Origin of the sequence: Streptomyces sp. NPDC029526, assembly GCF_040637405.1 — a bacterium.
Classification (GTDB): Bacteria; Actinomycetota; Actinomycetes; order Streptomycetales; family Streptomycetaceae; genus Streptomyces.
In genome coordinates this window covers 1-56,369 of the sequence record NZ_JBEZWE010000017.1, presented here as the reverse complement: position 1 = coordinate 56,369, position 56,369 = coordinate 1, and the positions used below count along the sequence as shown (strand labels likewise).

Below are 56,369 nucleotides of genomic sequence, written 5' to 3'. Positions count from 1 at the left end.
CGGGCGCGCCGGCTCAGTCGCGCGGGGCCGGGCCGAAGAGCAGGCGCAGCACCAGCGCCACGGCCGCCGCTCCGAGCAGCGCGGCACCGGCGACGGTCCAGGCCACCGGACGTCCGGGGGTGCCACCCGCGTCCCCGGCCGCGGCGGCGCCGACGGGACGGGCCTGGGGGCCCGCCGCCGCGGCGGCCTCGGTGGCGCCCTCGGTGGCCCGCCCGGCGTCGAGCGAACCGACCGGGTCGACCCGCCCGGCCGCCTCGAACCCCCAGTCGAGCAGGGAGCGCGCCTCCTCGTACACGGCGTGCCGGTGGCCCGAGCGGGGGTTCATCACCGACACCACCAGCGTGCGCCCGTTCCGTCGGGCCGCGGCGATCAGCGTGTGGCCGGCGTGTGTGGTGTAACCGTTCTTGATCCCGACCAGACCCCGGTAGGGCCGCACGCCGTCCGCGCCGGTGAGCAGGCGGTTGGTGTTGAGGATGCCGTACGACCCTCCGTCCCGGCCGGGGAAGCGGGCCTCGGCGCGGGCGCAGTACCGGGCGAAGTCGGGGTTGCGCAGCCCCGCCCGGCCGAACACCGCCAGGTCGAACGCCGAGGACACCTGGCCGGGCGCGTCGTACCCGTCGGGCGACTTCACCCGGGTGTCGCGGGCGCCCAGGGCGCGCGCCTTGGCCTGCATGCGTGTCACCGTGGCCCGCTGCCCTCCGTTGAGGGCGGACAGCACGTGCACGGCGTCGTTGCCGGAGCTGAGGAACACGCCGTTCCACAGATCGGAGACCCGGTAGGCGCGGTCCTCGGCCACCCCGACCAGACTGCTGCCGGCACCGATCCCCTCGAGTTCCTTCGCGCTGACCGTGTGGCGCAGCCCGCCCGGCAGGATGGGCAGCAGGGTGAGCGCGAAGAGTGCCTTGAGGGTGCTGGCCGGAGGCAGTTTCCGGTGCGCGTCGTGCCCGGCCAGCACTGCTCCGGTGCGGGCGTCGGCCACCAGCCACGACCGGGCGGACAGGTCCGGGACATCGGGGGCCCCGGCGCGGGGACGGACCTGGGTGCCGCTCCGGTACAGCAGCGCCGCCGGAGCGGCCGCGGCGGTGGCCCGGCCGTCCGGCGGTCGCAGGTCGGTGCCCGCCCCCGGACGGGCGGTCGCGGCGGCCGGCCCGGCCGCCAGCAGGCCGGCCGCGCAGAGGGCGCACCCGGCGGCGACGGCCCGCGAAGCAAATCCGATCGTCATCCCGCCAACGTAGAAACGGACCGGAGCCGCACCGCGCTGCCCGGGCCGGGCGAGGTCCCCGAGCACCCGGATGCCGCACGCCACTCCTCCCCGGCGGGATGCCGGGGCGCGGCGAGAACGCCGGGGCGGCCGGGGACGGCCGGGGTACCGGGGGCGGTCGGAGGCGGGGCGAGAACGCCGGGGCGGCGGGGACGGCCGGGGTACCGGGGGTGGTCGGAGGCGCGGCGAGAGCGCCGGGGCGGCAGGGTGCGGCCGGTGAGCGTCCGTCGGGCCTCAGGCCGGGTCGGCCGCCTGCCCCGCCTGCCCCGCCTGCCCGGTCTGCCCGGCCTGCCCGGCCTGCCGGGCGATCTGTTCGAACCGCGCGCCCATGGCCGCCGCCAGCGCCTGCGCGCCCGACAGCGGGCGGACCATCACCGTGAACGAGTCGATCAGCCCGTCGTCGTCGACGTGGAGGAAGTCGCACCCCTCGATCTCCCGGTCGCCGACCCGTGCGGTGAAGACGAGGGCGTGGTCGCGGCCCCCGGCGTCGTCGATCGCGCGCACATAGCAGAAGTCCTCGAAGACCTCCGCCACCGCGCGCAGGATCGCGGCGGTGATCGCCCGGCCCGCGTACGGCTTGAACACCACCGGGCTGGTGAAGACGACGTCCTCGGCCAGCAGGGCCACGGCGGCATCCAGGTCGTGCGCCTCCACCGCCTCGCGGAACGCGCGCATCGGATCTCCCTCATAGTCAACTAATTGAATAGGTGCGGAAGAGAATAATCACCCGCCGCTACCCTGTCCACATGTCGCTCAAGTACGCCGTGCTGGCCGCGCTCCTGGAGGGCGAGGCGTCGGGCTACGAACTGTCCAAGCTCTTCGACGTCTCGTTCGCCAACTTCTGGGCCTCCACGCCCCAGCAGCTCTACCGGGAACTCGAACGGCTCGCCGGGGACGGACTCATCGAGGCCCGGGTGGTCCGGCAGGAACGCCGCCCGGACAAGCGGATGTTCTCCCTCACCGAGGCGGGCCGCGCGGGACTGGACGACTTCGCCGCGACCCCGCCCCGGCGCCCGACCGCCATCCGCGACGAGCTGCTGATCAAGATCCAGGCCATGGACGGGGTCCCGCCGGAGGCGACCCGGGCCCTCGTCGAGGAGCGCAGGGACTGGGCCCTGGGCAAGCTGGCCCGCTACACCCGGGTGCGCGAACGCCTCCTGGACGGCCGCACCGAGGAGGAGTACCTCCGGGAGGCCGACCGGGTGGGCCCGTACCTCACCCTGCTCGGCGGCATCGGCTTCGAGGAGGAGAACCTGCGCTGGTGCGAGCGCGTCCTCACGGTCCTGGCCGTCCGCGCCCGCGAGGAGCCGGCTCCGGCACAGCCCGGGGCCACGGGGTGGAGCCCGGCCGGCGCCGGGGTCCGGGTGACGGACCCTCGGTCGGCGCCGGGCCCCGGGTGACGGACCCTCGGCCGGTGCCGCGCCCGGGTACTAGGCTGAGCCGATGTTCAGCCCCGAAGGCCCCCGGTTGCGCGAACTCGCCGTCCAGGCGCTCTCGTCCGTGGAGCACGGCTACGACCTCCTGGCGCCGAAGTTCGACCACACCCCCTTCCGCACCCCCGACGGGCTGCTGCACGCCACCGCCTCGGCGCTGCGCCGGACCGGACCCTTCGACCGCGGGCTCGACCTGTGCTGCGGCACCGGCGCGGGCGTGGAGGTGCTGGCCGGGCTGTGCCGCGGACGCGTCACCGCCGTCGACTTCAGCGCCGGCATGCTGACCGTGGCGCGCGAGCGGACCCGTCCCGGCGGGCCGCCGGTCGACTGGGTGCGCGCCGACGCCCGGGCCCTGCCGTTCGGCCGGGTCTTCGACCTCGTGGTGAGCTTCGGAGCCCTCGGCCACTTCCTGCCGGACGAGGTGCCCGGGTTGTTCGCGCAGGTCCACTCGGTGCTGCGGCCGGGAGGCCGGTTCGCCCTCCCCGTCGTCGCGCCGCCCCGGCCCGGCACGCCCGCCCACGCCGTACTGCTCGGCTTCGACACGGTGATGCGGGTGCGCAACGCCCTGTGGCGCCCGCCGTTCGTCATGTACTACCGGGCCCTGCGCTTCGGCGACCTCGTGCGGGCCCTGCAGGAGGCGGGGTTCCGGGTGGAGTTCCAGCCGCTCCCCGAGTTCGGGCGACGGCCCGACGGCAGTCCGCGAGTGCGCCTGGTCGTCGGTGTGCGCCAGGAGGCGTGACCGGCGGGCCGTGGTTCCCCGGGGTGTGACGCCGGGGAGTCGTCGGCGTACGTGCGGAGGCGTGACGCACGCGCCGTAGCGCACGCGCCGTGACGCACGCGCGCGTCGTGACGCACGCGCCGTGACGCCCAGGAACGTGACCTGAGGGGGGTCCCGGGCGTGCCCGCGGGGCGCGTCCGATCGTGTCCGAGCCGTCGCCGCCCCGACGGCCGGCCCCGCTCACGTCACACGGCGGCCGGCAGCGTGAACTCGTAGACCAGGGCGTCCTGCTGGCTGTCGACGACCAGTTCGGTGATCTCCAACGGCCGCGCGTACTGGTCGTGCACCCGCCGGGTGACCCGCACCGACGGCGTGCCCGCGATGCGGGAGATCGTGTCGCGGTGGTGCAGGGTGAGACCGGCCCGGCGCAGCCAGTCGTAGGCGCGCCGCAGCTCGGCGGCGGCTGTGCCGTCGGCACGCCCGCGGTAGCGGGCCAGCTCCGGCACCTCGGCGAGCGCCGTCGCGGAAAACGATGTCACCGCGGTCCGCTGCTCCCGCCCGTCCGCCGACGCCGACCAGTAGCGGTGCACCAGGGTCGGCCGGGCGGGTGCCAGGTCCAACACCTCCGCGTGACCGGGCGGCGGATGCTCCCAGGCGATCGTCGCCCGGGCCACCGCCCCCCGTCCGGCGCACCGCGCGCCCACCGGGAACGTGAGGGAGGCGGGCGTCTCCACCGGCAGGCCGGGCAGGGTGGCGTGGCTGCCCCGCCGGTCGGTGGCGACCAGACCGTCGCGGCGCAGCACCTCCAGCGCCTGCCGTACGGTCTCCCGGCTGACGCCGAAGTGCCCGGCCAGTCGGCGCTCGCCCGGCAGTCGCTCGCCGGGCGGGATGGTCCCGGCGTGCAGCTCGCCGAGCAGTTCCGTAGCGATCCGCCGGTACAGGGGTTCGCCGTCGGCCGACGCGGGGTCCTGGGGGGTGGTGCGGGTCATGCCGCGCCTCCTGATGGTGACGTTCCGTATGCGCTCGGGATCGGTGCGCCATCACATCTACCATTGGTCTAAACCAGCAGGGAAGAGCAATCCTCTACTTCGGCCGAAACCGCACCCGGCGCCGCCCGCCTCACAGGGCCCCGTGGACGGCGTCGATCAGGGCCGTCTTGCGGGGGTCGTCGGCGATGTGGGGCCCCATCCGGTTCATCACGTACCCCATCGACACGCCGGCCTCCGGGTCCGCGAGCCCGCACGAGCCGCCGAACCCGTCGTGTCCGAAAGCCCGCGGGTTGGGGCCGTACGAGGCGTGGGGTCCGCTGAGCCAGAGGCCCAGCCCGATCTCGGTGTCCCGTCCGAAGCCCGCGCCCAGCACCAGGTCCCGGCAGGGGCCCTGCCCCTCGCGCACCCGTTCCGCCGCCCCGGCCGACAGCAGCCGGCGGCCCTCGCGCGGGTCGCGCCCCATGAGCACGCCGTACAGGTCGGCGACGGCCCGGGCGGTGCCGTGCCCGTTGGCGGCCGGTATCTCCGCGGCCCGCCACGCGGGGGTGTTGGCGGTGGCCGCGCCCGCGAGCGGATTCGCCAGCGCGGCGAGCGCGACCGGCGCCGGCGCGGCCCGCTCCCCGCCCGGCGCGGCCGGATCCTGCACCAGTTCGGCGATCCGGCCGGCGTCCTTCTCGGGGCGGCCCACGGTGAAGTCGATACCGAGGGGGCCGGTCACCTCCCGCTCCAGGAAGGCGCCGGGCAGCAGCCCCGACACCCGCCGCACGACCTCGCCGACGAGGTGACCGTACGTCAGAGCGTGGTAGCCGGACCGGGTGCCGGGCTCCCACCAGGGCTCCGTCGCGGCCAGCCGGCGCGTGGTCAGGTCCCAGTCGTAGAGCTGCTCCAGGGTGTGCGGCTCGCGCAGCCCCGCCAGACCGGCCCGATGGGACAGCAGGTGGCGGACCAGGACGTCCTCCTTGCCCGCGGCTGCGAACTCCGGCCAGTACGCGGCCACCGGGGCGTCGAGGTCGAGCAGCCCCCGGTCGGCCAGCAGGTGCGCGCACAGGGCCACCGGGCCCTTCGTCGTGGACCACACGTTGACCACGGTGTCCCGCTCCCAGGGTCGCGTGCGGGCCGCGTCCGCCCACCCGCCCCACAGGTCCACCACGGTCCGGCCGTCCACCGTCACGGCCACCGCGGCGCCCAGTTCCCCCCGCGCCCGGAAGTTCTCCTCGAACGCCTCCCGCACCGCCGCGAAACGCGGGTCGCAGTGACCGTGAACCAGAACCTCGTGCTCGGACATGGGCCCTCCGTGGCCGTCGTGGAGCCCCGGGCTCCGACGACGCGGCCCGGCGCAGCCCAGAACATACCGACTGGTCGGACCGTGAGGAAGGGGCGGCAGGAAAGGGGCCGTGAGGAAGAGCCCGCGAGGGAGGGTCCGCGAGGAAGGGCCGGCAGGAAAGGGACCGTGAGGCCGAGTCCGCGAGAAAGGGCCGGCAGGAACGGGACCGTGAGGCCGAGTCCGCGATCGCGAGTCGCTCCGGGACGGCCAGGGCCGTCCGGTCGCCTGGGACCGCGAGGAAGGTCGGGCCCCGGCGGCGGAACCCATCCGCCCGCCGCCGGACACGGCACACCCCGCGCGGGGCGACGCTCACCCGCCGGCGGCCGTCAGGCGTACGCGCGCATCCAGCGCAGCTTGACCGCCTCGTGGAACGCTCCGCCGCCCTCGTGGTCGTTGAAGTCGTACACCTCGATCGACTTCTCCTCGTGCGCCCAGGAGTTGAAGGCCGCGAACACGGTCGAGGGCGGGCACGTCTGGTCCTCCAGGGCCACCGCGAACAGCGCCGGCGCCCGCCCGCGGGCCGCGAAGTGCACACCGTCGAAGTACGCCAGGGTGCGCAGCGCGTCGTCGGTCCGTCCCGGGAGCCCCTTGAGGAACAGCCCGATCTCCCGGTACGGGGGCCGGTCGGTCAGCGTCACCGCGCGCGGGAAGTCGCAGAGGAAGGGCACGTCCGGCGCCACGCCCGCCAGGTCCGGCAGCAGTCCGCCCACCGCCAGCGCCAGCCCCCCGCCCTGGCTGGAGCCCACGACCACGGTGCGGTCCGCGTCCGTCAGCGGGTGCGCGCGGGCCGCCTCCACCGCGCGCACGGCGTCCGTGAACACCCGTCGGTAGTAGTACTGCGCGGGGTCGTGGAGGCCGCGGGTCATGAACCCGGGGTAGGCGGGACCGCTGCCCACCGGGTCGGGGGTGCCCTCCGCGGGCCCCCAGGCGCCGCCCTGGCCCCGGGTGTCCATCACGAAGTGCGCCCGGCCGGTGGACGCCCACAGCAGGTGCTCGTGCGGCAGACCGCGGCCCCCGCCGTAGCCGATGAACTCCACGACCAGCGGCAGCGGCCGGTCGGCACCGGCGGGCAGCGTCAGCCAGCCCTTGACCGGGTGCCCGCCGAAGCCGGCGAAGGTCACGTCGAACACCCGCACCGTGGACAGCTCCGTGTCGACCTCCTCGAAGCGGGCGTCCAGATCGTGCGCGTGCGCCTCGGCGAGCGTCTTGGACCAGAAGGCGTCGAAGTCCGCGGGCTCCGTGCCGGACCCGCGGTACTCGCGCAGTCCGTCGAGGGGAAGGTCGAACCGGGCCATCAACTACCGCCTCCGTCAGTGAAGTACGCGTACACGATCACACCGTACGGACGCCGTGCGGGACCCCGCCAGGGCCCGTTCCGCCACCCGGTCGGAGCCGGGGCCGTCCGGCCACCCGGTCAGACACCGCGCCGGGTCCACTCGGGGCCCGTGCGGGCCCAGTCCCGCTCCCACTCGGCCAGCCGCCGGCGCATCGCCGCCGACCGCACGGCGGCGTGCACCACCAGCACCGCGGCCGCCGCCCCGCCCGCGGCGAAGCCGCCCACGCCGACGGCGTGCTGCCAGGCCGTGGCGGCGTCCACCGGGGGCGGCACGTTCCGACCCCGGGAGTCGAACCACACGTGCACCCGGTCGCCCGCCCCGGCCGTGGCGGGCACCCGTGCCTCGGCCTCGCGGACGCCGCCGTCCGGGTCGGTCCAGCGCACGGTCGCCCGGTAGGCGTGACCGCGCTCCAGGGTGGCGGGGCGCGCGTCGGTGGCCCGGCCGGTGACCTCCACGGCCACCCGCTGCCGTTCCGCGCGCTGCTCCGCCGCGGCGGTCCGGGCGTCGACGTACGCCCACCGGGCCGCGACCACGCCCACCAGCGGGGCGCCCACGGCCACCAGCACGGCGACCACCAGGGCCGTCCACGCCTCGACGGCGTCCGACCGGCGCCGCAGCGGACTGCCCCGCAGCAGCCGGCCCCTCACCATCGGCGTTCGCATCCCGGCCTCCCCAGCCGTCGTCGCACCGTCGACCCACCGTCGTCCCACCCGTCCGCCGGGCCGGACAGCGGATGCGCGGACCGCGCCGCGACCCCCGTGGCGCGGGCCGCGCACCCGCCCGCCGACCCTCCGCAGGGGTGCCCGGACGCTCGGCGCCGAAACCGGCGGCGTCCCCGGCCGGCGCCGGCGATCGGCACCGTTCAGCCGAAGCGCTCGATGCGGATCCGGTCCACCGGCTGACCGGCGGCCACCAGCAGCCCGGCGGCGTGCTCCGCGAAGGAGTTGGAGCCGCACACGTACGCCTCCCACCCGCCGGGCGGCGGCGCGGCCAGAAGCGGGGCGACGTGACGGGCCGTCAGCCGGCCCACCGGCACCCCCGGCGGGGCGCTCCGGGTGAACACCGGGGTGGTCTCCGGGCCGTACTCGCGCGCGTAGATCAGGTCCTCGGGGCCGCGCGCCGACACCAGCAGCCGCAGCGGCACGGACAGGCCGCGGGACCGGTGGTGCCGCACCATCGACATGAGCGGGACCACCCCGGACCCGGCGCCGAGCAGCAGGGCGGGCCGGTCGCCGGGCCAGGCGAAGAAGCCGCTGAGGGGGCCGCGCATCTCCACCCGGTCACCGGGCCGCGCCACGGTGTGGAACCAGCCCGACACCTCGCCGTCCGCCACCCGGTCCAGGGTCAGCTCGACGTGCCCGGGGTCGTCCGGCGCGGAGGCGATGGAGTAGTGCCGCTGGGCCACGTAGCCGTCGGGGGCGGTCAGCCGCACCATCAGGTGCTGGCCCGGCACGTGCGGCGACCAGTCCGGCACGGCGAAGCGGAAGGTCGACGCCCGCGGGGTCTCCCGGCGGATCTCCGTCAGCGTCGCCGTCCGCCACCGGGACGCGGTCCCCTCGTTCACCGCGATCCGCCCGGGCACGGCGAACCGCGTGGGCGGCACGAGGCCCTCCCGCGCGGTCGGCGCGGTGCGGGAAGCCTGCTGGGTCCCGGGAGTCCGCCGGGCCGTCGTCTCAGTCACCGGAGTACCGCTGTTCCTCCCACGGGTTGCCCCGCGGGTGGTAGCCGTTGCCCTCCCAGAAGCCCGGCTCCTCCCGGTCGACCAGGCGCAGGCCGGCGACCCACTTCACGCTCTTCCAGAAGTACAGGTGCGGCACCACCAGGCGCGCCGGGGCGCCGTGCTCGGGCGTGAGCGGCTCGCCGTCGGCGTCCCAGACGATCCAGGCCCGCCCGCCGGTCACGTCCGCCAGCGGCAGACTCGCGGTGTAGCCGGTGTGCGCGTACGCGATGACGTGACGCGCGGTGTCCAGGGGCCGTGCCTCGTCCAGGAAGGCGTCCAGGGACACGCCCCCGAACCGCACCCCGAACTTCGACCAGCCCGTCACGCAGTGGATGGCCCCCTCGTACGCCGAGGCCGGCAGGGCGTGCGCCTGGTCCCAGTCCCAGGTGCGCGGCCGGGCGACCAGCCCGTCGACGCGGAACGTCCAGTCGGCGGGCGCCAGGTCCGGGGTGACCTCGGCCGACAGCACGGGCCAGGTGTCACGGGCGTCGTACTGGCCGGGCGGCAGGCCGGGATCGGCCACGCGGGGGCGGCCGGTGAAGCCTCGGGTGATGTTCACGTGATCAGTGGTTCCGTTGCGGGTGCGGGGTGTTCCAGGGTCCCACGGTACGGGGTGCGGGGTGATCGTCGCGGCGGTGCGGGGACCGCGCGGCGTCCGGTACTGTGACGGTCCGGCCGCGCGCGGGCGCGGCCTGTGGAGCCGGGGAGGTGGGACCGATCACCGCTCGTTCAGGTCGGGCGCACCCGCCTCGCAGGGCCGCGGAACACCGGCTGTAGGCGACCGCGGGGGAGCGTCCCACGGCTCTCGAAAGGCCCACCGCCATGCAGTCCCAGCCGCCCGTGGACCCGCTGTCCTCGTCCGCGGACCCGCTCTCCGGCACGAGGCCCGCCTCGCCACCCGCGGCGCCCATGCCCGTCCCGTCCGCGGACCCGCTCTCCGGCACGGGGACGCCTCCGTCACCCGCGGCGCCCACGCCCGCCCCGTCCCTGCCACCGACCGGGGTACCGGCTCCCGACGGTGCGTCGTCCCAGCGCCCCGCCTCCGCCCCGGGCGGTCCGCCCGCGCCGGGCCCGGCGCCCGACTCCTCGCCGTCCGCCGGGGGCCCGCCGCTCGCCCCGTCGCCCGTCCAGCGTTCCGCCGACTCCGCGCCGCTCGTCCAGCGTTCCGCCGATTCGGCGCCGCTCGTCCCGCCGCTCGTCCCGACGCCCGGCCCCTCCTCCCGGGACGCGGTCGCGGCCGTGCTGCGGGCCGCGGGCTGTGTGTTCGCCGAGGACGAGGCCGAGCTGATCCTCGCCACCGCGCGCACCGACCGGGAGGCCGCCGCGCTGGCCGGGCGCCGCGCCCGCGGGGTGCCCCTCGAACAGGTCGTCGGCTGGGCCGGCTTCCGGGGCCGCCGCATCGGGGTCGTGCCCGGGGTCTTCGTACCGCGCCGGCGCACCGAGTTCCTCGTGTCGCAGGCCCTTGCACAGGCACCGGACGCCTCCGTCGTCGTGGACCTGTGCTGCGGCTCGGGCGCCATCGGGGCGGCCCTGGCCGCCGAACTCGGCGACGTGGAACTGCACGCCGCCGACCTCGACCCGGCGGCCGTGCGCTGCGCCCGGCGCAACCTCGCCGGCACCGGCGGCCTGGTCCACACCGGTGACCTGTTCGAGGCACTCCCGCGCCGGCTGCGGGGCCGGGTCGACGTGCTCGCCGCCAACGTGCCGTACGTGCCCACCGGCGAGATCGGCCTGCTGCCCCCGGAGGCCCGCGACCACGAGCCGCTGGTGGCGCTCGACGGCGGGGCGGACGGCCTGGACGTGCTGCGCCGGGTGGCCGCCGGCGCCCCGGACTGGCTGGCGCCCGGCGGGTGCCTGCTCATCGAGACGAGCCGACGGCAGACCCTCGCGGCGACCGAGGCGTTCACCGCCGCCGGCCTGCGGACCCGCTCGGCCGTGGCCGAGGAGGAGGACGCCCACGTGGTGATCGGGGTGGCGCCCGGTCCGGGCGGCCCGGCGCACGGGCCTCGGGCGGTCAGTCCGGGGTCGTCGCCCGGGCGATGAGCAGGGCCACGTCGTCGAAGTTGTCGGGCTCGTGCAGGGTGCGCAGGAGGAGGTCGCACACCTCCTCCAGGGGCAGGTCGGGGCAGTCCAGCAGGGTGAGGAGCCGGTCGAGCCGTTCGTCCAGCGGGTGCCGCCGCGTCTCCACGAGCCCGTCGGTGTAGAACACCAGCCGGTCGCCCGGCTCCAGGCCGACGACGGTGGTCGAGAAGGACACCCCGCCCACCCCGAGCGGCACCCCCGTGGGCAGGTCGAGCAGCTCCGGGGCGCTCCCGTCCCGCACCCGCACCGGCGGCAGGTGCCCGGCGTTGGCGATCAGGCACCGCCGTCGCGCGGGATCGTGGACGGCGTACACGCAGGTGGCGATCGCCTGGTCGAGGTCGCCGGAGATGCGGTCCAGGTGTTCCAGCAGCGCCGCCGGCTCCAGGTTGAGGGAGGCGAGGGTGTTGGTGGCGGTCCGCAGCCGGCCCATGGTGGCCGCGGCCGGGATGCCGCTGCCCATCACGTCCCCGACGACCAGCGCGGTCCGCTCGCCGGCCAGCGGGATCACGTCGAACCAGTCGCCGCCCACCTCGCTGGTTGCGCCCGCCGGCTGGTAGCGGGAGGCGAGTTCCAGCCCGCCCGTGCGGGGCGGGAGGCTGGGCAGCAGACTGCGCTGGAGGGTGAGCGCGGTGGCGCGGGCGTTCTGGTACCAGCGGGCGTTGTCGATCTGCACGGCCGCCCGGGAGGCCAGTTCGCGCGCCAGCAGCAGGTCGTCGTCGCCGAACGGCAGCGGATTGCCGCAGCGCTTGAGGTCCAGCGCGCCCAGCACCTCGCCGCGCGCGATCAGCGGCACGGCGAGGTAGGAGTGGACGCCGGCCCGCCTGAGCAGTTCGGCGGCCTCGGGGGAGCGGGCGATGCGCGGCAGGTCCGCGTCCTCGACCACCGGGACCATCACCGGCCGGGCCGTGCGCACGCACTCGGTGACCAGCCGGTCGGGCGCGTAACGGGCCATCCCGCCCGGCGGGTCGGCGGCCCGCAGGGCGTCCGGCGCCCGGTCGCCCTGGACGGCCAGGGCCCGGATCACCGCGGGTTCCCCCGGACCGAGGGTGCTGCGACGGCCCCGGACCACCGCGTCCAGAAGGTCCACCGCCGCCACGTCGGCGAGTTCCGGCACCGCCACCTCGGCCAGCTCGCGGGCCGTGCGGTCCAGGTCCAGGGTGGTGCCGATGCGGGCCGAGGCGTCGGCGATGACGGCCAGCCGGCGCCGGGCGGCCTCGGCCTCGACCCCGGCCCGGTACTGCTCGGTGACGTCGACCACCGACAGGGCGACGCCGAGCACCGTGCCGAGGGCGTTCTCCAGCCGGTACAGCGACACCGTCCAGGCGTGGTCCTCGTCCGGGTCGGCCGGCGTGCGCCCGACGGCGGACCGGTCGATGACCGGCTGCCCGGTGTCCAGCACCTGGCGGGCCGCGTTCTCCAGGACGTCGATGTCCAGCTGGGGCAGCACCTCGCGGACCGTGCGTCCCAGGTGCTTCGCGGCGGGGATGCCGTTGATCTGCTCCAGCGCGGGGTTGACGGACACGTACCGCAGGCGCGTGTCGAGCACGGCCAGCCCGATGGGGGACTGGGCGACGATCCGGGTGGACAGCGCCACGTCCTGTTCCAGCCGCCGTACCGTCGACTGGTCGACCGCGAGGCCGAGGGCGTAGACCTCGCCCTGGTCGTCCAGCAGCCGCATGTTGCGGAACTCCACCAGGCGGGTGCCGCCGTCCTTGCGCCGGATGGGGAACGCGCCCGCCCAGCTCTGCCCGGTGCGCATCACGTCGGCGAACAGGTCGACGACCATGTCCAGGTGCTTCTCGTGCACCATGATCCGGGCCGCGTACTGGCCCAGCGCCTCGTGCACCGTGTACCCGAAGAGTTCCTCGGCCTGCGGGCTCCACAGGACCACGCGCCCCTCGGCGTCCAGCACCACCGAGGCCACGCCCAGCACGTCGAGGAGCCCGCTGGGGCGCACCGGCCCCCGCTCCGGGCCGCCGTCCCCGGCCGGGGGTGCCCCGGCTGCACTCATCCCATGCCCGCCTTCGCCGCTCGGGCCGACACCTCGTCGCGCTGCCGGCTTCCCTTGTTCTACCGCGCGCGGGGGCGATTTTCCGCCGCTCTGCCGGCCCGGTTTCCAGCTTCTCGCGTTCCGGTGCGGCTCTCACCCCGGCGCGGCGCGCATGCGCGTACCGGCCTGCGGGTACCCGCCGAGTCCGCCGGCCGTCAGCAGTGGGCAGGTCGGGCCACGCTCACGCGGGGGTCGTGCCCGGGCGCCTACGGTGCTTTGCTGGGAGGGCGGGGCACGCGGGGGGTCACGAGAGGAGCGATCCCGATGAGCAGTGAGCGACCGCACCCGGAATCCGTCTCGGTCGAGATCAGCGGATGCAGCAAGCACGACGCCCGGATCGTGTTCGACGCGCTCTGCGCCTGCTTCACGTCCGACCGGTGCGCCGAGGACGTCCCCGAGGAGTTCCACGAGACCCGGCCCACGGTGTGGCTCGGCACGTTCGACGTGGCCGCACCGCACGGTGGCGGCGCCGGCCCGGCCCGGCTGTCGTCCTCCGTCGACGCCGATCTGCACGGCGGTCCCTGGGCCATCGACCGGTTCCGCAGCACGCTGGACGACCTGTTCGACGTGCACGACCTGACCACGGTCTCCGGGGACCAGGAGAGGGAGCTGCACGTCCGTCTCGAAAGCCGTTGACACGGCCGGCCCGAGCAGCCGCCCACGTCGGCCGACACCCACCGGACCCCGGAGCGCCGCTCCGGGGTCCGCCTGTGTCCTCCCTCACCCCCCGACCTTTATGCAACTAGTTGCACAAGCCGTCGCGCGTCCTCTACAACAGAGGCACCACACCGCGCACGGAGGGCCCGATGAGCCGTTACCCGCACCTGCTGACCCCCCTCGACCTGGGCTTCACCACCCTGCCCAACCGGGTCCTCATGGGTTCGATGCACGTCGGCCTGGAGGAGGCGGAGGGCGGCTTCGCCCGCATGGCCGAGTTCTACGCGGCCCGCGCGCGCGGCGGGGTGGGCCTCATCGTCACCGGCGGCATCGCGCCCAACGACGAGGGCCGGCCCTACGAGGGCGGCGCGAGGATCACCACCGAGGCCGAGGCGGAGCAGCACCGGGTCGTCACCGACGCCGTGCACGACGCGGGCGGACGCATCGCGCTGCAGATCCTGCACTTCGGCCGCTACGCGTACCACCGCGACCTGGTCGCCCCCAGCCCGCTCCAGGCGCCGATCAGCCCCTTCCCGCCCCGTGAGCTGACCGACGCCGAGGTCGAGCGCACCATCGACGACTACGCGCGCGCCGCCCGCCTCGCCCGGCAGGCCGGCTACGACGGCGTCGAGATCATGGGCTCCGAGGGCTACCTGATCAACGAGTTCATCGTGACGCGGACCAACCGGCGCACCGACCGCTGGGGCGGCTCCTACGAGAACCGGATGCGCTTCCCGGTCGAGATCGTCCGCCGGGTCCGCGAGGCGGTGGGCGAGGACTTCATCGTCATCTACCGGCTCTCCATGCTCGACCTCGTCCCCGACGGCTCCACCCTGGACGAGGTCGTCACCCTGGCGAAGGCCGTCGAGTCGGCCGGGGCCACGATCATCAACACCGGCATCGGATGGCACGAGGCCCGCATCCCCACCATCGCCACCTCGGTGCCGCGCGGCGCCTACACCTGGGTCACCCGGCGCCTCATGGGCGAGGTGTCGGTCCCGCTGGTCACCACCAACCGGATCAACACCCCCGAACTCGCCGAGCAGTTGCTCGCCGAGGGCCACGCCGACATGGTCTCGATGGCGCGGCCGATGCTCGCCGACCCCGACTTCGTCGCCAAGGCCGCCGAGGGGCGGCCCGAGGCGATCAACACCTGCATCGGCTGCAACCAGGCGTGCCTCGACCACACCTTCAGCGGACAGATCACCTCCTGCCTGGTCAACCCGCGCGCCTGCCACGAGACCGAACTGGTGCTCTCCCCGACCCGCCGCCGCAAGCGCGTCGCCGTCGTCGGCGCCGGACCTGCCGGCCTCGCCTGCGCGGTCGGCGCCGCCGAACGCGGACACGACGTCACCCTGTACGACGCCGCGAGCGAGATCGGCGGGCAGCTCAACGTGGCCCGCAAGGTGCCCGGCAAGCAGGAGTTCGACGAGACCCTGCGCTACTTCCGCACCCGGCTCGACGAACTGGCCGTCGACGTCCGCCTCGACACCCGGGTCACCGCCGCCGACGTCTCCCGGCACGACGAGATCGTGGTCGCCACCGGAGTCGTCCCGCGCGTCCCCGACATCCCCGGCGTCGACCACCCCAGCGTCCTCGGCTACCTGGACGTCCTCCGGGACGGCGCCCCCGTCGGCGACCGGGTCGCGATCCTGGGCGCCGGAGGCATCGGCTTCGACGTCGCCGAGTTCCTCACCGACAGCGGGGACAAGGCGCACGAGGACCCGGCGACCTACTTCCGCCACTGGGGCGTCGACCTCGACCACGCCTCCGCCGGCGGCCTCACGGCACCCGACCGGCCCGCCCCGCCGCGCACGGTCCACCTGCTCCAGCGCAAGACCACCAAGGTCGGCGCCGGCCTCGGCAAGACCACCGGCTGGATCCACCGCACCGAACTGAGGCACCGGGGCGTCACCATGGTCCCCGGGGTCGTCTACGACCGGATCGACGACGCCGGACTGCACGTGACCGTCGACGGCGAGAGCACCGTCCTGGAGGTCGACACGGTGGTGCTGTGCACCGGCCAGGAGCCCCGCCGGGACCTCTACGAGGAGCTGGTCGCCGCCGGCCGTCCCGTCCATCTCATCGGCGGCGCCGACGTGGCGGCCGAACTGGACGCCAAGCGTGCCATCAAGCAGGGCACCGAGGTGGCCGCGGCCCTGTAGGCCCCGCGTCCCGCCCGCCGCCCGGAACGTGCCGCCCGCCGCCCGGAACGTGCCGCCCGCCCCGGCGGGCCGGCCACTTCGCCACAGGGGGTCGGCCACTTCTCCACAGGGGGTCGGCCAGTTCGTCCCGTCGGGTCGGCCTCTCCGTCACGGGCGGGCCGCGGGGGTGCGCGCCCCCGTCCCTAGGATGAGTCCATGTCCCTCCCGCACGCGATCCTCACCGCCCTGCTCGAGAAGCCGTCGTCGGGGCTGGAACTGACGCGTCGGTTCGACCGGTCGATCGGCTACTTCTGGTCCGCCACGCACCAGCAGATCTACCGCGAGCTGGGCAGGCTGGAGGCCGAGGGGTTCATCCGGGCGCTGCCGTCCCGGCAGCCGGTCCGCGGGCAGAAGAAGTCCTACGAGGTCCGGCCGGCGGGCCGCGCGGAACTTGCCCGCTGGACGGCCGCGTCGCAGGACCCCAAGCCGCACCGCGACGCGATGCTGCTGCGCCTGCGCGCCGCGGCGGTGGTCGGCACCGACGGCATCGAGGACGACCTGCGGCGCCATCTGGACCTGCATCAGCGGCAGTTGGCCGAGTACCAGGACATCGAGCGGCGCGACTTCCCGCCCGGAAGGGACGACCCGGGGGACCGTCTGCGGCACCTGGTGCTCCGGGCCGGTATCGACCTGGAGACGTTCTGGGTCCGCTGGCTCGAACACGCCCTCGCCGAACTCGCCGAACTGCCCGGCCCACAGGGGGCGCCAGGAACGCAGGGAGCGCCAGGAACGCAGGGGACGCCAGGAGCACCAGGGACTCAAGGGGCGCCCGGAACAGAAGCAGACGGGCCGGGGGTGTCGCAGGCGGGGGCCGACCGGCCGGAGGCGGGCGAGGGAGCCCCGGACGGTGCGGAGGCGGGCCAGGGGCCCCCGGAGCGGCCGGAGGCGGGTGCGGAACGGGCCGGCTGAGCCGTCAGGTGCCGGGCCCCGGGAGGCGGGCGCCCGGCGCGCGTCCGAGACGTGCCGCCTCCCCGGGGCGAGGTGCAGCCGGGCGAGACGCATCCGGGGCGAGGTGCATCCGGGTGTGGCGCGTTCGCGTGCCGCACCCCGCGGGGGCGTGTCGGGTGCGGGGCGCATTCCCGGGCGAGGTCTGCGGGGCGAGGGACGGGGTGGGGGCGGGACGGGGGACAAGTGACGCCGGCCGCCGGACCGGAGCGCGTCGGACGTGGTGGCGGCCGGCGCCGGCTCAGAGGCGGTGCGGCTTGTTGCGGCGGCGCAGGAACCAGGCCGCGCCGAGCAGACCGGTACCGACCAGCGCGCCGCCCGCGACCAGGGTCACGGTGCCGTAGTCCGTCGAACCGCCCCCCACGCCGCCCATGACGCCCCGTGACGGCGAGGCCGTGGGGGTGACCCGGCTCGGGCTGGGCGCGGGCGAGACGATGACGGACTGGCTGCCCGCGGTGCTGCCGTTGGAGCACATCACGATCACCGTGTACGTGCCGGCCGTGACGTTCGACCAGGCGGCCGACTGTGACGAGGCGCTGCCCGACAGGGCCACCTGCCTGCCCTGGGCGAAGCTGGTCTGGCTGCTGTTGAGCAGCGAGGCCGTGCCCCAGTTGCCGTTGATCTGGGTGCACGCCGACGTGGCGACCGAGACGGTCGAGCCGGTGGTGCTCACCGAGATGCCGGAATCGGCGGCGGCCGGAGCGGCCAGCGCGAAGGTGAGCGCGGCGGCGGCTGCCGCGGTCGGGCCGGAGCGGAACACGGACGTGGAGTAGCGCATGTGGACTGCCTTCCGGCGGCACGGTTGGCGGTACATCCCTTGCGCCGCCGAGGGTCGGGAACGCCCGTGCCGCACAGGGCCAGCCAAGGCGCACCGGACGCCCACCGCACCCCGGCCGCCGCCGGGCAGGTGACGGGGCCGTGCGCCGCGGCCCACGGCCCCGCCGCGGAACGTCAGTTCCCGGTCCCGGTGGTCACCGTGCGCTCCGCCGAGAAGGCGCCCCACGTGCCGTCCGGCAGCATCGGCCGGATCCGCACCCGGTGGGTGACCCCCGGCTCCTTCCCCACGTAGAAGGAGTACTCGGCCCGGTCGCGCGGAGCCTCCCCGCCGAAGACCAGCGAGGTCGTCGCACGGCCGTCCAGGTGGACCTGGTACTCGGTCACCACGCCGTCCACCTCCGGCGGGACCCAGCTCAGGTCGAGGTGATAGGCCCCGTCGGCCCGGCGCACGTCCGCCTCGAAACGGGTGGGCGCGGTCCCGGCGCCGCCGTCCCCCGAGCCCGGTGTGGTGATCCGCACGGTGGTGCTCACCGGGGAGGCGTTGCCGGCGGCGTCGAGGGCGCGGACGGTGAAGGAGTACCGGGTGCCCGGCCGCAGGCCGGTGACCACCGTCGCCGTCTGCTGCCCGCCCACCCCGTGGATCTTCGTGCCGGCCTGGAGGATGTCGTACGAGACCACGGCCCGGTCGTCCGTGGCGGCCGACCAGGACAGCTGGACCGCCCTGCTGCCCACCGCCCGGCCCGCTGCCCCGGCCGGCCGGGTGGGTGCCGAGCGGTCCTCCGGTGCGGCCCGCGGGGTCGTCGCCCGGACCTCCCGGCTGCGCGGCCCCAGCCGCCCCTCCGTGTCCCGCGCCCGGACGGTGAACGCGTACGCGGTCGCGGGCCGGAGCCCGGTGACGTCCACCATGTGCGCGGAGCCGGGGACCTCCTCCACCTTGGTGGAGCCGCGGTACACCTCGTACCGGGAGACCTTCCCGCCGCCCGGGGGCAGCGCGTTCCACATCACGTGCACGCTGGTGGCGCTCCCCGCCTCGGCGGTGACTCCGGTCGGCGCCCCGGGCAGTCCGCCCTCGCCCCCGGCCCGGTCCGCGGAGCCACCGGTTCCGCAGGCGGCGAGGAGCAGGAAGAGGGCGCACGCCACGGCGCACACCACACCGGCCCGCCGCACCGCGCGTGGGGGCGTGGACGAGGGCGCACGCGGGAGCGCGTACGCGGGCTCGAGCGGGGGCGCGCACAGCGCTGCGGACGGGCGCGGGGAGGGCGGCGCGCCCGCGGGGGACGACGGCGCGGACGGGCGCGTGGAGGAGGGCCTGGCGGCGGGTCTGGAGGCGGGCGCGGACGAGGGCCCGGACGGGGGCCTGGAGGCGAACCTTGAGGCGGGCCTGGACGTGGGCCCGGATGGGCCGCCCGGGTCCGGGGCGGCGGGCCTGTCGGCCGTGGGACGGCGCACGCTCCTCCTCTCCCCGGACCCCGGTCGTGGCGACACGCCGGGGCACCGGCCGAACGGACGGATCCCGGCCTCGGAATGGTCCGTACCAATATGGTGCACCTGACGCGGCCACATCAAGAGGGCGTCGTTGGTGTGCGGTCCGCCGCATTACGTATGCTGAGCATCCGAACGGCTGAACTGCTCGCGAGGGCTCGGTGGTTCATGTCCGTGGCGCGGACCGCTGTCGTCGCTCGTCCCGCGCCTCAGAGGGTGACCGGGCGGCCCGGGCCGGAACACGGCTCGGCCCCCGGGTGCCCGAGCACCCCCCGTCGTGCACCCTCCGGCCCCGTCACGATGACCGCGTCGCGGACCCGTTATGAGGTTGGCTGAGGGCTGAGTGCCCGTCAGTGTCCCCGACGAGAGGCCCCTCGAACGTGTTCCGTGCCCCCTCGCTCACCCTGGCCGCGGCCGGTGCCGCCCTGCTCGCCCCCACCCTGCTCCCCGGCGGACCGGCCGCGGAGCACCACGGCGCACCGGTCGCCCGGAGCGAGAGCTCCGTGTCCGCCGCCGACCTGCTGGACAAGGTGCGCGACTGCACCCGGATCTCCGACGGCCTCTACCGCACCGACCACGGCACCGCCCCGACGATCCCCGTCTGCGGCACCCGCGACGTCGTGCACTGGAAGGCCGACCTGGACATCGACTGCGACGGCCGTCCCGGTCCGCGCTGCAACGCGGCGACCGACCCCACCTTTTCCGCCGCCACGGCCTTCGCCCAGTCCGACGGCCGTCCGCTGGACTCCGCCACCCTGCCCCACATCGTGGTGCCCACCCCCAGCGCGGTCTGGGACTACCGCGAGCACGGGGTGCGCGGCGGCTCGGTCGCCGCCGTGATCCACGAGGACCGGGTCCAGTACGCGGTCGTCGGCGACGTGGGCCCCGCGCACATCATCGGCGAGGCCTCCTACGCCACCGCCGAGGCCCTCGGTATCGACCCCGACCCGCTCACCGGTGGCACCGCTGCCGACGTCACGTACATCGTCTTCAAGGACAGCCGCGTCACCCCGATCGAGGACGCCGACGCGGCGGTGACCCTGGGGGAGGAACTGGCGCGCCGGTTCGTCGACGGCGGCTGACCCGGAAGGAACGGCCGCCTGCCGCCGCCCGTCTCGAGGCAGCCGCCGGCCGCCGCCCCCCAATGAGGGGGGCGCCGCCTCACGTCTTGCGGTACGTGTACGCCTCCGCCGCCGCTGCCTCCACCGCCGCCAGGTCCGCTCCGGTGGCCGCCGTGACCACCGCGGCCACCGCGCCCTCCACGAACGGCGCGTCGACCAGCCGGGTGTTCGCGGGGAGTTCGTCACCCTCGGCGAGCAGCGTCTTCACCGTGAGCACCGCGCTCCCCAGGTCGGTCAGCACGGCGACCCCGGCCCCGCGGTCGACGGACGCCGCCGCGGCGGCGACGAGCTCGGCGCTCGTGCCGAGCCCGCCGTCGTCCGTGCCGCCCGCCGGGGCGACGGGGACCGCGTCCCCCGCCCCGGCCAGCCCCTTCGCCAGCTCCGCGACCGAGGTGGCGACCGCTGCGCTGTGCGACACCAGCACGATGCCCACCGTCGCGTCACTCACCTCCGGCCCCCGTCCCGGACGCGGCGGTCTCCAGTGCGGCGATCAGCAGCGCCGCCGACGTCGCCCCCGGATCCTGGTGGCCGATGCTGCGTTCACCCAGGTAGCTGGCCCTGCCCTTGTGGGCCCGCATCGGGGTCGTGGCCACGGCACCCTCCTCGGCCGCGCTGCGGGCGGCGGCGAAGGACTGGCCCAGCGCCTCCACCGCCGGCTCCAGTGCGTCGATCATGGTCTTGTCACCGGTAGCGGCGCCCCCGAGCTGCTTCACCGCGTCCAGCCCGGCCCGCAGCGCCTCGGCCAGCTGGGCCTCGTCGACCTCCTCGGCGTCGCCTAGCGTCTTGCCGGCCCGCCGCAGCAGCGTCCCGTACAGCGGTCCGGACGCGCCGCCGACCTTCGAGATGAGCAGGCGGCCCGCCGTGGTGAGCACCGCGCCGGGCGTGGCGGGCGGTTCCTTCTCCAGGGCCTCCCGCACCGCCGTGAACCCGCGCCGCAGGTTGCCCCCGTGGTCGGCGTCACCGATGGGGGAGTCGAGGGCGGTGAGCCGCTCCGCCTCGCGGTCCACGGACGCGGCGGTCGCCGTCATCCAACGGCGGAAGAATTCGGCGTCGAGCACGGAATCTCCTTGCATGGTAGGTACTCCTCGGACCCTGCCCGGGTGCGCGTCACATACCCCAGCGCAGGCCGGGCGTGCTGACCGGCGCGTCCCACAGGCGCAGCAGCTCCTCGTCGACCTGGCACAGGGTGACCGAGGCGCCGGCCATGTCCAGCGAGGTCACGTAGTTCCCCACGAGGACCCGGGCGACGGGGACCCCGCGCTCGCCGAGCACCCGCTGCACCTCGGCGTTGAAGCCGTACAGCTCCAGCAGCGGGGTGGCGCCCATGCCGTTGACCAGGACCAGGACCGGGTTGCGGGGGGTGATGTCCGCGAGGATCGCGTCCACCGAGGCCTCGGCGATCTCGCCCGCGGTCATCATCGGGCGACGTTCCCGCCCGGGCTCCCCGTGGATGCCGATGCCCAACTCCAGCTCGCCGGACGGCAGGTCGAAGGTGGGGCTGCCCTTGGCGGGCGTGGTGACGGCGCTGAGGGCGACGCCGAAGCTGCGGGAGTTCTCGTTGACCTGCCGGGCGACGGCCTCCACCCGCTCCAGCGGCTGTCCCTCGTCCGCCGCGGCCCCCGCGATCTTCTCCACGAACAGGGTCGCGCCGGTCCCGCGGCGGCCGGCCGTGTACAGGCTGTCGGTCACCGCGACGTCGTCGTCGACCAGCACCTTCGCGACCTGGATCCCCTCGTCCTCGGCGAGTTCGGCGGCCATGTCGAAGTTGAGCACGTCGCCGGTGTAGTTCTTCACGACGAACAGCACGCCGGCGCCGCTGTCCACGGCGGCGGCGGCACGCACCATCTGGTCGGGCACCGGGGAGGTGAACACCTCGCCGGGGCAGGCGGCGGAGAGCATGCCCGGCCCGACGAATCCACCGTGCAGCGGTTCGTGCCCGGAACCTCCGCCGGACACCAGTCCGACCTTGCCGGCCACCGGCGCGTCCTTGCGGACGACCACCCGGTTCTCCACGTCCACCGTCAGTTCGGGATGAGCCGCCGCCATGCCCCGCAGCGCGTCGGCGACGACGGTTTCCGGGACGTTGATGAGCATCTTCATGGGTGCCTCCTGTGGACCCCGGCGGGCGGGTGTGCCACCGGCCGCCGGACTCCGCTGGTCGGAAGGAGCAGGAACACGGACACGTACGGGAACACGGACGGGAGCGGGACGCGGGCCGGGCGTCCGGGGTGCGGCTGCGGACGGGAAAGGGTCACGTCGGTCGGTCGGACGGTCGGACGGTCGGGCGGTCGAACGGTCGGGCGGTCGGACGGGTGGTCGGTTCGGACGGGTGGTCGGTTCGGACGGTACTCGGCCGGAAGGCCGCTCGTGGGCAGTATCGGCCCTGCCGCGGCCGAGAGCACGCGCACGCGCACGACGGGGTGCGCCCTCCCGCCGGGCCGTGGCACGACGGGAGGAGCGGCGGCCCCTGCGGCCCCCTAGCGACGGTCGCGCCGGTGGACGACGAGCAGGCCGAGCAGCAGTCCGGCGAGGAACGTGACCGTCAGGACGCTCCACAGCGGGAGCGTGATCGTCGGAACCCACAGCCGGACGGTGACCGACGCCGTGTTGGCCGCGATGAACCAGACGGCCGCCGCCACGATCAGCAGGGAACCGATGGTGCGGAGCCTGACGACCCGCCCCTTGACCGTCACGGTCGGCGGCCCGTACGCGTTCGCGGTGCTCCGGTTGTTCCGGGACATGAGGCCATTGTCGGCGCGTTCGCGGGGCGCGGCACCTCCGGACCCGCGGTGCACGCCGTCGGCGCCGCACCCGCCGTCCGGTGCCCGGGCGGCGTGGGCGGTCCGGTGCCCGCGGGGGCCACGGCCGTGCGGAAGTTCGGAACCGGCCGGTCCCGGGCCGGTTACGGCGGACCTGGCTGACGGCCCCGCTCCCGGGGCGTCACCGACGCGCGGACCGGAGGAGACCGGTGCCCCACGACCACGGCGCCGTCGCCGTCGGAGCACCACGATGCCGTCACCCTCGGCCTCGGGGCCGTGCATGACGGTGAGACGCCGTGCACGACGGTGAGACGCCCGTGCACGGCGGACCGCTCGGGTCCGCTCGCCCACCCCGTGGAGCCGGACCGGCGGGCTCCCCGACGACCGCGCCCCGACCGACGGCGCGGAGGCGGTCCTGCCCGGGGTGAAGCAGGGGGACGGGACCGCGGCTGAGCCGGCCGGAGCCGCATTGGTAAGGTCAGCCTCGCCTAACCGACGCGCCCTCACGGTGCCGCCGCCCAGAAGGACTCACCCATGCCCGGCAGTCTCCCGCAATCCCGCACGCCCCGGGCGGTGTTCGCGGCGGCACTGCGGCGTCACCGCGGGCGGCTCACGGCCGGCTGGCTGCTGCTGGCGCTGCACCAGGCCGCGGAGGCCGCCGTCCCGATCGCCATCGGCCTGGTCATCGACCGTGCCGTGGCCACCGGCGACGTCACGGCGCTGCTCTGGTCCGTCGCCGGACTGACGGTGCTCTTCACCGTCCTCGCCCACGCGTACCGCCTCGGCGCCCGGCAGGGCGTGACCGCGATGGAACACGAGGCGCACCTGCTGCGCGTCGACGTCGCCCGCGCCGCCCTGGACCCGCGCGGCCGGCGTACGGACCTGCGGACCGGCGAACTCCTCAGCATCGCCGCGTCCGACGCGCAGCGCACCGCGCTGATCATCCGCGCGGTGTCCTTCGCGTTCGGCGCGGTCGCCGCCATCGTCGTGTCGGCGGCGGCCCTGCTCCTGATCGACGTGCCCCTCGGCCTCGGCGTGCTGGCCGGCGTGACGCTCTCGGTGCTGCTCAACGCCTGGGTCGGCCCCCGGCTCACCCGGCACAGCGCCGCGCTCCAGGAGGCGACCGGACGCGTCACGGCCCTGGCCGCCGACCTGCTCGGCGGACTGCGCACGCTGCGCGGCATCGGCGCCCGCGGCGCCGCCGCCGACCGCTACCGGGCCGCCGGCGAGGAGGCGTTGCGGGCCGGTCTGCGCACCGCCACGACCACCGGGCTCCACCAGGGCGTCACGACGACGAGCAGCGGACTGTTCCTCGCCGCGGTCGCCGGGTTCGCCGGCTGGTCGGCGCTCGACGGGCGCCTGACGGTCGGGCAGCTCGTGACGGTCGTCGGCCTCGCCCAGTTCATCGCCGAGCCGCTGAACACCCTCGGCTTCTGCGGGCAGCTCCTGGCGCAGGCGAGGGCCTCCGCCCGCCGGTGGGCCGGTGCCGTGGACGCCCCGCCGCTGACCGTCCCGGGCAGCCGCGACGAGGTGCCCGCGCCGGCCGACCTGACGCTGCGCGGCGTCACCCACCGCACCCTCGACGGCCTCGACCTGCACGCCCCCCACGGACGGTTCACCGCCGTCGTCGCCCACGACCCGCGCGACGCGGACGCGTTGCTCGCGGTGCTCTCGGGCCGCGCGGCCGGGCACGGGGGCGAGGTCCTGACCGGCGGCGTGCCGGCCGCGGACCTCACCCTCGACGCGCGGCGGCGCACCGTGCTCGTCGAGGAGCACGACGTGGCCCTGTTCGAGGGCAGCCTGCGGGACAACCTGACGGCGGGTGCGGACCACGACGACCGGGCGGTCGCCGACGCGGTGGTCGCCGCCGCGGCCGGCGACATCGTCACCCAGCACCCGGCCGGCCTGGACCACCGCGTCACCGAGCGCGGGGCCTCGCTCTCCGGCGGACAGCGGCAGCGCATCGGCGTGGCCCGCGCCCTGCTGGCGTCGCCGCCCGTGCTCGTGCTGCACGACCCGACCACGGCGGTGGACGCGGTGACGGAGGAGGCGATGGCCCAGGGGCTCGCCGACCGGCGCCGCGGACACTGCACCGTCGTGGTCACCAGCAGTCCCGCGCTGCTGGCGCGCGCCGACCGGGTGGTCGTGGTCGAGGGCGGACGCGCCGTGCGCACCGGCACCCACAGCGAACTCGCCGCGTCGGACCCGGCGTACCGGAAGGCGGTCCTGCGATGAACGAGCGGACGGACGAGACACCACGGCCCGGGCAGGACACGCCCCCGGCCGCGGCGACCCCCGGCGACCCCCGGCAGGACCTGCTGCCCATCGCCTCCCCGCGCCGGACCTGGGCGCTGCTCCGGGCCGAGACGGCCGGTCACCGGCGCCTCGCCACGGCCGCCGTGGCGGTGACCGTGCTGGCCAGTACCGCCGGTCTGGTCGCGCCCTGGGTGCTCGGCGGCCTCGTCGACGACGTGCAGGAGGGCGCCGGGACCGGCCGCCTGTTCTCCGTCGTCGTCACCCTGGTGGCCGCCGCCGTCGCGGCCGGGGCGCTCACCGGACTCGGCGCCGCCCTGGTGGCCCGGCTGGGCGAGACGGTCCTGGCCCGGATCCGGGCCCGGGTGCTGGACCGCGCGCTCCACGTGCCCTCCGAGGACCTGGAGCGGGCCGGCACCGGCGACCTGCTCTCCCGCACCGGTGACGACGTCGCCGACGTCACCGCCGCCGTCTCCGATGTCGTACCGCGGCTGGTGAACGCCCTGTTCACCGTGGTCCTCACCGGCGCCGGACTGTTCGCCCTGGACTGGCGGCTCGGACTCGCCGGACTCGCAGCGGCCCCGGTGTACGTGCTGGCCCTGCGCTGGTACCTCCCGCGCTCCGGCCCGCTGTACGCCGAGGAACGGGTGGCGACCGGCGCGCGCACCCAGGCCATGGCGGCCTCCCTGCGCGGCGCGTCCACCGTGCTCGCCCACCGCCGGGAGGCCGAGCACGTGGCGCGGGTGGACGAGCGGTCGGCGGCGGCCCGGGACGTGTCCCTGACCGTGTTCCGGCTGTTCACCCGTTTCGGTACGCGGCTCAATTTCGCCGAGCTGATCGGTCTCACCGCCGTCCTCGTCACCGGTTTCCTGCTGGTGCGGTCCGACGCGGTGACCGTCGGCGCGGTGACGGCCGCGGCGCTCTACTTCCACCGGCTGTTCAACCCGATCGGCTTCCTCGTCACGCAGTTCGACGAGGTCCAGGAGGCCGGGGCGAGTCTGGCGCGGCTCGCCGGGATCGCCACCATGAGTCCGCCGGACGAGCCGGAGGTGCCCGAGACGCCGGCCGACGCGGGCCTGGAACTGCGCGGCGTCACCCACGCGTACGGCGACCGGACCGTGCTGCGGGACGTCACGCTGACGGTCGCCCCCGGCGAACGGGTGGCGCTGGTCGGCGCGAGCGGCGCGGGCAAGACCACGCTCGCCTCGGTCATGGCCGGTGTGCTGCGGCCCACGGCCGGCACCGTACGGCTGGGCGGGGCGCGCCTGGACCGGATCGGCGAGAGCCGGCTGGGACGCCATGTCGCCCTGCTCAGCCAGGAGTTGCACGTCTTCCACGGCACCCTGCTGGACAACGTGCGGCTCGGCCGCCCGGAGGCGGGCGACGAGCAGGTGCTGGCCGCGCTCGACGCGGTGGGTGCCCTCGGCTGGGTGCGCGCCCTGCCGGACGGCCCGGCCACCCGCGTCGGCGAGGGCGCCCACCCGCTGACCGCGGCCCAGGCGGGTCATGTCGCCCTGGCGAGGCTGGCGTTGGCCGACCCGCCGGTGGCGGTGCTGGACGAGGCGACGGCCGAGGCGGGCAGCGCGGGCGCCCGGATGCTGGAGGAGGCGGCCGAGGCGGCGACCCGGGGCCGCACCACCCTGCTCGTCGCGCACCGGCTGACCCAGGCGGAACGCGCCGACCGGATCCTGGTGCTCGACCAGGGGGCCGTCGTGGAGAGCGGGTCGCACGACGAACTGCTCGCCGCGGAGGGGCGGTACGCCGCGCTGTGGTGGAGCTGGACGGGGCTGCGGTCCGCCCCGGCGGACGGGTCGGTCCCGTCCCCTTCCCCGGCCGATGGCGGGCCTGTACACCTATCGGCGACCGACCAGGTCGGAGCCTGATTGCGAAAGCGTCACGGGGGGCCGAAGATCAGCCAAAGTGAGGTTAGGCTAACCTCACTTCTGTCGATCTTCACGGAGTATCCATGCCCCGTTCGTCCCGTCCGCTCGAGATCCACCCCATCGTGCTGCGCCGCGCGACCGTGGCCGACATCGTGGACGTCACGCCCAACATGCGGCGCATCACGCTCACCGGCGAGGAACTCGCCGAGGGCGTGATGGGGGAGGGGTACCACCGGCCCGCCTTCCGCTCCGACGGCTTCGACGACCACGTCAAACTGGTCGTCCCGCCCGCCGACGGCGCACTGCCCCGCATCGGCACCCAGGAGGAGACCCGCTTCGCCTGGAACCCCGAGGTGCTGGGCAACACCCGCGACTACACCGTCCGCTCCTGGGACCCCGCGGCGAACTCCTTCACCGTCGACCTGGTCCGCCACGACCACGGCCTCGCCGCCTCCTGGGCCTTCTCGGCCCGCCCCGGCGACACGATCCACTTCGCGGGGCCGAAATCCTGCGCCCGGATCAACCCCGACGCCGACTGGCACCTGCTCGCCGGTGACGAGACCGCGCTGCCCGCCATCGCCCGCTGGCTGGAGGAGGCGCCCGCCGGCACCCGCGGCCACGTCGTCGTCGAGGTCCCCACCGAAGCCGACCGCCAGCAGATCGCCACCCGCGCCGACGTCACGGTCGAATGGCTGGTCCGCGACGGCGAACCCGCCGGCACCGGCACCCGCCTCTTCGACGCCGTGCGCCGCGTCGACCTGCCCGAGGGCCGCGTCCACGCGTGGGTCGCCGGCGAGGCCATGACCATCGCGCCGATCCGCCGCCATCTGCGCAACGAGGTCCGGCTGCCCAGGGAGGACGTCGAGGTCACCGGCTACTGGCGGCGCCCGAGGACGGCCCCCGCGCAGCCCCCCGCGCCCCGCGACAACGCCGAGAGCCTCACCCCCGCCGCCGCGGACGACGCCGAGGACACCTCCGCGGCCCTCCTGCACCACATCCACGAGATGACCGAACTGGCCCCGCCCGTCATCACCCGGGTCGCCGTCACCCTCGGCATCAACCCGGCCGTCGCCTACGGCGTGACCACCCTGGACGGACTCGCCGCCGACACCGGCGTGCCGGCCGCCCGGCTCGCCCCGCTGCTCGACGGCATGACCGCGCTCGGGCTCCTGGAACGCGACGGCGACCGGTACCGCAACACCCCGCTCGGCGCGGTGCTCTGCGAGGACGCCTCCCAGGAGGACCTGTCGCTCGACAACCCCGCCAACCGGGAGGCCCTGGCCTTCGTCGACCTCCTCGACGTGCTGCGCGCCGGCGGCCCCGCACCGCGCCTCGGCACCCTGCCCTGGCGGGCGCGGCGGGCCGCCGACCCCGCCCTCGACGCCGCCCATCACGACCGCACCGCCGAGCAGCTGACCTACGTCCTCGGCCTGCTGCCCGACCTGCCCGCCGTGCGCGACGCCCGCACCCTCGCCGTCAGCGGCGACGCCGCCGCCCAGGTGGCCGAGCGGATCGCCCGGGGCCGCACCGTCCACCTGCCCGGCACCGACGCGGCCGAGTGGCCCGCCCACGACTGCGCGATCCTCGTGAGCGCCCTGGAGGGCCGCGACGACGACGCCTGCCGCGCCCTGCTCCGCCACGCGCTCGACGCCGGCCGCACCCTCGTGCTGTTCGAGCGGACCGGCGACCACGCCGCCGACGACGACCACGCCGCCGAGGACGTGCTCACCGCCCTCGCGGTCACCGGCCTCCCGCTGCGCACCAGCGACCGGATCACCGGCCTGCTCCGCGAGGCGGGCGCCCGCACGGTCGAACGCACCCTGCTCGGCTGGGGCTTCGGCCACTTCGGGACGGTCACCGTCGCCCATGCCTGAGACCCTCCCGGCCACCCGCCCACCACGGGCCGCCGAGGCCGACGGACCGAGGGCGCGCAGCATGCCACTCGTCCTCACCGCCCTCACCACGGCCCTGCTGCTGTGCGCCGTGGCCAGCCTGTTCGTCGGTGCCGAGGGCATCGCCCCCGGCCGCGTCGCCGACTCCCTCCTCGGGCACGGCGACCGCCAGGCCGACGCCCTCGTCCTCGACGCCCGCCTCCCCCGCACCATCGTCGCCATCGCCGTCGGCGCGGCCCTCGGCGTCGCCGGCTCGCTCATCCAGGCGTTCACCCGCAACCCGCTCGCCGACCCCGGCATCCTCGGCGTCAACGGCGGCGCGGCGCTCGGCGTCACCCTCGCCCTGTGGGCCGGGGCCTCCACCTCCACCGGCGCGCTGGTGCTGCCCGCGCTGGCCGGCGCGATGCTGGCGACCGTCGCCCTGCTGCTGCTCGCCTCCGCGGGCCGCGGCCCGGCCACCCCGGTCCGCATGGTCCTCGCCGGGGTCGCGCTCGCCGCGGTGCTCGGCGGCATCACCACCGCCGTCCGCCTCCTCGACGTCAGCACCTTCGACGGGTACCGCTCCTGGGTCGCCGGGTCGGTCGCCGGACGCTCTCTCACCGACCTCGCCGGAGTCGCCGGTTACCTCGGCGTGGGCCTGGTGCTCGCCCTCACCCTGGTCCGCCCGCTCAACGCCGTCGCGCTCGGCGAGGAGACGGCCGCCTCCCTCGGCGTCGACACCCGGCGCGTCCGGCTGCTGACGGTCGCCGCCGTCACCCTGCTGGTCGGCGCGGCCACCGCCGTCGCCGGGCCCATCTCCTTCCTCGGGCTGATGGTCCCGCACGTCTGCCGCCTGCTGGCCGGCAACGACCAGCGCCGCATCATCCCGCTGTCCGCCCTGGCCGCGCCCGTCGTGCTGCTGGTCTCCGACATCGTGGCCCGGGTGGCGCTGCCGCTGCGGGAGATGCCCGTCGGCGTCGTCACCGCCTTCGTCGGCGCACCGGTGCTGATCCGGCTGGTCTCGAACCGGAAGGTGCACACCCAGTGACCCCGTGGCTGTTCACCGACCGGGGCGACCTGGTCCTGCGCGCGCCGGGACGCGTCCCGGTGTCCGGACGGGTGTCGGTGCGCGCGGCGGCCGCGTGCGCCGCGCTCGTCGCGCTGACCGCGGCCGTCACCCTGGCCGCCCTGATGCTCGGCAAGGTGACCTACTCCCCGGCGGAGGTGTTCCGGACGCTGACCGGCGACGGCACCCGGGTCGCCGAACTCTTCGTCGTGCGCTGGCGGTTGCCGCGTGCCGTCGCCGCCGTCGTCCTCGGGGCGATGCTCGGAGTGGCGGGCGCCCTGTTCCAGTGCATCACCCGCAACCCGCTCGGCAGCCCCGACGTCATCGGCTTCACCGCCGGCGCCTCGGCGGGCGGCGTCGCGGTGATCACGTTCGTGGGCTCCGGCTTCGCGCTGGTCACCGGCGGAGCACTGGCCGGCGGCCTCGTGGTGACCGTCCTGGTGATGCTGCTGTCGCGCGGCGGCGGCACGGCCGGCTTCCGGCTGGTGATCGTCGGCATCGGCCTCAACGCCATGCTGGTGGCGCTGGAGACCTACCTCTACCTCGTCGCCGACTCCGACATCGCCCAGGTCGCCGCCGTCTGGGGCGCCGGCAGCCTCAACGCCGTCAGCTTCGCGCACACCGGCCCCGCGCTCGTCGCCGGCACCGTCGCCACACTCGTCGTCGGCGTCGGACTCCAGCGCGCGCTGCCCCTCTTCGACCTGGGCGAGGACACCGCCACCGCGCTCGGTGTGCGCCCCGGACGGCTGCGGCTGCTGCTCGTCCTCGGCGGCGTGGTGCTCGTCGCGATCGTCACCGCCGCCGCGGGCCCCATCTCCTTCGTGGCGCTCGCCGCACCGCACGTGGGCCGACGGCTCGCGGGCGCCTCCGGTACCGCCCTGCTGCCCGCCGCCTGTGCCGGCGCGCTGATCCTGGCCAGCGCCGACCTCGCCGCCCAGCACGCCGTCCCCGGTCTCTCCCTGCCCGTCGGCGTCGTCACCGTCGCGATCGGCGGCCTCTACCTCCTGACCCTCCTCGTCCGTGAGAACCGGAAGGGAACCCTGTGACCACCCCCGACCGGCCGACGCCGGCCACCTCGCTGCGCGCCGACGACATCACCATGGCCTACGACGGCCGGGTCATCGGCGAACACCTCACGGTCGGCATCCCCGACGGCGAGTTCACCGTGATCCTCGGCCCCAACGCCTGCGGCAAGTCCACCCTGCTGCGCTCCCTGTCCCGGCTGCTCAAGCCGCGCGACGGCACCGTCCACCTGGACGGCAAGGACATCCACCGCATGCGCGCCAAGGACCTGGCCGTACGGCTCGGCCTGCTGCCCCAGTCCACCGTCACCCCCGCCGGCATCACCGTCCTCGACCTGGTGCGCCGGGGGCGCTACCCGCACCAGTCGGTCCTCTCCCGCTGGAGCGCGGAGGACGAACTCAGCGTCGAACGGGCCCTGCGGCGGACCGCGATGACGGACCTGGCCACCCGGCCCGTCGACGAACTCTCCGGCGGCCAGCGCCAGCGCGCCTGGGTCGCCATGGCCCTCGCCCAGGAGAGCCCGATCCTGCTGCTCGACGAGCCGACGACGTTCCTCGACGTCTCGCACCAGATATCCCTGCTGGACCTGTTCGCCGAACTGAACCGCACGGCCGGCCGCACCGTCGTCGCCGTGCTGCACGACATCAACCACGCGGCCCGCTACGCCGGACACCTCATCGTGATGTCCGACGGGCGCATCGTCGCGCAGGGACCCCCCGGCGAGGTGCTCACCACCGAACTCCTCGCCGACGTCTTCGACATCCAGGCCACCCTCATCGAGGACCCGGTCAACGGCGGTCCTCACATCATCACCCGGCATCGGGGCCGCCGTCCGGGGCCCGACGCCGCACAACACCGGAAGGTCGCACCATGAAGTCCACTCCCGCCTCGCTCGCCGCGGGCGCCGTCGTGCTCGCCCTCGCCCTGACCGGCTGCTCGTCCTCCGACGACGGCGCGTCCGGCGACACCAAGGCGGACAAGAAGCCCGCCACCCGCACCGTCACCGACGCGACGGGCGCGAAGATCGAGGTCCCCGGCACCCCCGAGCGCATCGTCACCCTGCACTACGCGGCCACCCAGCCGGTCCGCGACCTCGGCTTCGACCTCGTCGGCCAGGGCTCGTTCGAGGAGGGCATCGTCCCCGAGGACCAGGTCGCCGAGGCCGAGAAGGTCCCCGTGGTCGCCCAGCAGGAGCCGAAGCTGGAGGACATCGCCGCCCTCGAACCGGACCTGATCTTCGCTCCGAACGTGTACGACGAGGAGACCACCGAGGCGCTGCGGGAGATCGCCCCCGTCTACACCTTCACCCTCCGCGGCGGCGACCGCGCGAAGTGGACCCAGCGGACCGAGGAGATCGCCGACGCCCTCGGCGTGCCCGAGAAGGCCGACGCGCTCGAGACGGCCTTCGCCGACCGGCAGAAGAGCATCGCCTCCACCTACAAGGACGTCATCGAGGGCAAGAGCGTCGGCGTCATCGGCGCCTACGAGGAGAACAACTTCTACGCCTGGGGCGAGAAGAACATGCAGGGCACGCTGCTCGTGCCGCTCGGCTTCACCTGGTCGAAGCAGGAGAACGAGATCGTCGCCGAGGAGAAGGAGCCGGAGGCCACCCTCTCCCACGAGAAGCTGGCCGCCGCGGTCGGCGACGCCGACGTCCTCTTCCTCGACTCCGACCTGCGCGGGAAGGTCAACTCCTTCATGAAGTCCGTCCAGGAGACCTCCCTCTACAAGCAGCTCCCGGCGGTCAAGGCCGGGCGGGCCTACGTCGGCGGCAAGAACACCGTGGCGGGCTACACCGACGCGAACTACACCCTCGACCGCGTCGAGGAGGCGCTGAAGGACATGCAGGGCGAGTAGGTCCCGCGCCGGGGCCGCTGCCGACCGGCGCGCGCCACGGCCCCGGGGCCGGCACTCCGGGGCGACGGGCCCCGGGGCCGGCACTCCGAGGTGACGGTCCCGACGAGAGACCCATGGCGCCCGGCAGGGGCCCTTCGGCCCTGCCGGGCGGCCGCTCGGTGACCGACGCTGGAGGTGTCCGCCCGAGGAGATCCGAGCAAGTGGGTGAGGACATGGACAGCTCCCCGAAGACCGTCGGTGACGTCATGACCCGCACCGTCGTGGCCCTGTCCCAAGGGGCGGTGTTCAAGGACATCGTGAGGACGATGAGGCAGTGGGCGGTCAGCGCGCTGCCCGTCCTCGACGACGAGGGCCGGGTGATCGGCGTGGTGTCCGAGGCGGATCTGCTCCGCAAGGAGGAGTACCGCGACAGCGACCCGCCCGGGCCGGTGTTCCGGCGCGGCCCCGCCGAACCGCACAAGGCCGTCGCGGTGACCGCCCGGGAGCTGATGACCGCCCCGGCCGTGACCGTCCACGCCGACGCCCCGCCGGCCCGGGCCGCCCGCCTGATGGCCCGCCGGCAGGTGAAGAGGCTGCCTGTGGTCGACGGCGACGGTGTGCTGACGGGCATCGTCAGCCGCGCCGACCTGCTGAAGGTGTTCCTGCGCGAGGACGACGAACTCGCCCGGGAGATCAGGGGCGAGATCGCCTCCGGACGCTTCCCCGCCTCGATGGAGTCGGTCCGGGTGGACGTGTGCGACGGCGTGGTGACGCTCACCGGCCACGTGCCCGACCTCTCCCTGGTGCCGTTCGCGGTGCGGGTGGTCCGCTCGGTGGAGGGCGTCGTGGACGTGCGCCCCGTGCTGTCGGGACCCCGTGGACGCCCGCCGCTCGAACCGGACTTCCCCGGCGGGGACGGTCGCGGCGCGGCGCCTGCCGGCACGGACGAGAAGGAGGGCCCCCGGGCACCGGCCGGCCCGGACCGGCGGGAGGCCGGCATGGGGCCGCTCACGCACCGGGCGGCGGACGCCTCCTGACCCGCCGTCGGGGAGCGGGTGTGCGGTCGACCGTCGCCCGCACACCCGTTCGCGCGGCCGTCCCCTCCGACGGGACCGCCGGAACCGGCCGCACCGGAACGGACCCCGGAACCGGCCTCCCCTTCCGGAACCGGGGCCGCGAGGTCCTGGCGCCCCGTGGTGCGGTCCTCAGCCTCCCGCGCCGGGGCCCGGCCGTCCGTGGGCCCATCGGCTCCGATCCGGGGCCGGTGGGCCCTGCCCGGCCCGCCCCGGGCGGAGACCCCACCGCCCCCGCCCGGTCCGCCGCCCGCTCCCGGCCGGTCCGCGCGTGCCCGTTCCGACGGGCGGGACATCCGACGGGCGGGACAGGACACCCCGGCAGAACTCACCGCGGGAGGGTCCACAGCGAGGCGGCTCACCACGGGACGACCCCGGCCCGACGCCCGGCGCCGCGGCACCTCCGCCACGGCATCCCCTCCGCGACGGCACCCGGCACCCTCCCGGCACCGCCCCCGGTCAGGAGCTGCGGTTCTCCCGCACCACGACCACCGGGCAGGCCGCGTGCTGGGCGCAGCGCGTGCTGACCGAGCCCAGCATGGTCCGGGCGAAACCGCCCCGCCCGCGGTGGCCGACGACGAGCAGTTCGGCCCGCACCGATGCGCGGATCAGCACTTCCGACGGGTCGCCCTCGACGAGGCGTTCCCGCAGCCCGGGCGGACGCTCGCCGGGGAAGGCGGCCTCCAGCGCCTCGCCGAAGCGGTACCGCGCCTGCTCCAGGTCGAGGTCGGGTTCGACGGCGCGCCCGCCCCAGCTCGGGGTCACCCAGGTGTCCCAGGCGTGGATGGCCTCCACCTCGCCCCCGACCAGCTGCGCGTACCGCGCCGCCCACCGCAGGGCCTCGTACGACGCGGGGGAACCGTCCACGCCCACCACCACCAGGGGTACCGGCTCGGGGGATTCCATGGCCACCTCACTGGGTCGTCGTTGTGCTAAGTCCACGCTGCCCCGCCCGGGGCCGCCCCGCCAACCGGGGGTGCGGACCGCACCCGTGCGCGGCCGGCCGACGGGTCACAGGCCGGCCGCGTGGTCGGGGACGTAGGTCTGCAGTTCGCGCGGCGGGCGGTGGTAGCCGGTCGACGGCGGGCGCTCCGGCAGCTCGATGACCGGCGGCGGCACGTCGGAGTAGGGCACGGAGGCCAGCAGGTGCGCGATCGTGTTCAGCCGTGCGCGGCGCTTGTCGTCGCTCTCCACGACGTACCAGGGCGCCTCGGCGATGTCCGTGTGCACCATCATCTCGTCCTTGGCCCGGGAGTAGGCCTCCCACCGGGTGATCGACTCCAGGTCCATGGGCGACAGCTTCCAGCGGCGCAGCGGGTCCTCCAGCCGGCGCTGGAACCGCTCCTGCTGCACGGCGTCGCTGACCGAGAACCAGTACTTGCGCAGCAGGATCCCGTCCTCCACGAGCATCCGCTCGAAGACCGGGCACTGGCGCAGGAACAACTGGTACTCCTGCTTGGTGCAGAAGCCCATGACACGCTCGACGCCGGCCCGGTTGTACCAGGACCGGTCGAACAGCACGATCTCCCCGGCCGCCGGCAGATGCTCGACGTAGCGCTGGAAGTACCACTGGGTCCGCTCGCGCTCCGTCGGCTTGGGGAGCGCGGCGATCCGTGCGACGCGCGGGTTGAGGTGCTCCGCGACCCGTTTGATGGTGCCGCCCTTGCCGGCCGCGTCCCGGCCCTCGAAGACGACCACGAGCCGGACGCCCTCCGCCCGCACCCACTCCTGCAGCCGTACCAGTTCCGACTGGAGCCGCAGCAGTTCCTTCTCGTACACCTTGCGCGGCACCTTCGCCGTCGTCCCGTCCGCCACCATCACGCCTCCACCGCCCGGTGAGCCGGCCGTGCGCCGCCGGGTCACTCCGCCGAGTCCAGCACGGGCGCCACGCTACTGAGCGGATCCGCGTCCCGCACCCGGTCGCCGGGCACCGGTACCCCGGCCCCCGGCCTTACCCCGCACGCCTCGGCCTTGCCCCGCACGCTTCCGCCGGGTCCGGAGCCCCCGGCCGGCTCAGGCACCGCCCGCGACGGGCCGCACCGGCCCGGTGGCGGGCCCGGAAGCGGCACCGGCATCGGCCTGCGGGCTGATCAGCAGCAGCGCGATGTCGTCCTCGGGCGCGGGCGCGTGCCGGATCAGGGTGTCGGCCATGGCGTCCAGGTCGGCCGGATCGGCGGCCTCCAGCAGACCGGCGAGGGCCGCGGTGGCGTCGTCGAGGTCGACTCCGGGCGCCTCGACCAGGCCGTCCGTGTACATCACCAGCACGCATCCGGGCGGCAGCGGGATCTCCAGGGCCGGGTACTCGACGTGCCCCTCGATGCCCAGCAGCAGCCCGGGCGGGACGTGGAGCACTTCGGTCCGTCCGTCGGCGTGCCGCAGCAGGGGCGGCGGGTGACCGGCGGTGGCCAGGCAGGCTTTCCCCCCGGCCAGATCGAGGTGGGCGTAGAGGCAGCTGGTGAACAGGCCCGGATCGAGGTCGGCGAGCAGCCGGTTCGCGCTCGCCAGGACCGTGCCCGGGTCGGCGCCGACCGCCGCGTGCGCGTGGACGGCCGTACGCACCTGCCCCATCAGCGCGGCGGCGTCCACGTTGTGACCCTGCACGTCACCGATCGTGGCGGCCACCGTGTGCTCGTCGAGCCGGATGAGGTCGTAGAAGTCCCCGCCGATGGCCAGGCCGCGGGCGGCCGGGAGGTAGCGGGCGGCCACCTTCAGGCCCGGCACGGACGGCAGGGTGTGGGGGAGCAGGGCGGCCTGGAGCCGGTGCGCGAGGTCGTGCTTGCTGTCGTAGAGGCGGGCCCGGTCCAGCGCCTGGCCGATCAGCCCGGCCAGTGAGGTGAGGACCGCGCGCTCGCTGGGCGAGAAGTGGTGGGGGCGCCGGTAGGCGAGCAGCAGGGAGCCGATCGGGCGGCCGGAGGCGATCAGCGGCAGCAGCGCCCAGGCGGACATCCCGTCCTCGTGCACGGTGCCCGGGTGGGCGCGCTCCAGCTCGTCGAACGAGGCGAAGAAGTCCGCCTCACCCGTCGTCAGGGCGCGCACGCCGGGGATGTCCGGGGACAGCGGCCCCGCGTGGTAGCGCTCGACGACGTGCGCCGCGTAGCCGCGGTGGCCGACGATCATCAGACGGCCGTCGTCGGCCGTCATCAGCACCATGCCCTGCGCGCCGAGCGCCGGCAGCAGCTGGTCGGCGGTCTGGTCCACCACGTCCTGCACCCCGACCGCCTCGGTGAGCGTGGCGGCCAGGTGCATCAGGTGGTAGAGCACCGTGGAACGCCCCGGCCCCGCGGTCGGTGCGGGGCGGGCGTCCTGGGCGCCGTCGTCGGCGCGGCCGGGCAGGATGCGGACGCTGATGCCGGAGGAGTCCGGGTACAGCTCGAAGCGCAGCCAGGTGTCCGGCGGGCGCTTCACGGTGAACGACTGCGGCCGGCGGCTGACCAGCGCCGCCCGGTAGCGGTCCTCGACGTGGGGGACGTCCATCCACGGCAGCGCCTCCCAGGGCAGGGCGTCCAGCAGGGCGGCGCGGTCGGTGCCGAGCAGGTCGGCCGCCGCCGGCGTGGCGAACGTGATGCGGCCGCTGAGGTCCAGTGCGCACGCCCCGCCCGGCAGCCGTTCCACGAACGCCGTCATCGCCCGGACCTCCGCGGCCGGCCGGATCCGTTCCGGCAACGGCGGGACGGTGCGGGGCCGGCCGGTGGGCTGCAGCGGGTCACCGCGCTCGGCGGCCTGCTGGAACAGGCGCCCCAGGTGCTGGCAGCCCGCTTCGACGGCTTCGCGCTCCGCGTCACTGAGGACCGGTGGGTGGGACGACGGCCACAGGACCACCAGCCCGCCCCACACCGAGGACCCGGCGGTGATCGGCACGGCCGCCAGCGCGAAGTCGTAGGGGAGGACGAGCGCGGTTCTCGGGTAGCGGCGGGCCATGTCCTCCTGGTCCCCGACCCACACCAGACGCCGGTTCCGCACGGCGTCCGCCACCGGGATGGGATCGCTCAGGGCCACCCGCCGCCACGGGGAGGCCATCTCCTGGGGCGCACCGGTGGTCATCACCAGCCACAGGGCGCTCCCGCCCGGGGGCAGCACGTACAGCAGTCCGCCGGACGCCGCGCTGTTGCGCACCACCGCGGTCAGTGCCGTGTCCATCAGCGGCCCGTTCCGGCCGGGCGGGGGGACGGCCCCGGGCGGCGCTTCCTGACGGCCGCGGAGCGGCGGCGCGACGCCGACGGAGGGGCCGCACCGCTCCGGCCGCACCGAGCGTCGTCCATATCAGGACCATACGCCCGGCCCCCGGGACGGGCATCCAGGCACGGCCGGACCGTCACCGCCCGCCGGTTTGCCGCGCCCCGTGCGGGCTACGCGACGGGTACGGCCCCCGTCGGCCGCCGGCCCGCCGGGCCGGATTTCAGGCGTAGGAGGAAAGGATGCACCAGGACCCGCGGGACCGGACGCAGGAGCCCGTCCACCGTTCGCGCTCCGGCACGATCGGCCGCCGCTTCCCCCGGACCGGCACCGAACCGGTCACCGCCCGCAGCCCGCTCGGGCTGCGCCTGCTGCTGTCCGGGTTCTTCCTGCCGGTGTTCTGCGCGGCGACCGTGCTGTTCGCCCTGTGGGCCGCCGGCTCGGGCGAGGGCGACAGCCCGGGGCGCGGCCCCCTGGTGGGAATCACCGTGCTGTGCGGGGCGCTGGCCCTGATCGCCGCGGCGGACCTGTTCATCGTCGTGCGGCGGCGCCGCCGGGAGCGGGGGAGTTCCGCCCCCGGCCGGTGAGACACCGGCGGCGGTTGGGTCGAACGGGTCACGGGCCCGGATGGTCCCGGGCCTCGCGCAGGCGACGGTTGTGCCAGACCACGGCACGGTGGATCTCCGGCTCGTGCAGGCCGGTGCGGCGGGCGAGTTCCTCGACGGTGAGGGCGCGCGGACCCGTGCCCAGCACCTGCGCGACCTTCGCCGCCCACAACTCCTCCTCGACGAACGGGCGGCGCCGGTAGTCCTCGCGCAGTTCCTCCAGGTGCCCCTCGCCGCACGCGGTGAGCAGGCGCAGTCCGTCCGCGCGCCCACCGCGCTCCTGTACGCAGGAGGAGTCGGGCACCAGGCAGTGCACCGCACGGTCGGCGGGGAAGGTCGCGGCGCACAGGTCGCACAGTTCGACCGGGGGGACGGTGTCGCGGTGGGGACGCCCACCGCGCCGGGCGCGTTTCCACATGAGGACTCCCGCGGACGACGGCACGACGACTCGACTGCGCCGCACCGGCCGATGCCTTCAGTCTCCCCCCGGCGGGCGCGGTCGGCACGGCCGGTTTCCGGTCACGGCACGCCCAGCTCGAACAGGACGTACCCCGCGTAGGAACCGGAGGCCAGGGCCGCCGTCCCCAGCACCACCGCCAGCGAGGGCGCGCGCAGGCGGCGCATGGCCAGGGCGAGGGGGATGAGGAGGGGGAAGAGGGGGAGCAGGTAACGGGAGACGTTGCCGAAGATCTGCTGGGTGCCCATCACCATCAGGAAGGACAGCAGCGGGTAGACCACCAGGACGGCGGGGGGACGCAGCCGCAGCAGCAGCACCGTCAGCACCGGGACGAGGAGCACCACCCCCACCCCGATGACGTCCTCGAAGGGCCTCGCGAAGAGGTAGTCGAAGTGGCCCACGGGTACGGACGTGAGCACGTCCAGGGTGTGCCGGCCGTAGTCGAACCGGTGGGCCCAGGCGCCGTCCTGGAGGACGCTGTAGCCGTCCCACCGGCCCATCCGGTAGCCGACCCAGCCGAGGTAGCCGGCGGTGCCCAGCGGGGCGAGAAGGGCGGCGGCCAGCGGGCGGCCCGGACGCTCCTCCCGGCGCCACACCGCCGCCAGCCCGGCGACGGCCAGCGCGGCCACCAGGGTCACGGCGGTCGGCCGGGCCAGCCCCGCCGCGAGGACGAGGACGCCCGCGGTCAGCCAGCGCCGGGTCATCACGGCGTAGCAGGCCCAGGCCGCGAGGGCCGTGAACACGGACTCCGAGTACACCGCCCACTGCGCACCCGACCCGGGCCAGACCGCCCACAGCCCCACGGCGATCAGTCCCGCCCTGCGCCCGCCCAGTCGGGCGGTCACGGCGTGGATGCCGAGCGCGGCGACGAAGGAGAAGACGACCGAGACGGCCATGCCGGAGCCGTACGGGCCGAGCCCGGTCACCTCCGAGACCATCCGCATCAGGGCCGGATACAGCGGGAAGAACGCCGCCGAGTTGCCCTCCAGGGTGATCTGGCCGGTGGCGCCCGGCACGGGCACCAGGGCCGGGTCGTAGCCGTACCGGGCGATCTGCTGGTACCACCAGCCGTCCCAACTGCCCAGCACGTCCCAGGGGTGCGCGCCGCCGCCGAACCGGGGGTGCTTGTCGCGGAAGTCCCCGGCGGAGTCCAGCAGGTACAGGAACACGGCGAAGCCCGCGAACTTCAGCACACCGTAGGTCGCGAGCACCGGACCGTACTCCCGGACCACCCGGCGCGGCCCCGCGAGCCGGCCCCGCCCCCGAGAGGGGGGAGCGGACCCGGGGGCCGCGGAGACGTGCGCGGGTCCGCCGGGCACGTCGGGGACGTCGGCCGGGGCGGTGGTCCCCGGGGGCCCGGCGGCGGGGACGGCGGGCGGGGCCGGGACGGCCCGGGGGGTGCCGGTGGTCATGGAGCGGGAGTTCCTGTCGTACGGCGGGAACGGGCACCGGGGAACACCCAGGCCCGCAGGAGGAGGAAGCGCAGCAGGGTCGCGGCGAGGCCGGCGAGGACCAGCGTCACCAGCTCGGTGCCGGGCGCGGCCCCGGGCGCGGCGCGGTGCAGGAGGGCCAGCGAGCCGCTGGTCAGGGCGAGCCCGACCAGGAAGGCCGCCAGCCCCTTGAGGTGGTGCGACAGCACCCCGCCGCGCCCCCGTACGCCGAAGGTGAGCCGCCGGTTCGCGGCGGTGTTGGCGAGCGTGCCCGCCAGCAGGGCGAGCGCGTTGGCGGCCTGGGCCCCGGTCCAGGGCCGCAGCAGCGTGAAGAGCAGCAGGTGGAACACGGTGCTCGCGGCACCGACCGCGGCGAACCGCAGCAGCTGGGGCACGAGACCGGGCGGCAGGCCGTCGGTGGTGCGGCGCAGCGCGGCCACCGGCAGCCGCCCGCGCGCGAGGGCTCGCGCGAGGCGCGCCATGCCGCGCAGATCGGCCAGGGCGGTGGAGAGGATGTCGACCCGGCTGTCGGGGTCGTCCACCCAGTCCACCGGGACCTCGTGGATGCGCAGGCCGGCCCGTTCGGCGAGCACCAGCAGCTCGGTGTCGAAGAACCACTCGCGGTCCTCGACCAGTGGCAGCAGCCGCTCGGCGACGTCCCGCCGCACCGCCTTGAACCCGCACTGCGCGTCGGTGAAGCCCACCGCGAGGGTCCCGCGCAGCAGCCCGTTGTAGCAGCGGGAGATGATCTCCCGCTTGGGTCCGCGCACCACGCGGGAGGCGGGGGCCAGCCGGGTGCCGATCGCGATGTCGGAGTGTCCGGAGATCAGGGGCGCGACCAGTGGCAGCAGCGCGGCGAGATCGGTGGACAGGTCCACGTCGAGATAGGCGAGGACCGGGGCGCCGGACCGGCTCCAGGCGCTGTGCAGGGCCCTTCCGCGGCCCTTGGCCGCCAGCCGGAACCAGTGGGTGCCGGGCAGTTCGCCGGCCAGCCGGGCCGCGATGAGCGGGGTGCGGTCGGTGCTGGCGTTGTCGGCGACGGTGATCCGGAAGGGGTAGGGAAACGTTTCGGTCAGGTGGGCGTGGAGCCGTCTCACGCACGGCTCCAGGTCGTCCTCCTCGTTGTGCACGGGGACGACGACGTCCAGCACCGGGTCCGGATGGTGCGCCGGCAGCGGGGCGCGCTGCGGGAGCGAGGCGGGGACCGCGGCTGCGGAGGGCGGGCGGAGGCCGGTCGCGGCGGACCGCCGGGCGGTTCTCATGGCTGGATCACGGTCTCTTCTCCGGCGGGACGGCGCGCCCGCTGTGGGCAGGGGCATGCCGGGTCCGCGCGGGATCGGTGCTGCGGTTCACGGCTGGGACTGTCGGGGAGGAGCCCGGCGGAGGCCGGGCGGGGGTCAGCCGGTGTCGGCCGACTCGGCCCCGGCCGACGACGGCGGTTGCCTCCCGGGGGTCGGCGGAGGAGAACCGCCCGAGGACGCGGGCGGTGCGGACGTCCCCGGACCGCTCCCGCCCGCGGCTCCGTCGTGGGTGGCACTCGGCAGCGAGGTCGGCGTGCTGCCGCCGCCCAGCGGGGGCGTGGTGCCCGGGACACCCGTGACCGACGGGGCGGCGGGCGGCTGGGAGACCCGGGCGTCCGGGCCCGCCCCGGAGCCGGTCGGCGTCGGCGAGGGCGTCGGCGCGGCCGGGGGCGGTGTCGGGCTGGTGGCCGGCAGCGGCCCGGGGCCCGCCGGCTGCGTCTGCGGGGCGGTGCCGGGCAGCAGCGCCAGCCCGAGGCCGAGCCCGGTCACCGCCAGGGCCGAGCCGCCTGCCCGCCACAGCGTCCGGGCGCGCCGGCGGGCCCGGATGCCGTGCCGCAGACGCTGCTGCTGCTCGGTCGCGAAGGGCGCCTGCTGCCGTGTCTCGCGCATCATGCGCGCCAGCTCGCGCTCGAAGTCGTCCATGACGTCTCCCCTCAGCCCACGGGCCGGACGGTGTCGGACAGCAGCTGCCGCAGGCGGGCCACCCCGCGTGAGGCGTGGGACCGTGCGGTTCCCACCGGGCATCCGAGGGCCTGGGCCACCTGCGCCTCCGGCAGGTCCTCGCAGTAGCGCAGCACCACGGCCGCGCGCTGCCGCGGGGTGAGCAGCGCCAGTGCCGCCTCCAGGCGGGAGCGCTCCGCCACCGCCGCGGACACGTCGTCCGGTACGGGCCGGTCGGGCAGTTCCCCCACCGGGCGCTCACCCCACCAGCGGCGCCGGGCGGACCGGGCGGCCAGCCGCACCAGCACCGTGCGGACGTACGCCTCGGGCGCCTGATCGGCGACCCGGGGCCAGGCGAACCACAGCTTCACCAGGGACTCCTGCACCAGGTCCTCGGCCCGTTGCCGGTCCCCGCCGGTGAGCAGCCGCGCCACGTGGAGCAGCGCCGACCAGCGAGCGGCCACGAACGCGTCGAAGCCCTCGCAGCCGTCGTCGGTCCCGGACCGCTCCATGCCCACCGCCCCCGTGTCCAGAAAAACCCCTTGCACAGGAGACAAAGACTCGCGGCCCCCGGAAACGATGCACCCGGAGCCTGTGATCCACGTCACCGGGGTCGGCCGCCCCGGGCCCGGGGCTCATACGACGGCGGGCGGGCCGGGGGCCCGGACACGTGGGTGTCCGGGCCCCCGGCCCGCCCGGGAGTGAGCGGCGGGAGGCAGCGGGAGCGCTACGTACGGTCGCCCTTCGGCTTGCCGCGCTGGTCCGGCGTGCCGTGCGGCGGGGGTGAGAACGGCTGGGGCGAGGTGGCGGGGGTGACCGGGGAGCCGCCGCGGGCCGCGTCCTGCTCGGGACGCATGGCCGCCGGGTCACCGGACGTCGGCTCGGCCCCCGCCCGCAACTGGTCCAGACGGGCCGTCAGTATCTCGGTCACCGGGAGCCGGTCGGCGTGCGTCCGTTCGTACGCGAGGAGTTCCTCGACCTCACCGGCGCTCAGGGAGCGCACCCGGCTCTCCAGACTTCCGACGGGAAGGTGGTCGTAGTCGGGCAGCGGAAGAGCGCTGCGGGCAGGATCGGCCATGGTTCTCACATCCCTGTACGACGTGCGTGGTGCTGGTGCTGGTGCTGGTGCTGGTGCTGGTGCTGTGTGCTGGTTCCGGTGCTCGTGCTGCTGACGGCGCCGACGCGCCGGGGCGCCCGGACGACGGCGGGAGCCGGGGTCGCGGTGACACCGCCGGTCAGCGGGAGCCGGGGCCCCCGCTGCCGAACCCACCGCTGCTGCCCTCGTCCCAGCGCGGCCGCTCCTGCGAAGTGCCGGTACGGGTACCGGAGTTGCCGCGGCCGTCCAGATCGTGCGGCGACAGCCGCTGGTCGCCGCGCGGCACCTCACGCGGCTCGCGCTGCTCCCGCGTCTCGCGGACCGGGCCCCCCTCGGGCACCCGGGGCTGCTCCTCGGGACGCGGCCGGGCGGACTCGCCGCGCCGTACGCGCCTGCTGCCGAGCGCGAAGGCAGCGATCAGTACGGCCACCACGACGACACCCACGGCCAGCCCGATGCCGAGGACGCCGCGGCCCGCGGCCAGGTCGGTCGTCTCCATCAAAGCGGTGTTCACCATGGCCCGCGGGTACCCCCGACCGCCGTCGGCGAACACCCGTCGCGCCGCCGCGCGCCGCCGGGTTTGACCCTGGGGCGCCCGGCAACCCGCGCTGTGTGACGACGACATCTTCGCAGCAGGAGTTGTTCCGGTTCCTGGAGGACCGCTTCGCCTGCGCCCAGGCGTGCACCGAGTGCGCCCGGGCCTGCGCGCTGCGGGCGAGCCTCGTGGACCCGGACGGGACAGAGAGCCAGGAACAGGTACGGCGCAAGGGCATCATGTGCGCGGAGGTCTGCGACGCGACCTGCCGCATGCTGTCCGAACAGAACCAGGTGGACGAGGCGACCATCCGGGCCCAGGTGGAGTGGTGCCGCCAGGTGTGCCTGGAGGCGGCCCACGCGTTCGACGACCATCCCAGGGCCGAGAAGACGGCCCGGGCGTGCCGCGACTGCGCGCGGGCCTGCACGGAGTTCCTCGGCATCCTGAACTGACCACGACCGGCGCGGCCGGCCGCCCCCGCCCCCGCTTCCGCGCCGGACGGACCGGAGCCCGACCGGGGTGGTGTGTGCCCGCACCGGGACGGCGGGTGCCCGCACCGGCCCGTGCGGGCACCCCCGGGGGCGCCGACGGGCCTACGGGCGCCCGTGGCGGGCGGACGGGACGGTCGCCCGGGGCCGTACACAGTCGGACGGGGTGTGGCCATACTGGACGGGCCAGGGGAGGGCGCGGCGGACAGCGACGGGGGCGGGCGGCCGAGATGGGGGAGACCAGACTGATCCAGGGCCGGTACCGGCTGCTCGACCGGATCGGGCGCGGCGGCATGGGTGAGGTGTGGCGGGCGCGGGACGAGTCGCTGGGCCGGCAGGTGGCGGTGAAGTGCCTCAGACCGGTCGGCGCGCAGGACGACCGGGCGTCGGGCCGGGTGCTGCGGGAGCGGTTCCGGCGGGAGGCCCGGGTGGCGGCGTCCCTCCAGCACCGGGGCATCACGGTGGTGCACGACTTCGGCGAGGCCGACGGGGTCCCGTACCTGGTGATGGAACTGCTGCAGGGCCGCAACCTCAGCCAGCTCCTGGAGGACGACGAGCAGCGGCGGCCGCTGCCGGTCGACGACGTGGTGGACATCGCGGGCCAGGTCGCCGCGGCCCTCGCCCACACCCACGACCAGGGCATCGTGCACCGCGACCTGAAACCGGCCAACATCGTGCGCCTGACCGACGGCACGGTGAAGATCTGCGACTTCGGCATCGCCGGCCTCGGACCCGACCTCGGCTCCTCCCGGCTCACCGGCACCGGCATCGCCATGGGCACCCCGCACTACATGTCGCCCGAACAGATCGGCGGCTCGGCGGTCGACCGGCGCAGCGACCTGTACTCCCTGGGCTGCGTGCTCTACGAGATCGCCACCGGTGTCCCGCCCTTCGACCTCGACGACACGTGGGCGATCCTCGTCGGTCACCGCGACACCCCGCCCCCGCCGCCGCGCGAGCACCGCGCCGACCTGCCCGAGCCCCTCGAACGCCTGATCCTCGACCTGCTGGCCAAGGAACCCGGCCACCGCCCGGACAGCGCCCACGACCTGGCGGACCGGCTCGCCACGGTCCGCTCCGGACCCGGCGGGACGACCCCTCCGCCCGGCCGGGCGCCCGCCGCCGCGGCCAAAGCGCCCGCGCCCGGTACTCCGCCCCGCTCCGGCGGGCCGGCCGGCCCGGGCGGGCGCGACGCCCCCCGGCTGCCCTCCTGGGCCCGGGGCATGACCACCGGACGCAAGGCCGCGGGGACGGCGCCGGCTCAGCCGTCCCGGGACCCGGCGACCGCCCTGTCCGGCGAGTGGATCGCCCACCCCGCCGGGCGGCGTGAGGAGGAGCCGTCCGCCGACACCCGGCCCGCCCCGCCGCCGCAGGCGCTGACCACCCTCGCCGGCCGGCACCACGCCGGCCTGAGCCTCGGACGCCTGGGCCGCTGGGAGGAGGCGGGGGAGGCGCACCGCGCGGTCGCCGCCGAACGCGAGCACCTGCTCGGCCCCGAGCACCCCGACACCCTCGCCAGCCGCCACGAGGTCGCTCTCAGCCTCAGCCGCACGGGCCGCGCCGCCGACGCGCTGCGCGCGTTCCACCAGGTGGCCGGGGCCCGTCGGCGCGTCCTGGGCGCCGACCACGCCGACACGCTCGCCTCCCGGCAGGAGAAGGCCCACGTGCTCGCGCGCACGGGCCGGCCCCTCGACGCCCACCAGAGCTATCTCGCCGTCCTCGCGGCCCGGGAGCACACCCAGGGCCCCGACCACCCGGACACCCTGTGCTGCCGGCACGACCTGGCCGTCAACCTCGCCCGGCTCGGGCGCTTGGAGGACGCGTACACCCTGGCCCGCGAGGTCACCGCGGCCCGCACCCGGGTCCTCGGCGCCGGCCATCCGGACACCCTCGCCACACGCTGCGAGGCCGCGTTCGTCCTGAGCCGGCTGGGCCGTTGGGAGCAGGCTCTGGAGATCCACCGGGAGGTCGCGGCGGCGCGGGCCGCCGCCCTCGGCGCCGACCACCCCGACACGCTGGCCGCACGCCACGAGACCGCCGTCGGCCTGGGCCGCCTGGGGCGCACCGCCGAGGCACTGGAGGCCCACCGGGCGCTGGTGGCGGACCGGACCAGGGCGCAGGGACCCGAGCACCCCGAGACGCTGCGGAGCCGGCACGGCACCGGGGTGGCGCTCGGCCGGCTCGGCCGGTGGGAGGAGTCCCTCGCCGAGGCCCGGGAGGTGTGGGCGCTGCGCGAGCGAGTCCTGGGCGCGGACCACGCCGACACCCTGGTCAGCCGCCGGGAAGTGGCCGTGGCCCTCGGCCGGCTGGAGCGCTGGGGCGAGGCGCTGGCCGAGTACCGGCAGGTGGCGGACGCCCGCGAGCGGGTGCTCGGCGCGGACCACCGCGACACCCTGGCCGCCCGCAACGACGAGGCCCAGTGCCTGCAACGGCTCGACCGCCCCGGCGAGGCGGCCGGGCTGTACCGCGAGGTCGCCTCCCTCCGGCAGCCCGGCGGAACCGGCGGCCCCTGACCGGGCGGCGGCCCGTCCGGAACCGGTAGGCACCGCCCGGGACCGGTACGCACCGGTCGGGACCGGTACGCACCGGTCGGGACCGGTTCGGACGGCCGGGAGCGGTACGGACAGCTGGTGCCGCCGTGGCCGGAGCCCGGCAGCCGGCCGGTGGGCAGGCGCAGCGGGTGCCGGGGCCGTCCGGCGGGACCAGGGAGAACCGTCGCAGGGGCCGCAAGCCACGCGCCCGGCGGACCACACAACGGGCCGCAGGCCCCGTGACCACGGGCCTGCGGGCGACGGGCGGCGACGGGCCACGGTCCACGGGCGACGGGCCGCCGACCTCGGTCCGTGGAGCGCGGCTGGGTCCGCCGGTGCCGTCTGGCCCGTGCCGATCACCGCGTGCTACGAAGAACCATGACCGCACACGAGGGACCCGGAACCTACGACGTCGTCATCGTCGGCGGCGGCCACAACGGCCTCGTCGCCGCCGCCTACCTGGCCCGTGCCGGGCGGTCGGTGCTCGTCCTGGAGCGCCTGGACCACACCGGCGGGGCGGCGGTCTCCACCCGCCCCTTCGCCGGCGTCGACGCCCGGCTGTCCCGGTACTCGTACCTGGTCAGCCTGCTGCCCCGGAAGATCCTGGCCGACCTGGGCCTGGACGTGCGGCTGCGCTCCCGCTCGGTCTCCTCGTACACGCCCACCGTGCGGGACGGACGGCCCACGGGCCTGCTCGTCGGCGGCGGCGAGCGGCGCACCCGCGAGGCGTTCGCCCGGCTCACCGGCTCGGACCGCGAGTACGGGGCGTGGCAGCGCTTCCACGCCCTGACCGGCCGCGTCGCCGAACGGGTCTTCCCCACCCTCACCGAACCGCTGCCCACACGGGAGGAGCTGCGTCGGACGGTCGACGACGAGACGGCGTGGCGGACCCTGTTCGAGGAGCCGATCGGAGTCGCGGTGGAGGAGCACTTCGCCGACGACCTGGTGCGCGGTGTCGTCCTCACCGACGCGCTGATCGGCACCTTCGCCGACGCCCACGACCCGTCCCTGGCGCAGAACCGCTGCTTCCTCTACCACGTCATCGGCGGCGGCACCGGAGCCTGGGACGTGCCTGTCGGCGGCATGGGCGCCCTCACCGACGCGCTGGCCCACGCCGCGCGCGCCGCCGGCGCCGTCCTCGCCACCGGGCACGAGGCGGTCCGTATCGAGACCGACGGCCGGCGCGCCGAGGTCGCCTACCGCACCGCCGACGGCGAGGGCGTGGCCGCGGCCCGGCACGTCCTGGTCAACGCCTCGCCGCAGGCGCTCGCCGTCCTCACCGGCGACACCCCGCCGGCCCGCGCGGAGGGCGCCCAGCTGAAGGTGAACATGCTGCTCGAACGGCTGCCCCGGCTGCGCGACACCGCCGTCGACCCCCGGGAGGCGTTCGCCGGCACCTTCCACATCGCCGAGGGGTACGGGCAGCTCGCCGCCGCGTACGCCGAGGCCGCCGCCGGGGAGCTGCCCACCGCCCCGCCCTCCGAGATCTACTGCCACTCGCTGACCGACCCGAGCATCCTCGGCCCGGACCTGGCCGCGCGGGGCTTCCACACGCTCACCCTCTTCGGGCTGCACACCCCGGCCCGGCTGTTCGAGCGGGACAACGACGCGGCGCGGGAGACGCTGCTGGCGGCGACCCTCGCCCAGCTCGACGCCCACCTGGCGGAGCCGCTCGCCGACTGCCTGGCCCGGGACGCGGACGGACGGCCCTGTCTGGAAGCCCGCACCCCGCTGGACCTCGAGCACGACCTGGGGCTGCCCGGCGGCCACATCTTCCACCGCCCCCTGTCCTGGCCCCACGCCGAGGACGGTACGGGGCGCTGGGGCGTGGAGACCCGGCACGCCAACGTCCTGCTGTGCGGCGCGGGCGCCGTGCGCGGCGGCGGGGTGAGCGGAGTGCCGGGACACAACGCGGCCATGGCCGTGCTGGAGGCGGGGGAGCCGGTGGGGCCGGGGCAGGTATGACCGACGGGACCGGTGTGGCCGGGGAGGGGTGACCGGCGGAACCGGTGGGGCCGGGAAGGCGTGACCGACGGAACCGGCGGGGCCGGGGAGGGGTGACCGGCGGAACCGGCGGGCGGTGTGCCGGCCGGAACCGATCGGCTCGCATGCACCACGGGGTGACGGGTACCGCGGCAGTACGGGACGACATGTCCGACATCACCTGATTCAGGAGGTTCCCCATGGCGGACCCCAACCCGATCGACCTGCAGAAGGCCCTCAGTGGCATCAACTACCCGGCGGAGAAGTCGGCGCTGGTCGACCGTGCGCGCCAGAACAACGCCGACGACGCGATCGTCAGCCGCCTGGACGGTCTGAAGGACCACAGCTACGGCGGTCCCGACGAGGTGCAGAAGGCCGTCTTCAGCGGCTGAGTCCCGGCGGGCCCCCGCCGCCCCGGCCTCTGCCCTGCTCCAGTCCGTCCGGGGCCGCTCCGGCCCCGGACGGGCCCGTCCCGGCCCCTGGACGGACCCGGCGCACGGACCCGGCGCACGGGCCCGGCGCACGGACCCGGAGCCGGGGAGACGGGGGCCGCCGCGCACGCTCAGTCGGCCGACGCCTCCCACCCCCGGGCCGTGACCCGCCGCGCGTCGGCGGGGCGGGCCTCGTCGAAGAGGGGGCCGCGGGGCGTCTCCACGCGCAGGCCGTCCACGTAGGCGCCCCGCCCCACGTACAGCCGGTCGGTGGTGTACCGCCAGCGCAGGGTCAGGCCCCGCGCGGAGGGCAGTGGCGCCCCGAGCGCGTGCCAGACACGGCCCGAGAAGCCGTCGGCCGAGCCCGTGGGGTGCGCCCGCGCCGGCGCGCCCGGGCGCCGGGTCTCGAACGGCACCGGCTCCCACGTCGTACCGCCGTCCACGGACGCCTCCAGCACCAGCGCGTCGGATCCGGGCTCGGTGTCCCACCACAGGGCGCACCGCAACCGCGCGCCCCCGGACGACGTGTCGAGCGCGGGCAGGGTGAGGGTGGCCGTGGCCGAGCCCGCCATGCCGGAGAACCAGGCCGTCCGCCCCCGGGCCGGGCGGACCGGCACCGCGCGGGCCAGGTGGTCGGCCGCCGCCACCCGGGGTGCCGATCCGGACCGCCAACTGCGCACCGGGTGCACCGAGTTGCCCAGCACCACGAGGAAAGAGTCGGTCGTGGGGTCCAGCACCAGGGACGTCCCGGTGAATCCGGTGTGGCCCGCCGTGCGCGGGGTGGCCATCGCACCCATGTACCAGTGCTGGTAGAGCTCGAAGCCGAGTCCGTGCTCGTCGCCCGGGAAGTCCGTGTTGAAGTCGGTGAACATCAGCTCCACCGACTCCGGGCGCAGGATGCGGGCCCCGCCGTACGTCCCGCCGTTGAGCAGGGTCCGGCCGAGCACCGCGAGGTCCCGCGCGGTGGAGAACACCCCCGCGTGGCCCGCCACCCCGCCCAGGCTGTGCGCGTTCTCGTCGTGCACCTCGCCCCACACCAGCCCGCGCTCCAGCCCGGACCAGGGCTGGCGCGCGACCTCCGTCGCCGCGATCCGCGGGCGCCAGCCGGCCGGCGGGTTGTAACGGGTCCGGCGCATGCCCAGCGGACGGGTGATCTCCTCCCGGAGCAGGACGTCCAGGGCGCGGCCGGTGACCTCCTCCAGGACCAGCTGCAGCGAGATGAGGTTCAGGTCGGAGTACAGGTACGCGGTCCCGGGTGCGGTGAGGGGCTCCTCGTCGTAGATCCGCCGGACCTTCTCCTCCCGGGTGGGGGAGAGGTAGAGGGGGATCCAGGCGCGGAAGCCGGAGGTGTGGGTGAGCAGGTGGCGGATCGTCATGTCCTGCTTGCCCGCCCGGCCGAAGCCCGGGAGGTACGTGGCGACTTCCGCCTCCAGGTCCACCGTGCCCCGCTCGATCTGCTGCACGGCGAGGACGGAGGTGAACAGCTTGGACACCGACGCCAGGTCGAAGACCGTGTCCCGGGTCATCGGGATCTGCTGGTCCGGCGGGAACTCGATGCCGGTGTCGGACTCCTCGTCGTAGTCCCGGTAGCGCACCGCCGTGCCGATGGGTTCGTGCAGGGCGACCGTCCCGCCGCGGCCGGCGAGCAGCACCGCGCCCGCGTACCAGGGGTGCACGGGCGACGGACCCAGGAACGCCTCGGCATCCGCGACGAGGTCACGCAGCGGCCCGGCCAGCAGTCCCGCGCGCCGGGGCGAGCCGTATCGCAGGACCGGGTGCCGCCCGCCCCGCCCGGTGTCCGCGGCGACGGCGGGGTCGGCCGGGAGGGCGGCGAAGGCCAGCGCGCCGCCCAGGGCCAGTGCCGAGCCGCCCAGCTGACGTCGGGTCAGTCCCCGTGCTGCCGCGTCCGCCATGACGTTCCTCCCGTGTCCGTGGCCGCATCGGGCCTGAAAGAATCTTTCGGGATCGTCTCGCGGGGTGAAACTTTCCTGTCAGCGGCGGGATGTGTCAATGGGGCGTGCGGGGCCGGACGTTGGGCCGTCCCGGTCCTCGCCCCGGACGGCCCACCGCCCCCGCGCGCCCGCGACCGCGCGGGGCCGGTGCTGCCGCCCGACGCGAGGCCGCACCGCGGCGCGGGCCCCGCGGACGCCGGCCGCCCGCACCGCACCGGGGAGGCCCCCTCCCGTACCGGGGAGGCCCGCTCCCGCGCGACACCGGGCGGCCCGCTCCCGCCCCGCCCTTGACCTTCCCCGGGCACCGGCCGAGGATCATCAGTCATGACGTCAGGACACGGCAGCACGGTCGACGGCATCCTGCGACGCAGCGCCCGCCGCACCCCGGCCCGCGTCGCCGTCGAGTACGGCGACCGCACCTGGACCTACGGCGAGCTCGACGCCGCGGTGTCCCGCACGGCGAGCGTCCTGCTCGCGGAGGGGCTGGCCCCGGGCGACCGGGTCGCCGCCTACGGGCACAACTCCGACGCCTACCTGCTCGCCTTCCTCGCCTGCGCCCGGGCCGGCCTGGTGCACGTCCCGGTCAACCAGAACCTCACCGGTGACGATCTCGCGTACCTCGTCGGCCAGTCCGGCAGTTCGCTCGTCCTCGCCGACCCCGCTCTCGCCGGCCGGCTCCCCGGCGGCGTCCCGGTCCTGGCGCTGCGCGACACCGACGACGCCCTGCTCGCCCGGCAGGAGCACGCGCCCGCGTACGACGGCCCCGAACCGCGCACCGAGGACCTGGTGCAACTGCTCTACACCTCCGGCACCACCGCGCTGCCCAAGGGCGCGATGATGACGCACCGTTCCCTGGTCCACGAGTACCTGAGCGCGATCACCGCCCTCGACCTGGGAGCGGGCGACCGGCCCGTCCACTCCCTGCCGCTGTACCACTCGGCGCAGATGCACGTCTTCCTGATGCCGTACCTCGCCGTCGGCGCCACCAACATCGTCCTGGACGCGCCGGACGGCGACCGGATCTTCGACCTGATCGAGGCGGACCGCGCGGACAGCCTGTTCGCCCCGCCGACGGTGTGGATCGCCCTGTCGAACCGCCCCGACTTCGCCACCCGTGACCTCAGCGGGCTGCGCAAGGCGTACTACGGGGCGTCGATCATGCCGGTCCCGGTCCTGGAACGGCTCCGCGCACGGCTGCCGGGACTGGCCTTCTACAACTGCTTCGGGCAGAGCGAGATCGGCCCGCTGGCCACCGTGCTCGGCCCGGCGGAGCACAAGGGGCGCATGGACTCCTGCGGGCGGACCGTGCTGTTCGTCGACGCGCGGGTGGTGGACGAGGACGGCGAGGACGTGCCCGACGGGACGCCCGGCGAGATCGTCTACCGTTCCCCGCAGCTCTGCGAGGGCTACTGGGACAAGCCGGAGGAGACCGAGGAGGCGTTCCGCGACGGCTGGTTCCGCTCCGGTGACCTCGCGGTGCGCGACGCCGACGGGTACTTCACGATCGTCGACCGGGTGAAGGACGTCATCAACTCCGGCGGCGTCCTGGTCGCCTCCCGGCAGGTCGAGGACGCCCTCTACACCCACGAGGCGGTGGCCGAGGCCGCCGTGATCGGCCTGCCCGACGAGCGCTGGGTGGAGGCCGTCACGGCGGTGGTGGTCCCGCGCGGCGGCACCGGGGACGCCGCTCTGGCGCAGGAGCTGATCGACCACGCCCGCGAGCGGCTCTCGCCGTTCAAGGCGCCCAAGAAGGTGCTGTTCGTGGACGAACTGCCGCGCAACGCCAGCGGAAAGATCCTCAAGCGCGAGCTGCGCGACCGCTTCGCCGGCTGACCGCGCCTCCCGGGTCCGTCGACCTCTCGGCGCGCGCGGGCCGACGGCGTGCCGCACGTCCGCCCTCGACCGCTCGGCGCGGGCCCGGTGGTGAGCGGTCGCCCCGGGGCCCGCGCGACCGGTCTCCGGAAGCGGCCGCAGCTCCGGAGGCGGCCGCGACTCCGGAAGCGGCCGTACGAACCGGCCGGCCCGGTCAGTCGCGAGGGGCAGCGGCCGTGGGAGTGCCCCCGTCGGGACCGTACGCCGTCATGAAGCGGTCGCGGAAGCGGTCCATGCCCCAGCTCGGGGCGTCGGGGGCCGGCTTGAGGCCGTCGGTCCACCCCCAGTCGTCGATCCGGTCGAGCACCTTCTCGTCACGGGCGACGACCGTCACCGGCACCTCCTTGCTCGGGTCGCCGTCGACGACCGCCGGGACCGGCTGGTGATCACCGAGGAACACCACCACGGTGTCCTCGTCGCCGTACCGCTCGATCCACTCGATCAGGCTCCGCAGCGAGTACTCGACGGCCCGCCGGTACTCGGTGCGGATGCTCTCCGGGTTCTTCCAGACCTCCTTGGGGTCGGTGCCCTCCTTCTTGATCTGGTGGAAGACCGACCCGTCCCCCAGGTCCTCCCAGTCGATCATGCGGGCGATGGGGGACCAGGGGTTGTGGCTGGACGCCAGGATGATCTCGGCCATGATCGGAGGACGGTCCGCCTTGCCGTGCTCCAGCCGCTGGAAGGCCTCCATCGTGAACTGGTCGGGTACGGGCGTCCAGCTGAAGTACGGCCCGTGGTAGCCGAGGTGCTCGGAGTCGTAGATGTGGTCCAGGCCGAAGAACTTCCCCTCCGGCCAGGCCCGCCGCACGCCGGGCACGATGCCGACGGTGCGCCAGTCGCCGGCCCGGCGGAAGTAGTTGGTCAGGGTCATCCGGTCGCTGGTGGTCAGGCTGCGGTACCGCTGCTGGTTCTTGATCCACAGGCCGGACAGGAACGTCGAGTGGGCCAGCCAGCTCCCGGCGCCCGTGATCGGCGACTTCAGCCAGCCGCTGCGGGAACCGAACCCGGCCGCCGTCAGCCGTTCGGTGCCCTCGGTCAGGACCGCGTCGGTCTCCGCGGCCATCTCCGGGTGGTCGATCGCGGTCCGGCCGTAGCTCTCCACGAAGGTGAACAGGACGTCCTTGCCGCGCAGGCCGGTGAGCAGCTGGTCGGGCGGGGTGTCCGCGAACGCGTCGACGGCCGCCTGCTTGCGGAAGACCCGGGCGTCCCGGATGCCCGCCTGCACCTGCTCCACCCGGTTGCCCAGCATCTCCGCCGTGCCCTTGGTGGCGACCCGCACGCCGGACACCTGAACGCCCAGGGTGACGCAGGTGATCCACGCGACGCAGAGCACCAGCGTGGTGCGGGCGGCGGCGGCGCGGTGGCGGGTCATCAGACGGGTGATGCGGACCGTGGCCAGCGTCATCAGCAGGAGCAGCAGGACGAACAGCACGACCGCCCCGACGACGGCCAGCACCTGACCGCCCCGGCCGAACGACTCCCGGACGAAGTCCGTGGCGTCGTCCAGCAGGATCCAGTCGAGCACCAGGTCGAACGGCCGGGCCAGCACCTGGTAGAAGCCCATGTCCAGGAACTTCAGCACGGTGAGCAGGCCGAGCAGCACGCCGGTCGCGACCGCCGTGATCCGCCGCGGGCGCGGCGGGAGCGCGAGCAGCAGGGCCGCGAGGAGGATGGCCTCGGCGGGCAGGCGCAGGAACGCCTCGGGGGCGAGCCGTTCCACGCGGTTCGGGACGAGGAGCGCGAACAGCATCAGGGCCCCGGCCAGCACCGTCGTCCCGACGGTGACGCCTCGTGCCGCCCGCGGATACCGGCGGCGCCAGGCGGACCGCCCGGCGGGCGGGGTCTCCTCCGTCGGCGTCTGCGGGGCGGGGGGTGACTGCCCCCGCTCGGTGGCACCCGGCTCCGCCGGGTCGGTGGGCGCCGATGCCGTCGGCCGGGCGGGCTCGGGCTCCGTCCGCCCGGTGGGCCCCGGTTCCGCCTGCTCGGCGTGGCCGGGCTCCGCCGGGTCGGTGGACAGGTGGCAGGGCTCCGGGCGCGGGGTGGAGTCGGGCTGGGGCTGGGGCTGGGGCTGGGGCTGGGGCTGGGGTTCGGATCGGGGTCGGGGCTCGGGGTGACGCGCGGGCACCCCGTCCGCCGTGGCGGTGGGCTCGCCCTCCGTCGCGTCCGGCCGCTCGGGCTCGGCGCTGTCGGTGGTGCCCTCGGTTCCGGCCGCGTCGGTCTCCTCGGGCGGGGTCCCGGTGTCCCCGGGCCGGGGCGCCCCCGGCCGGTCGGACCCGGCGTCCGCCGCGCGTCCGGGAGCGGGCCCGGGTCCCGCGTCCGCCGGGGCGTCGGCTCCGGACCTCGCCGCGGTCCCGTTCCCCCGTACGCCGCCGTCCTTCCGTGGCCTTCCGTCCTCCCGCGGGCCCCCGTCCCCCTGCGGGCCCCCGTCCTCCCGTGCGTCCGCCGTCCCGCCGTGCTCCGGGGTGTCCGGAGCGGGCGTCTCCCCGGGGGTGTCGTCCCGGGCGGTGTCGTCCGGGACCGCCCCGCTCCCGGGAGCGTCCGACAGCCTGCGGGAGCGAGTGAAGAGCGACACCCGGAGGTCCTTCCGTGCGGTGGTGCGATGGCATGGCGAACAGGACCCGTCACGGGGCCCGTCCCCAGCAGTACGTCCGCCGGTCGCTCCGTGTTCAACCGTCCTCCGGAAGACCCGCGAAAGACCTCCGGCAGACCCGCCTGCCACCGCCTCCCGGGGTGCGGCCGACCGCCTCCCGTTCGTCCGGTGACCGCCGGACCGCCGGACCGCCGGACCGCCGGGCCGCCCCCCGCCCGCCCGCTGCCCGGGGCGGACGCCCCGCGCACTCCCCGCCCCGCCCGTCGGCGGCTCTCCCCGGTCCGCGCCCGTCCCCGCCCTCGTCCATCGACGCCGGCCGCCGCCATCACCAGGCCCTGCCGGTTCTCCACGATGCGCAGCGGGCCGCGCCGGGCCACCACCCGTACGGTCTCCTCGTCGAT

47 protein-coding genes and 1 pseudogene are annotated in these 56,369 nt (G+C 75.6%); 21 read left to right on the top strand and 27 right to left on the bottom strand.

Going from position 1 to position 56,369, the window contains the following annotated elements:
- Positions 1-13 precede the first annotated feature (13 nt).
- Together AB0F01_RS26315 and AB0F01_RS26310 are read right to left on the bottom strand one after the other, a co-directional pair.
- The gene (locus tag AB0F01_RS26315; RefSeq protein ID WP_362100531.1) at positions 14-1,222 is read right to left on the bottom strand and encodes a serine hydrolase; all 1,209 of its coding nucleotides are present in this window, start codon (positions 1,220-1,222) and stop codon (positions 14-16) included.
- Positions 1,223-1,495: 273 nt separating this feature from the next.
- The gene (locus tag AB0F01_RS26310; RefSeq protein ID WP_362100528.1) at positions 1,496-1,936 is read right to left on the bottom strand and encodes a nuclear transport factor 2 family protein; all 441 of its coding nucleotides are present in this window, start codon (positions 1,934-1,936) and stop codon (positions 1,496-1,498) included.
- Between the two features lie 71 nt (positions 1,937-2,007).
- Here AB0F01_RS26310 and AB0F01_RS26305 point away from each other — a divergent pair, with 71 nt between their 5' ends.
- Complete coding sequence (locus AB0F01_RS26305) at positions 2,008-2,661, top strand: PadR family transcriptional regulator (protein ID WP_362100525.1); 654 nt, start codon at positions 2,008-2,010, stop codon at positions 2,659-2,661.
- Positions 2,662-2,704: 43 nt separating this feature from the next.
- A complete protein-coding gene (locus AB0F01_RS26300; protein WP_362100522.1) occupies positions 2,705-3,433 on the top strand; it encodes a class I SAM-dependent methyltransferase in 729 nt (242 codons plus the stop codon).
- 224 nt (positions 3,434-3,657) lie between these two features.
- Here the strand turns inward: AB0F01_RS26300 and AB0F01_RS26295 are convergent, their stop codons facing one another.
- The 6 genes from AB0F01_RS26295 to AB0F01_RS26270 all read right to left on the bottom strand — a co-directional run bounded on the left by AB0F01_RS26295 (position 3,658) and on the right by AB0F01_RS26270 (position 9,341).
- A complete protein-coding gene (locus tag AB0F01_RS26295; RefSeq protein WP_362100520.1) occupies positions 3,658-4,401 on the bottom strand; it encodes a GntR family transcriptional regulator in 744 nt (247 codons plus the stop codon).
- A 130-nt stretch (positions 4,402-4,531) separates the two neighbouring features.
- On the bottom strand, positions 4,532-5,686 hold the full coding sequence (locus AB0F01_RS26290; RefSeq protein ID WP_362100517.1) for a serine hydrolase domain-containing protein: 1,155 nt from the start codon (positions 5,684-5,686) through the stop codon (positions 4,532-4,534).
- A gap of 365 nt (positions 5,687-6,051) precedes the next feature.
- Positions 6,052-7,020, bottom strand: a complete 969-nt coding sequence (locus tag AB0F01_RS26285; RefSeq protein ID WP_362100514.1) for an acetylxylan esterase — start codon at positions 7,018-7,020, stop codon at positions 6,052-6,054.
- Between the two features lie 119 nt (positions 7,021-7,139).
- Positions 7,140-7,724, bottom strand: a complete 585-nt coding sequence (locus AB0F01_RS26280) for a DUF3592 domain-containing protein (protein WP_362100511.1) — start codon at positions 7,722-7,724, stop codon at positions 7,140-7,142.
- Positions 7,725-7,924: 200 nt separating this feature from the next.
- A complete protein-coding gene (locus tag AB0F01_RS26275; protein ID WP_362100673.1) occupies positions 7,925-8,644 on the bottom strand; it encodes a ferredoxin reductase in 720 nt (239 codons plus the stop codon).
- A 91-nt stretch (positions 8,645-8,735) separates the two neighbouring features.
- Positions 8,736-9,341 carry a sulfite oxidase-like oxidoreductase gene (locus AB0F01_RS26270; protein ID WP_362100508.1) on the bottom strand — a complete coding sequence of 202 codons (606 nt, stop codon included), beginning with the start codon at positions 9,339-9,341 and terminating at the stop codon, positions 8,736-8,738.
- Between the two features lie 680 nt (positions 9,342-10,021).
- On the opposite strand from AB0F01_RS26270, the gene AB0F01_RS26265 reads away from it, so the two are divergent.
- Entirely contained in the window at positions 10,022-10,825 is an 804-nt protein-coding gene (locus tag AB0F01_RS26265) for a putative protein N(5)-glutamine methyltransferase (RefSeq protein ID WP_362100670.1), read from the top strand.
- Here AB0F01_RS26265 and AB0F01_RS26260 read toward each other — a convergent pair.
- The gene (locus tag AB0F01_RS26260; RefSeq protein ID WP_362100505.1) at positions 10,797-12,875 is read right to left on the bottom strand and encodes a SpoIIE family protein phosphatase; all 2,079 of its coding nucleotides are present in this window, start codon (positions 12,873-12,875) and stop codon (positions 10,797-10,799) included. The genes AB0F01_RS26265 and AB0F01_RS26260 overlap by 29 nt on opposite strands.
- A 303-nt stretch (positions 12,876-13,178) precedes the next feature.
- On the opposite strand from AB0F01_RS26260, the gene AB0F01_RS26255 reads away from it, so the two are divergent.
- From AB0F01_RS26255 to AB0F01_RS26245, 3 genes and pseudogenes are all read left to right on the top strand, one after another.
- Positions 13,179-13,550: a hypothetical protein gene (locus tag AB0F01_RS26255; protein WP_362100503.1), complete on the top strand. Its 372-nt coding sequence runs from the start codon at positions 13,179-13,181 to the stop codon at positions 13,548-13,550.
- Between the two features lie 170 nt (positions 13,551-13,720).
- Positions 13,721-15,736 carry an NADPH-dependent 2,4-dienoyl-CoA reductase gene (locus AB0F01_RS26250; protein ID WP_362100501.1) on the top strand — a complete coding sequence of 672 codons (2,016 nt, stop codon included), beginning with the start codon at positions 13,721-13,723 and terminating at the stop codon, positions 15,734-15,736.
- Positions 15,737-15,931: 195 nt separating this feature from the next.
- Positions 15,932-16,477, top strand: a pseudogene (locus AB0F01_RS26245) (PadR family transcriptional regulator); the annotation flags it as partial.
- Between the two features lie 484 nt (positions 16,478-16,961).
- On the opposite strand, the gene AB0F01_RS26240 reads toward AB0F01_RS26245, so the two are convergent.
- Together AB0F01_RS26240 and AB0F01_RS26235 are read right to left on the bottom strand one after the other, a co-directional pair.
- Positions 16,962-17,498 carry a hypothetical protein gene (locus tag AB0F01_RS26240; protein WP_362100498.1) on the bottom strand — a complete coding sequence of 179 codons (537 nt, stop codon included), beginning with the start codon at positions 17,496-17,498 and terminating at the stop codon, positions 16,962-16,964.
- Positions 17,499-17,671: 173 nt separating this feature from the next.
- The gene (locus AB0F01_RS26235; RefSeq protein WP_362100495.1) at positions 17,672-18,637 is read right to left on the bottom strand and encodes a fibronectin type III domain-containing protein; all 966 of its coding nucleotides are present in this window, start codon (positions 18,635-18,637) and stop codon (positions 17,672-17,674) included.
- Positions 18,638-19,359: 722 nt separating this feature from the next.
- Between AB0F01_RS26235 and AB0F01_RS26230 the strand changes: the two genes are divergently transcribed.
- Positions 19,360-20,061, top strand: coding sequence for a glycoside hydrolase family 75 protein (locus tag AB0F01_RS26230; protein ID WP_362100493.1), 702 nt, complete (start codon positions 19,360-19,362; stop codon positions 20,059-20,061).
- A 79-nt stretch (positions 20,062-20,140) separates the two neighbouring features.
- Here AB0F01_RS26230 and dhaM read toward each other — a convergent pair whose 3' ends face one another.
- The 4 genes from dhaM to AB0F01_RS26210 all read right to left on the bottom strand — a co-directional run bounded on the left by dhaM (position 20,141) and on the right by AB0F01_RS26210 (position 22,841).
- Positions 20,141-20,548, bottom strand: a complete 408-nt coding sequence (gene dhaM, locus AB0F01_RS26225) for a dihydroxyacetone kinase phosphoryl donor subunit DhaM (RefSeq protein ID WP_362100490.1) — start codon at positions 20,546-20,548, stop codon at positions 20,141-20,143.
- Positions 20,541-21,158, bottom strand: a complete 618-nt coding sequence (gene dhaL / locus AB0F01_RS26220; RefSeq protein ID WP_362100487.1) for a dihydroxyacetone kinase subunit DhaL — start codon at positions 21,156-21,158, stop codon at positions 20,541-20,543. The genes dhaM and dhaL overlap by 8 nt, the downstream gene beginning before the upstream one ends.
- Before the next feature lie 49 nt (positions 21,159-21,207).
- Positions 21,208-22,200: a dihydroxyacetone kinase subunit DhaK gene (gene dhaK / locus AB0F01_RS26215; RefSeq protein WP_362100484.1), complete on the bottom strand. Its 993-nt coding sequence runs from the start codon at positions 22,198-22,200 to the stop codon at positions 21,208-21,210.
- 377 nt (positions 22,201-22,577) lie between these two features.
- On the bottom strand, positions 22,578-22,841 hold the full coding sequence (locus AB0F01_RS26210) for a lipopolysaccharide assembly protein LapA domain-containing protein (protein ID WP_362100481.1): 264 nt from the start codon (positions 22,839-22,841) through the stop codon (positions 22,578-22,580).
- A 552-nt stretch (positions 22,842-23,393) separates the two neighbouring features.
- Here AB0F01_RS26210 and AB0F01_RS26205 point away from each other — a divergent pair.
- The 8 genes from AB0F01_RS26205 to AB0F01_RS26170 all read left to right on the top strand — a co-directional run bounded on the left by AB0F01_RS26205 (position 23,394) and on the right by AB0F01_RS26170 (position 33,828).
- Positions 23,394-25,094 (top strand): ABC transporter ATP-binding protein, encoded by a 1,701-nt coding sequence (locus tag AB0F01_RS26205; protein WP_362100479.1) that lies wholly within the window; start codon positions 23,394-23,396, stop codon positions 25,092-25,094.
- Positions 25,091-26,995: an ABC transporter ATP-binding protein gene (locus AB0F01_RS26200; protein ID WP_362100477.1), complete on the top strand. Its 1,905-nt coding sequence runs from the start codon at positions 25,091-25,093 to the stop codon at positions 26,993-26,995. The genes AB0F01_RS26205 and AB0F01_RS26200 overlap by 4 nt, the downstream gene beginning before the upstream one ends.
- 83 nt (positions 26,996-27,078) lie before the next feature.
- A complete protein-coding gene (locus tag AB0F01_RS26195) occupies positions 27,079-28,869 on the top strand; it encodes a siderophore-interacting protein (RefSeq protein ID WP_362100475.1) in 1,791 nt (596 codons plus the stop codon).
- Positions 28,862-29,914 carry an iron ABC transporter permease gene (locus tag AB0F01_RS26190; RefSeq protein ID WP_362100472.1) on the top strand — a complete coding sequence of 351 codons (1,053 nt, stop codon included), beginning with the start codon at positions 28,862-28,864 and terminating at the stop codon, positions 29,912-29,914. The genes AB0F01_RS26195 and AB0F01_RS26190 overlap by 8 nt, the downstream gene beginning before the upstream one ends.
- Positions 29,911-30,978, top strand: coding sequence for an iron chelate uptake ABC transporter family permease subunit (locus tag AB0F01_RS26185; RefSeq protein WP_362100469.1), 1,068 nt, complete (start codon positions 29,911-29,913; stop codon positions 30,976-30,978). The genes AB0F01_RS26190 and AB0F01_RS26185 overlap by 4 nt, the downstream gene beginning before the upstream one ends.
- A gap of 53 nt (positions 30,979-31,031) precedes the next feature.
- Positions 31,032-31,829: an ABC transporter ATP-binding protein gene (locus AB0F01_RS26180; protein ID WP_362100667.1), complete on the top strand. Its 798-nt coding sequence runs from the start codon at positions 31,032-31,034 to the stop codon at positions 31,827-31,829.
- The gene (locus tag AB0F01_RS26175) at positions 31,826-32,812 is read left to right on the top strand and encodes an ABC transporter substrate-binding protein (RefSeq protein ID WP_362100466.1); all 987 of its coding nucleotides are present in this window, start codon (positions 31,826-31,828) and stop codon (positions 32,810-32,812) included. Before AB0F01_RS26180 ends, AB0F01_RS26175 begins: the two co-directional genes overlap by 4 nt.
- A 245-nt stretch (positions 32,813-33,057) precedes the next feature.
- Entirely contained in the window at positions 33,058-33,828 is a 771-nt protein-coding gene (locus tag AB0F01_RS26170) for a CBS domain-containing protein (RefSeq protein ID WP_362100664.1), read from the top strand.
- Between the two features lie 495 nt (positions 33,829-34,323).
- Here AB0F01_RS26170 and AB0F01_RS26165 read toward each other — a convergent pair whose 3' ends face one another.
- From AB0F01_RS26165 to AB0F01_RS26155, 3 genes are all read right to left on the bottom strand, one after another.
- The gene (locus tag AB0F01_RS26165; protein WP_362100463.1) at positions 34,324-34,770 is read right to left on the bottom strand and encodes a universal stress protein; all 447 of its coding nucleotides are present in this window, start codon (positions 34,768-34,770) and stop codon (positions 34,324-34,326) included.
- Positions 34,771-34,875: 105 nt separating this feature from the next.
- On the bottom strand, positions 34,876-35,682 hold the full coding sequence (gene ppk2 / locus AB0F01_RS26160) for a polyphosphate kinase 2 (protein ID WP_362100460.1): 807 nt from the start codon (positions 35,680-35,682) through the stop codon (positions 34,876-34,878).
- 195 nt (positions 35,683-35,877) lie between these two features.
- Positions 35,878-38,001, bottom strand: coding sequence for a SpoIIE family protein phosphatase (locus AB0F01_RS26155; RefSeq protein ID WP_362100457.1), 2,124 nt, complete (start codon positions 37,999-38,001; stop codon positions 35,878-35,880).
- A gap of 278 nt (positions 38,002-38,279) precedes the next feature.
- On the opposite strand from AB0F01_RS26155, the gene AB0F01_RS26150 reads away from it, so the two are divergent.
- The gene (locus AB0F01_RS26150; RefSeq protein ID WP_362100454.1) at positions 38,280-38,624 is read left to right on the top strand and encodes a DUF6343 family protein; all 345 of its coding nucleotides are present in this window, start codon (positions 38,280-38,282) and stop codon (positions 38,622-38,624) included.
- 28 nt (positions 38,625-38,652) lie between these two features.
- On the opposite strand, the gene AB0F01_RS26145 is transcribed toward AB0F01_RS26150, so the two are convergent.
- From AB0F01_RS26145 to AB0F01_RS26115, 7 genes are all read right to left on the bottom strand, one after another.
- Positions 38,653-39,060 (bottom strand): helix-turn-helix domain-containing protein, encoded by a 408-nt coding sequence (locus AB0F01_RS26145; protein WP_362100451.1) that lies wholly within the window; start codon positions 39,058-39,060, stop codon positions 38,653-38,655.
- 101 nt (positions 39,061-39,161) lie between these two features.
- A complete protein-coding gene (locus AB0F01_RS26140; RefSeq protein ID WP_362100448.1) occupies positions 39,162-40,511 on the bottom strand; it encodes a hypothetical protein in 1,350 nt (449 codons plus the stop codon).
- A complete protein-coding gene (locus tag AB0F01_RS26135) occupies positions 40,508-41,791 on the bottom strand; it encodes a bifunctional glycosyltransferase family 2/GtrA family protein (RefSeq protein ID WP_362100445.1) in 1,284 nt (427 codons plus the stop codon). Before AB0F01_RS26135 ends, AB0F01_RS26140 begins: the two co-directional genes overlap by 4 nt.
- A gap of 135 nt (positions 41,792-41,926) precedes the next feature.
- Complete coding sequence (locus tag AB0F01_RS26130) at positions 41,927-42,472, bottom strand: cellulase (RefSeq protein WP_362100442.1); 546 nt, start codon at positions 42,470-42,472, stop codon at positions 41,927-41,929.
- A gap of 11 nt (positions 42,473-42,483) precedes the next feature.
- Positions 42,484-43,002, bottom strand: a complete 519-nt coding sequence (locus AB0F01_RS26125; RefSeq protein WP_362100439.1) for a SigE family RNA polymerase sigma factor — start codon at positions 43,000-43,002, stop codon at positions 42,484-42,486.
- Between the two features lie 215 nt (positions 43,003-43,217).
- Positions 43,218-43,568, bottom strand: coding sequence for a hypothetical protein (locus AB0F01_RS26120; RefSeq protein ID WP_362100436.1), 351 nt, complete (start codon positions 43,566-43,568; stop codon positions 43,218-43,220).
- 157 nt (positions 43,569-43,725) lie between these two features.
- Positions 43,726-44,103 carry a DUF6479 family protein gene (locus AB0F01_RS26115; RefSeq protein WP_362100434.1) on the bottom strand — a complete coding sequence of 126 codons (378 nt, stop codon included), beginning with the start codon at positions 44,101-44,103 and terminating at the stop codon, positions 43,726-43,728.
- A 95-nt stretch (positions 44,104-44,198) separates the two neighbouring features.
- On the opposite strand from AB0F01_RS26115, the gene AB0F01_RS26110 reads away from it, so the two are divergent.
- The 4 genes from AB0F01_RS26110 to AB0F01_RS26095 all read left to right on the top strand — a co-directional run bounded on the left by AB0F01_RS26110 (position 44,199) and on the right by AB0F01_RS26095 (position 49,515).
- On the top strand, positions 44,199-44,573 hold the full coding sequence (locus tag AB0F01_RS26110) for a ferredoxin (protein ID WP_362100432.1): 375 nt from the start codon (positions 44,199-44,201) through the stop codon (positions 44,571-44,573).
- 266 nt (positions 44,574-44,839) lie between these two features.
- A complete protein-coding gene (locus tag AB0F01_RS26105) occupies positions 44,840-47,122 on the top strand; it encodes a serine/threonine-protein kinase (RefSeq protein WP_362100429.1) in 2,283 nt (760 codons plus the stop codon).
- Positions 47,123-47,518: 396 nt separating this feature from the next.
- The gene (locus AB0F01_RS26100; protein WP_362100426.1) at positions 47,519-49,105 is read left to right on the top strand and encodes an NAD(P)/FAD-dependent oxidoreductase; all 1,587 of its coding nucleotides are present in this window, start codon (positions 47,519-47,521) and stop codon (positions 49,103-49,105) included.
- 218 nt (positions 49,106-49,323) lie between these two features.
- The gene (locus tag AB0F01_RS26095) at positions 49,324-49,515 is read left to right on the top strand and encodes a DUF2795 domain-containing protein (RefSeq protein WP_362100424.1); all 192 of its coding nucleotides are present in this window, start codon (positions 49,324-49,326) and stop codon (positions 49,513-49,515) included.
- A gap of 170 nt (positions 49,516-49,685) precedes the next feature.
- Here AB0F01_RS26095 and AB0F01_RS26090 read toward each other — a convergent pair whose 3' ends face one another.
- A complete protein-coding gene (locus AB0F01_RS26090) occupies positions 49,686-51,467 on the bottom strand; it encodes a serine hydrolase (protein WP_362100421.1) in 1,782 nt (593 codons plus the stop codon).
- A gap of 363 nt (positions 51,468-51,830) precedes the next feature.
- Between AB0F01_RS26090 and AB0F01_RS26085 the strand changes: the two genes are divergently transcribed.
- Positions 51,831-53,339 carry an acyl-CoA synthetase gene (locus tag AB0F01_RS26085; RefSeq protein WP_362100418.1) on the top strand — a complete coding sequence of 503 codons (1,509 nt, stop codon included), beginning with the start codon at positions 51,831-51,833 and terminating at the stop codon, positions 53,337-53,339.
- Between the two features lie 193 nt (positions 53,340-53,532).
- On the opposite strand, the gene AB0F01_RS26080 is transcribed toward AB0F01_RS26085, so the two are convergent.
- Entirely contained in the window at positions 53,533-55,950 is a 2,418-nt protein-coding gene (locus AB0F01_RS26080; RefSeq protein ID WP_362100416.1) for a sulfatase, read from the bottom strand.
- Between the last annotated feature and the right edge of the window lie 419 nt (positions 55,951-56,369).

Bases quoted from the DNA above. Each gene is read 5' to 3' on its own strand.
- AB0F01_RS26315 (WP_362100531.1), bottom strand. From the start codon at position 1,222: ATGACGATCGGATTTGCTTCGCGGGCCGTCGCCGCCGGGTGCGCCCTC.
- AB0F01_RS26310 (WP_362100528.1), bottom strand. From the start codon at position 1,936: ATGCGCGCGTTCCGCGAGGCGGTGGAGGCGCACGACCTGGATGCCGCC.
- AB0F01_RS26305 (WP_362100525.1), top strand. From the start codon at position 2,008: ATGTCGCTCAAGTACGCCGTGCTGGCCGCGCTCCTGGAGGGCGAGGCG.
- AB0F01_RS26300 (WP_362100522.1), top strand. From the start codon at position 2,705: ATGTTCAGCCCCGAAGGCCCCCGGTTGCGCGAACTCGCCGTCCAGGCG.
- AB0F01_RS26295 (WP_362100520.1), bottom strand. From the start codon at position 4,401: ATGACCCGCACCACCCCCCAGGACCCCGCGTCGGCCGACGGCGAACCC.
- AB0F01_RS26290 (WP_362100517.1), bottom strand. From the start codon at position 5,686: ATGTCCGAGCACGAGGTTCTGGTTCACGGTCACTGCGACCCGCGTTTC.
- AB0F01_RS26285 (WP_362100514.1), bottom strand. From the start codon at position 7,020: ATGGCCCGGTTCGACCTTCCCCTCGACGGACTGCGCGAGTACCGCGGG.
- AB0F01_RS26280 (WP_362100511.1), bottom strand. From the start codon at position 7,724: ATGCGAACGCCGATGGTGAGGGGCCGGCTGCTGCGGGGCAGTCCGCTG.
- AB0F01_RS26260 (WP_362100505.1), bottom strand. From the start codon at position 12,875: ATGAGTGCAGCCGGGGCACCCCCGGCCGGGGACGGCGGCCCGGAGCGG.
- AB0F01_RS26255 (WP_362100503.1), top strand. From the start codon at position 13,179: ATGAGCAGTGAGCGACCGCACCCGGAATCCGTCTCGGTCGAGATCAGC.
- AB0F01_RS26250 (WP_362100501.1), top strand. From the start codon at position 13,721: ATGAGCCGTTACCCGCACCTGCTGACCCCCCTCGACCTGGGCTTCACC.
- AB0F01_RS26240 (WP_362100498.1), bottom strand. From the start codon at position 17,498: ATGCGCTACTCCACGTCCGTGTTCCGCTCCGGCCCGACCGCGGCAGCC.
- dhaK (WP_362100484.1), bottom strand. From the start codon at position 22,200: ATGAAGATGCTCATCAACGTCCCGGAAACCGTCGTCGCCGACGCGCTG.
- AB0F01_RS26210 (WP_362100481.1), bottom strand. From the start codon at position 22,841: ATGTCCCGGAACAACCGGAGCACCGCGAACGCGTACGGGCCGCCGACC.
- AB0F01_RS26205 (WP_362100479.1), top strand. From the start codon at position 23,394: ATGCCCGGCAGTCTCCCGCAATCCCGCACGCCCCGGGCGGTGTTCGCG.
- AB0F01_RS26200 (WP_362100477.1), top strand. From the start codon at position 25,091: ATGAACGAGCGGACGGACGAGACACCACGGCCCGGGCAGGACACGCCC.
- AB0F01_RS26195 (WP_362100475.1), top strand. From the start codon at position 27,079: ATGCCCCGTTCGTCCCGTCCGCTCGAGATCCACCCCATCGTGCTGCGC.
- AB0F01_RS26190 (WP_362100472.1), top strand. From the start codon at position 28,862: ATGCCTGAGACCCTCCCGGCCACCCGCCCACCACGGGCCGCCGAGGCC.
- AB0F01_RS26180 (WP_362100667.1), top strand. From the start codon at position 31,032: ATGGCCTACGACGGCCGGGTCATCGGCGAACACCTCACGGTCGGCATC.
- AB0F01_RS26175 (WP_362100466.1), top strand. From the start codon at position 31,826: ATGAAGTCCACTCCCGCCTCGCTCGCCGCGGGCGCCGTCGTGCTCGCC.
- AB0F01_RS26170 (WP_362100664.1), top strand. From the start codon at position 33,058: ATGACCCGCACCGTCGTGGCCCTGTCCCAAGGGGCGGTGTTCAAGGAC.
- AB0F01_RS26165 (WP_362100463.1), bottom strand. From the start codon at position 34,770: ATGGAATCCCCCGAGCCGGTACCCCTGGTGGTGGTGGGCGTGGACGGT.
- ppk2 (WP_362100460.1), bottom strand. From the start codon at position 35,682: ATGGTGGCGGACGGGACGACGGCGAAGGTGCCGCGCAAGGTGTACGAG.
- AB0F01_RS26155 (WP_362100457.1), bottom strand. From the start codon at position 38,001: ATGGACACGGCACTGACCGCGGTGGTGCGCAACAGCGCGGCGTCCGGC.
- AB0F01_RS26150 (WP_362100454.1), top strand. From the start codon at position 38,280: ATGCACCAGGACCCGCGGGACCGGACGCAGGAGCCCGTCCACCGTTCG.
- AB0F01_RS26145 (WP_362100451.1), bottom strand. From the start codon at position 39,060: ATGTGGAAACGCGCCCGGCGCGGTGGGCGTCCCCACCGCGACACCGTC.
- AB0F01_RS26140 (WP_362100448.1), bottom strand. From the start codon at position 40,511: ATGACCACCGGCACCCCCCGGGCCGTCCCGGCCCCGCCCGCCGTCCCC.
- AB0F01_RS26135 (WP_362100445.1), bottom strand. From the start codon at position 41,791: ATGAGAACCGCCCGGCGGTCCGCCGCGACCGGCCTCCGCCCGCCCTCC.
- AB0F01_RS26130 (WP_362100442.1), bottom strand. From the start codon at position 42,472: ATGGACGACTTCGAGCGCGAGCTGGCGCGCATGATGCGCGAGACACGG.
- AB0F01_RS26125 (WP_362100439.1), bottom strand. From the start codon at position 43,002: ATGGAGCGGTCCGGGACCGACGACGGCTGCGAGGGCTTCGACGCGTTC.
- AB0F01_RS26120 (WP_362100436.1), bottom strand. From the start codon at position 43,568: ATGGCCGATCCTGCCCGCAGCGCTCTTCCGCTGCCCGACTACGACCAC.
- AB0F01_RS26115 (WP_362100434.1), bottom strand. From the start codon at position 44,103: ATGGTGAACACCGCTTTGATGGAGACGACCGACCTGGCCGCGGGCCGC.
- AB0F01_RS26105 (WP_362100429.1), top strand. From the start codon at position 44,840: ATGGGGGAGACCAGACTGATCCAGGGCCGGTACCGGCTGCTCGACCGG.
- AB0F01_RS26100 (WP_362100426.1), top strand. From the start codon at position 47,519: ATGACCGCACACGAGGGACCCGGAACCTACGACGTCGTCATCGTCGGC.
- AB0F01_RS26095 (WP_362100424.1), top strand. From the start codon at position 49,324: ATGGCGGACCCCAACCCGATCGACCTGCAGAAGGCCCTCAGTGGCATC.
- AB0F01_RS26090 (WP_362100421.1), bottom strand. From the start codon at position 51,467: ATGGCGGACGCGGCAGCACGGGGACTGACCCGACGTCAGCTGGGCGGC.
- AB0F01_RS26085 (WP_362100418.1), top strand. From the start codon at position 51,831: ATGACGTCAGGACACGGCAGCACGGTCGACGGCATCCTGCGACGCAGC.